The 41,747-nt window shown below is 38.0% G+C and carries 41 protein-coding genes and 1 pseudogene; 15 read left to right on the top strand and 27 right to left on the bottom strand.

The genetic code is table 11. From position 1 onward, the window contains the following. Positions 1-80: 80 nt before the first annotated feature. From murI to folB, 6 genes are all read right to left on the bottom strand, one after another. Positions 81-884, bottom strand: coding sequence for a glutamate racemase (gene murI, locus A1D26_RS02155; RefSeq protein WP_157402474.1), 804 nt, complete (start codon positions 882-884; stop codon positions 81-83). Positions 885-930: 46 nt separating this feature from the next. After that, positions 931-1,437, bottom strand: a complete 507-nt coding sequence (locus tag A1D26_RS02150; RefSeq protein ID WP_157402473.1) for a chorismate--pyruvate lyase family protein — start codon at positions 1,435-1,437, stop codon at positions 931-933. A gap of 5 nt (positions 1,438-1,442) precedes the next feature. Next, entirely contained in the window at positions 1,443-2,036 is a 594-nt protein-coding gene (locus A1D26_RS02145) for an SGNH/GDSL hydrolase family protein (protein WP_157402472.1), read from the bottom strand. Positions 2,037-2,351: 315 nt separating this feature from the next. Then, positions 2,352-3,068, bottom strand: coding sequence for a two-component system response regulator ArcA (gene arcA / locus A1D26_RS02135; RefSeq protein WP_157402471.1), 717 nt, complete (start codon positions 3,066-3,068; stop codon positions 2,352-2,354). A 177-nt stretch (positions 3,069-3,245) separates the two neighbouring features. Beyond that, the gene (cdd, locus tag A1D26_RS02130) at positions 3,246-4,139 is read right to left on the bottom strand and encodes a cytidine deaminase (RefSeq protein ID WP_157402470.1); all 894 of its coding nucleotides are present in this window, start codon (positions 4,137-4,139) and stop codon (positions 3,246-3,248) included. A 29-nt stretch (positions 4,140-4,168) separates the two neighbouring features. After that, positions 4,169-4,519: a dihydroneopterin aldolase gene (gene folB / locus A1D26_RS02125; RefSeq protein WP_157402469.1), complete on the bottom strand. Its 351-nt coding sequence runs from the start codon at positions 4,517-4,519 to the stop codon at positions 4,169-4,171. A gap of 77 nt (positions 4,520-4,596) precedes the next feature. Here folB and plsY point away from each other — a divergent pair, with 77 nt between their 5' ends. After that, positions 4,597-5,199 (top strand): glycerol-3-phosphate 1-O-acyltransferase PlsY, encoded by a 603-nt coding sequence (gene plsY, locus A1D26_RS02120; RefSeq protein ID WP_157402468.1) that lies wholly within the window; start codon positions 4,597-4,599, stop codon positions 5,197-5,199. Between the two features lie 97 nt (positions 5,200-5,296). Here the strand turns inward: plsY and rplI are convergent, their stop codons facing one another. The 4 genes from rplI to rpsF are packed head-to-tail and all read right to left on the bottom strand — an operon-like array spanning position 5,297 to position 6,693. After that, positions 5,297-5,746 carry a 50S ribosomal protein L9 gene (gene rplI, locus A1D26_RS02115; RefSeq protein WP_157395510.1) on the bottom strand — a complete coding sequence of 150 codons (450 nt, stop codon included), beginning with the start codon at positions 5,744-5,746 and terminating at the stop codon, positions 5,297-5,299. 18 nt (positions 5,747-5,764) lie between these two features. Then, the gene (gene rpsR, locus A1D26_RS02110; protein ID WP_005598105.1) at positions 5,765-5,992 is read right to left on the bottom strand and encodes a 30S ribosomal protein S18; all 228 of its coding nucleotides are present in this window, start codon (positions 5,990-5,992) and stop codon (positions 5,765-5,767) included. A gap of 10 nt (positions 5,993-6,002) precedes the next feature. Beyond that, positions 6,003-6,329, bottom strand: coding sequence for a primosomal replication protein N (priB, locus tag A1D26_RS02105; RefSeq protein ID WP_157402467.1), 327 nt, complete (start codon positions 6,327-6,329; stop codon positions 6,003-6,005). Further along, on the bottom strand, positions 6,316-6,693 hold the full coding sequence (rpsF, locus tag A1D26_RS02100) for a 30S ribosomal protein S6 (RefSeq protein WP_157402466.1): 378 nt from the start codon (positions 6,691-6,693) through the stop codon (positions 6,316-6,318). The genes priB and rpsF overlap by 14 nt, the downstream gene beginning before the upstream one ends. A 330-nt stretch (positions 6,694-7,023) precedes the next feature. Between rpsF and A1D26_RS02095 the strand changes: the two genes are divergently transcribed. From A1D26_RS02095 to gntR, 7 genes are all read left to right on the top strand, one after another. Continuing rightward, positions 7,024-8,424: a glucose/sorbosone family PQQ-dependent dehydrogenase gene (locus A1D26_RS02095; RefSeq protein WP_157402465.1), complete on the top strand. Its 1,401-nt coding sequence runs from the start codon at positions 7,024-7,026 to the stop codon at positions 8,422-8,424. Between the two features lie 118 nt (positions 8,425-8,542). Then, the gene (locus A1D26_RS02090; RefSeq protein ID WP_157402464.1) at positions 8,543-8,866 is read left to right on the top strand and encodes a zinc ribbon domain-containing protein YjdM; all 324 of its coding nucleotides are present in this window, start codon (positions 8,543-8,545) and stop codon (positions 8,864-8,866) included. Between the two features lie 296 nt (positions 8,867-9,162). Next, a complete protein-coding gene (putP, locus tag A1D26_RS02085) occupies positions 9,163-10,671 on the top strand; it encodes a sodium/proline symporter PutP (RefSeq protein ID WP_157402463.1) in 1,509 nt (502 codons plus the stop codon). 115 nt (positions 10,672-10,786) lie between these two features. Further along, positions 10,787-14,392 (top strand): bifunctional proline dehydrogenase/L-glutamate gamma-semialdehyde dehydrogenase PutA, encoded by a 3,606-nt coding sequence (putA, locus tag A1D26_RS02080; protein ID WP_157402462.1) that lies wholly within the window; start codon positions 10,787-10,789, stop codon positions 14,390-14,392. Positions 14,393-14,681: 289 nt separating this feature from the next. Continuing rightward, positions 14,682-15,659, top strand: coding sequence for a ribonucleotide-diphosphate reductase subunit beta (locus A1D26_RS02075; RefSeq protein WP_157402461.1), 978 nt, complete (start codon positions 14,682-14,684; stop codon positions 15,657-15,659). Continuing rightward, complete coding sequence (locus A1D26_RS02070; RefSeq protein WP_157402460.1) at positions 15,646-17,355, top strand: ribonucleoside-diphosphate reductase subunit alpha; 1,710 nt, start codon at positions 15,646-15,648, stop codon at positions 17,353-17,355. The genes A1D26_RS02075 and A1D26_RS02070 overlap by 14 nt, the downstream gene beginning before the upstream one ends. An 85-nt stretch (positions 17,356-17,440) precedes the next feature. Further along, a complete protein-coding gene (gene gntR / locus A1D26_RS02065) occupies positions 17,441-18,439 on the top strand; it encodes a gluconate operon transcriptional repressor GntR (protein ID WP_157402459.1) in 999 nt (332 codons plus the stop codon). Here the strand turns inward: gntR and A1D26_RS02060 are convergent. Beyond that, complete coding sequence (locus A1D26_RS02060; RefSeq protein ID WP_157402458.1) at positions 18,436-18,951, bottom strand: gluconokinase; 516 nt, start codon at positions 18,949-18,951, stop codon at positions 18,436-18,438. The two genes, gntR and A1D26_RS02060, sit on opposite strands and share 4 nt — an antisense overlap. 187 nt (positions 18,952-19,138) lie before the next feature. On the opposite strand from A1D26_RS02060, the gene A1D26_RS02055 reads away from it, so the two are divergent. Further along, on the top strand, positions 19,139-20,488 hold the full coding sequence (locus A1D26_RS02055; protein WP_157402457.1) for a GntP family permease: 1,350 nt from the start codon (positions 19,139-19,141) through the stop codon (positions 20,486-20,488). 67 nt (positions 20,489-20,555) lie between these two features. Here the strand turns inward: A1D26_RS02055 and cysE are convergent, their stop codons facing one another. The 6 genes from cysE to glnA all read right to left on the bottom strand — a co-directional run bounded on the left by cysE (position 20,556) and on the right by glnA (position 26,981). Next, positions 20,556-21,374: a serine O-acetyltransferase gene (gene cysE, locus A1D26_RS02050; RefSeq protein WP_157402456.1), complete on the bottom strand. Its 819-nt coding sequence runs from the start codon at positions 21,372-21,374 to the stop codon at positions 20,556-20,558. A 22-nt stretch (positions 21,375-21,396) separates the two neighbouring features. Further along, entirely contained in the window at positions 21,397-22,407 is a 1,011-nt protein-coding gene (gene gpsA, locus A1D26_RS02045) for an NAD(P)H-dependent glycerol-3-phosphate dehydrogenase (RefSeq protein WP_157402455.1), read from the bottom strand. 65 nt (positions 22,408-22,472) lie between these two features. Further along, positions 22,473-22,973: a protein-export chaperone SecB gene (gene secB / locus A1D26_RS02040; protein WP_157402454.1), complete on the bottom strand. Its 501-nt coding sequence runs from the start codon at positions 22,971-22,973 to the stop codon at positions 22,473-22,475. Between the two features lie 16 nt (positions 22,974-22,989). After that, positions 22,990-23,442, bottom strand: coding sequence for a rhodanese-like domain-containing protein (locus A1D26_RS02035; RefSeq protein WP_157402453.1), 453 nt, complete (start codon positions 23,440-23,442; stop codon positions 22,990-22,992). A gap of 124 nt (positions 23,443-23,566) precedes the next feature. Beyond that, the gene (tig, locus tag A1D26_RS02030; RefSeq protein WP_157402452.1) at positions 23,567-24,868 is read right to left on the bottom strand and encodes a trigger factor; all 1,302 of its coding nucleotides are present in this window, start codon (positions 24,866-24,868) and stop codon (positions 23,567-23,569) included. A gap of 685 nt (positions 24,869-25,553) precedes the next feature. Further along, positions 25,554-26,981 carry a type I glutamate--ammonia ligase gene (gene glnA, locus A1D26_RS02025; RefSeq protein ID WP_157402451.1) on the bottom strand — a complete coding sequence of 476 codons (1,428 nt, stop codon included), beginning with the start codon at positions 26,979-26,981 and terminating at the stop codon, positions 25,554-25,556. 346 nt (positions 26,982-27,327) lie between these two features. On the opposite strand from glnA, the gene A1D26_RS02020 reads away from it, so the two are divergent. Further along, on the top strand, positions 27,328-27,993 hold the full coding sequence (locus A1D26_RS02020; RefSeq protein ID WP_157402450.1) for an NAD(P)H-dependent oxidoreductase: 666 nt from the start codon (positions 27,328-27,330) through the stop codon (positions 27,991-27,993). A gap of 205 nt (positions 27,994-28,198) precedes the next feature. On the opposite strand, the gene serA is transcribed toward A1D26_RS02020, so the two are convergent. The 8 genes from serA to tsaA form a co-directional block, all read right to left on the bottom strand. Then, positions 28,199-29,431 (bottom strand): phosphoglycerate dehydrogenase, encoded by a 1,233-nt coding sequence (serA, locus tag A1D26_RS02015; protein WP_157402449.1) that lies wholly within the window; start codon positions 29,429-29,431, stop codon positions 28,199-28,201. Between the two features lie 50 nt (positions 29,432-29,481). Beyond that, positions 29,482-30,141 carry a ribose-5-phosphate isomerase RpiA gene (rpiA, locus tag A1D26_RS02010; RefSeq protein ID WP_157402448.1) on the bottom strand — a complete coding sequence of 220 codons (660 nt, stop codon included), beginning with the start codon at positions 30,139-30,141 and terminating at the stop codon, positions 29,482-29,484. Positions 30,142-30,260: 119 nt separating this feature from the next. After that, a complete protein-coding gene (gene glmM, locus A1D26_RS02005; RefSeq protein WP_157402447.1) occupies positions 30,261-31,595 on the bottom strand; it encodes a phosphoglucosamine mutase in 1,335 nt (444 codons plus the stop codon). Positions 31,596-31,696: 101 nt separating this feature from the next. Next, positions 31,697-33,223 (bottom strand): threonine ammonia-lyase, biosynthetic, encoded by a 1,527-nt coding sequence (gene ilvA, locus A1D26_RS02000; protein WP_157402446.1) that lies wholly within the window; start codon positions 33,221-33,223, stop codon positions 31,697-31,699. Between the two features lie 15 nt (positions 33,224-33,238). Continuing rightward, the gene (slyD, locus tag A1D26_RS01995) at positions 33,239-33,943 is read right to left on the bottom strand and encodes a peptidylprolyl isomerase (RefSeq protein WP_157402445.1); all 705 of its coding nucleotides are present in this window, start codon (positions 33,941-33,943) and stop codon (positions 33,239-33,241) included. Positions 33,944-34,064: 121 nt separating this feature from the next. Continuing rightward, on the bottom strand, positions 34,065-34,205 hold the full coding sequence (locus A1D26_RS09540) for a hypothetical protein (RefSeq protein ID WP_198303042.1): 141 nt from the start codon (positions 34,203-34,205) through the stop codon (positions 34,065-34,067). 2 nt (positions 34,206-34,207) lie between these two features. Next, entirely contained in the window at positions 34,208-34,927 is a 720-nt protein-coding gene (locus A1D26_RS01990) for an SIMPL domain-containing protein (protein WP_157402444.1), read from the bottom strand. A gap of 54 nt (positions 34,928-34,981) precedes the next feature. Next, complete coding sequence (tsaA, locus tag A1D26_RS01985) at positions 34,982-35,719, bottom strand: tRNA (N6-threonylcarbamoyladenosine(37)-N6)-methyltransferase TrmO (protein ID WP_157402443.1); 738 nt, start codon at positions 35,717-35,719, stop codon at positions 34,982-34,984. Between the two features lie 104 nt (positions 35,720-35,823). Between tsaA and A1D26_RS01980 the strand changes: the two genes are divergently transcribed. After that, positions 35,824-36,729 (top strand): 1,4-dihydroxy-2-naphthoate polyprenyltransferase, encoded by a 906-nt coding sequence (locus A1D26_RS01980; RefSeq protein WP_157402442.1) that lies wholly within the window; start codon positions 35,824-35,826, stop codon positions 36,727-36,729. A gap of 63 nt (positions 36,730-36,792) precedes the next feature. On the opposite strand, the gene mscL is transcribed toward A1D26_RS01980, so the two are convergent. Together mscL and hemG are read right to left on the bottom strand one after the other, a co-directional pair. After that, on the bottom strand, positions 36,793-37,191 hold the full coding sequence (gene mscL, locus A1D26_RS01975; protein ID WP_157402441.1) for a large-conductance mechanosensitive channel protein MscL: 399 nt from the start codon (positions 37,189-37,191) through the stop codon (positions 36,793-36,795). A gap of 80 nt (positions 37,192-37,271) precedes the next feature. Beyond that, positions 37,272-37,808: a menaquinone-dependent protoporphyrinogen IX dehydrogenase gene (gene hemG, locus A1D26_RS01970; RefSeq protein WP_157402440.1), complete on the bottom strand. Its 537-nt coding sequence runs from the start codon at positions 37,806-37,808 to the stop codon at positions 37,272-37,274. Positions 37,809-37,927: 119 nt separating this feature from the next. Between hemG and ubiE the strand changes: the two genes are divergently transcribed. The 4 genes and pseudogenes from ubiE to A1D26_RS09535 form a co-directional block, all read left to right on the top strand. After that, the gene (ubiE, locus tag A1D26_RS01965; RefSeq protein ID WP_157402439.1) at positions 37,928-38,719 is read left to right on the top strand and encodes a bifunctional demethylmenaquinone methyltransferase/2-methoxy-6-polyprenyl-1,4-benzoquinol methylase UbiE; all 792 of its coding nucleotides are present in this window, start codon (positions 37,928-37,930) and stop codon (positions 38,717-38,719) included. A 27-nt stretch (positions 38,720-38,746) separates the two neighbouring features. After that, on the top strand, positions 38,747-39,376 hold the full coding sequence (locus A1D26_RS01960; RefSeq protein WP_157402438.1) for a ubiquinone biosynthesis accessory factor UbiJ: 630 nt from the start codon (positions 38,747-38,749) through the stop codon (positions 39,374-39,376). Then, positions 39,376-41,016 carry a ubiquinone biosynthesis regulatory protein kinase UbiB gene (gene ubiB / locus A1D26_RS01955; RefSeq protein ID WP_157402437.1) on the top strand — a complete coding sequence of 547 codons (1,641 nt, stop codon included), beginning with the start codon at positions 39,376-39,378 and terminating at the stop codon, positions 41,014-41,016. The genes A1D26_RS01960 and ubiB overlap by 1 nt, the downstream gene beginning before the upstream one ends. A 428-nt stretch (positions 41,017-41,444) precedes the next feature. Beyond that, positions 41,445-41,747 (top strand): annotated as a pseudogene (locus A1D26_RS09535) (transferrin-binding protein-like solute binding protein); the annotation flags it as partial.

Genomic DNA, 41,747 nt, shown 5'->3' with positions numbered 1-41,747 from the left:
ATGGCAAAAAATCGGAAAAATCACCAATTGATGAAAAACAAAGCAAAATTAAGAAAAAACATTCAAATAGCGGTCAGATTTTATCTCCATTCTAAATCTAGCACTTTTAAAGTCTTAAATCCCCAATGTTGCATTACCTTCTCACGAACTTCCAAATTATCAATCTCCGCAGTACAAAAAGCTTGATTGATTTTTTCCATATCATTTTCTTGATATATTTTATTTTCCAATAATGTTATTACTCGTTTCGCAATCCCATTACCTGGATCAATAAAAAACTTCACGTTAGGTAACAGCTGCTGTAATTCTTGTTTCACTAATGGAAAATGGGTACACCCTAAAATAACGGTATCTAATGTAGGATGTTCCTGCCATTGAGCAATTACTTTTTGTAATCTTTGCATATCAACTTTGCCGGTTTGCTGTTTATACTCAACAATCTCTACTAGATCGGTTGTTCCTATTTTTTCAACGACACACTCGCTCGCATATTGAGTAATAAGATCATCAACATAAGTACGAGAAACCGTCCCTTTAGTTGCCAACAACCCAATTGTCTTAGTCTCGGAAATCATAGCAGCAGGTTTAATCGCTGGGACTGTCCCAACAATATGAAACGGGAATTCTTCTCTCAAGGCAGGTAGCACAACTGTGCTTGCGGTATTACAAGCGACCACAACCATATCAAGCGGGTAGATTTGTGTAATTTTTTGCACAATCAGCTTGGCTCGTTCAATGAGAGTTGGTTCTGATTTTTCTGAATAAGGGAAATAGGCGTTGTCAAAACAATAAAGATAGTGAGCATCAGGCAAACTTTGGCGAATAGCATCATAAATCGTTAATCCGCCCATTCCTGAGTCATATAAAAGAATTGTTGGTTTCATAAATTGGTAAAGCAAATAAATTTGCTCAATGCTACTCCTTTATATCTCAAGGTTCAAACGGAAATTGCGGTAAGAAAAGCTCATAAATTACCAAAGGGTAACCTTTTAAAGATAACAACGAACGTCTCGCATATAATTTAGTCTCGGCATCAAAAGACCATTCCAATGAAATTCGTTCGGGTTGCTGTGGAAATAGCCATAAACCAATAGGGCTTTCTCCCAATTCTAAAACGGGACTAGCGACCATTTCAATCGTCTGTTTCGGCAAAATTGTTTGAGCAAAAATCCAATCTTGCTTATCACCTTTTAATATCACTTCACGCAACCAAGCGGTATGATTTTCGTCATTTTTTGCAAATTGCGGTGAAGATCTCACCGCTTTCCAGCCTTGCTGAGTAATTTCAACATTTAGTTTACCACAAATGGATTGTAGCTTTTGGGTTAAAGAATCCGAATGTAGCAACCAATCAGCAACTTTCTTAGGTAAATTTTTCTCGCCTGTTTGCCAATTTCCATTTTCTAGCAACTTGCGATATAAAGAGAGCTTATCCATTCTTACTACAAATAACTTGTCAGAATTCGGCTTAGTACATCATACCCTTTCTGAGTAAAATGCAGACCATCGTGACACAATTCCAAATCCAATTTACCTTCCGAATTTTCAAAATACTGCCATGTTTTTACATAAATAACATCGCTTACACAATGATTCTCAAGATACTGATTCAACTCTAGAATTTGTGGATTATCAACTGTGGCAATATTATTGACTGGCGTAGCTTCTAATAAATAAAAGCGAGATGTAGGTGATATTTGGCGAAACACTGCAATCATCTCATTGAGCCAATCCAACACCTGTTTCGGTGAATAATCAGGTTCTTTAACAATATCATTCACACCAAGGAAGATAAAAACATCTTTACCCAGTGAATGAATATTCTTTGGTTTCACAATGACATCTAAATATTGGCGAGTACTAGTTCCAGACAACCCTAAATTTGCCACACTTTTACCAGCAAGGTTTGGTGTTCCATCTGGCATATCCCCCCACATATCAAATAAAGAATGTCCCACTAGGGAAATCTCTGCACACTTATCAAACTCTGTGTTTTTCGCTTGATAACGATTAAAAATATCTTGATCACTTAACATTTCATATCTCCTTTAAAGGTACATTTGATTTGGCTAATATAGCATATTTTGTCCCGTATCCCACCTACAAAGCAAATACAAAAAACATTTAAAAACAAACAATTAAAATCCTTAAAACTATTATTTAATCAATTCTGTCAATAATCCTTCTATCCTATTTATCGTTTTTTCTATATTTAATTCAGAATACTTTTCTGAGGTAAATAAATGTAGATCTATACTAGATTAGCAAATATGCCAGTCTAATATAGACCCATATTATTTGTAACCAGTTTTTCATGGCTCTTTTTTATGTTTTATAATTAAATCTTGAAACTATTCCAACTCACCACAGAAACGATAACCTTCACCATGGATAGTGACAATAATTTCTGGTGTATTAGGATGATCTTCAAAATGCTTACGAATACGGCGGATAGTAACATCAACCGTTCTATCGTGTGGTTTTAATTCACGTCCTGTCATTCGTTTCAGTAAATCATCACGAGTCTGAATTTTGCCAGGGTTTTCACAGAAATGAAGTAATGCTCTAAACTCACTACGAGGTAGTTTAATAATATCGCCTTCAGGGTTAATTAAACTACGACTATTTACATCAAGGACCCAGTTATTAAAACGATAACAATCAACCTGTTCAGTTTCTTTAACCGATTTTTCTTTTTCTGACATCGTGCGTTGTAATAAATTTCTTGCACGAATAGTTAATTCTCGAGGGTTAAATGGCTTTGTTATATAATCGTCAGCACCAATTTCTAGCCCAAGAATTTTATCCACTTCATTATCACGCCCAGTTAAAAACATTAAAGCGACATCAGTATTCTCGCGTAATTCTCGAGCCAACATTAAGCCATTTTTACCCGGCAAATTGATATCCATAATGACCAAATGAATAGGATTTTGTGCAAGTATTGAATGCATTTCCACCCCATTAGCAGCTTCAAAAACATCATAACCTTCCGCTTCAAACACATTCTTCAGGGTGTTTCGAGTTACAGCTTCATCTTCAACAATTAAAATTTGTGGGTTTTCCATTTTGTTACTCTTATTAAATCATTATGTTATGTATCGCAATGCATATAAATGTTGCAAACTTGTGCTATTTTACTTGGCATTGTTATAGTTAGAAAACATTTATTTTTACATTTAATTGGCTTTAATCAAATTTTAGCAAAAAAGTCTTAAAATGTTACTTATAAGATACTATTTCTGCTACAAGCTAATATATTCAACAGATATATCAAATAAATTTCTTGCTAAAGAAATTGTTATATTTCTATGGCTTAATATCGCTTGTTTTTCTGCCAAGACAATTCGAATAACAGGGACATCACTTAACCCTAACATTCGACGTTGATTTAAAGCACTCTGTAAGGGTAGGAAACTTGGGTTAAATGCTGCATTTTCAGCATACCGCCCGGTAATAACCTGCTCACCAACCTGTAATGCAACCCCACTTACCGCTTGACTATAGGGTGCATAAGCATTTTCAGCCGCACTAATTGCTGCTTGCATCAAGATATCATCATGCTTTCTAAAAGCGTGATTTTGTGTATCAAATAGAACTTTATCTATGTTTAAGTTTGTAGGTCCAAAAGCATCGGGTAAATAGCTATGTAGTAAATTATTTTGACTATGAGGTAAGTGAATATGTAGCGTAGATGCAGTATTCAGTTCGTTCATAAACTGACGACAATGCCCACAAGGCGTATAATTTACCACCATATCAGTCAATGCTGCTTCACCAGATAACCAAGCATGAGAAATTGCACTTTGTTCTGCGTGAACAGATTGAGCAATAGCATCACTTGCAAACTCATAGTTTGCTCCGAAATAGAATGTTCCTGATTTACCTATGGCTACTGCACCGACATAAAAATTAGAGACAGGCACAACAGCATAACAAGCAGCAACGGGTAAGCAATGTAAAGCGAGCTGTACTGGTGATAAGTCAAATTCTGAACAAAATTGCTCAACAGTTTCAGCAGATAGTTTTGCGTTATATTTTTGCAAAAAAAGTTGTTCAACCACCCGCTTGATTATATATTTATACTCAATATCAGAGCCTTGTTCTATTAGCTGTGTTAAACGTTGTTGTAAGCTCATTATTTTCTCCTTTTTAAATATTTAAAACCTTACTCCCGAGTAATAATTACCCCAACACTATTAGCCTGAGCAACCGCTTTCGGCTTGTGTAATTCAATTCTCAATTTTTTAATACCAAATTCATTTTGTAATAAATCAGCAACTTTATAGGCCACAGTCTCTACCAATTTAAAGGGAGTTTTCTCAACAAAATCAAGGATCTTTTCAGAAACATCTGCATAATTTAAGCAATGTTCTACATTATCTTCAGCAACAGCTTGGCTAAAATCCCACTCCATTTCAATATTAAAAATTAAGCGCTGTTTAATCGTATGTTCCCAATCATAAGCACCTATTGAAGCAAATACAGTTAATTCATTAATAAAAACTTTATCGGTCATCGGATCTTTCCTTATTTTTCTTTTTCAAACTTCAGCGTAGAATATCACATAATTTATCGAAGAAATAAGGGGAAAATATGAGCGTAATCGCTTATGGAGTCATTCTTGTAGCCTATTTATTTGGTTCTATTTCTAGTGCGATCCTTTTTTGTCGCCTTGCTGGATTACCTGACCCAAGAGAACACGGTTCACATAATCCTGGTGCAACAAATGTTTTACGCATAGGAGGGAAATTATCTGCAATTGGTGTGTTGCTATTTGATATTTTAAAAGGACTACTACCCGTTTCAGTTGGTTTTTATTTAGAGTTATCTCCGTCAGAAATAGGCTTTATTGCTCTTGCCGCTTGCTTAGGACATGTTTTCCCTATTTTCTTTGGCTTTCGTGGTGGTAAAGGTGTTGCAACCGCATTTGGCATACTTATCCCAATGGGCTATACAATTTCAGGATTCGCTCTAGGCAGTTGGTTAATAGTATTTTTAATTTCAGGCTATTCATCACTAAGTGCCGTTATAACAGCACTTACAGTCCCTTTGTGCGTATGGTGGTTTAGACCAGAATTTACATTTCCGGTTGCTTTAGTTTGCTGTTTGTTGGTTTATCGTCATCACGATAATATTCAACGCTTATGGCGTGGCCAAGAAGATAAAATCTGGAAGAAAAAGAAATCTAAAAATTAGTTCGTCAATGGCTAAGTGAACAACCATCTTCCCCATTATATAAAAAAATACCCAGCAGTTCGCTGGGTATTTTATCATTTCAATCGCTGAGCTGAGCTTATTCTGAAACTACGTTAATAGTTACAGTTGCATTTACTTCTGCGTGTAAGTGTAACTTCACTTCGTGTTCACCAGTAGTGCGTAACGCACCTTCTGGAAGACGAACTTCGCTTTTTGTTACTGCAACGCCTGCTGCTGTGATTGCATCAGCAATGTCACGAGCACCAACAGAACCGAATAAACGACCATCATCACCTGCTTTTGATGTGATAACGATAGCTGCTAAGTTAGCTAATGATGCCGCACGAGCTTGTGCTGCTGCTAATGCTTCAGCTGCTTTAGCTTCTAATTCTGCACGACGAGCTTCAAAATGAGCAATGTTTGCTGCTGTTGCCATCACTGCTTTACCTTGTGGGATTAAGTAGTTACGAGCAAAACCAGCTTTAACGGTAACTTGGTCACCAACAGTACCAAGTTGAGCAACTTTGTCTAATAAAATAACTTGCATTGTACTCTTCCTCTCTAATTACTGATGGTTGTCAGTGTATGGAAGTAACGCAAGGTAGCGTGCACGCTTGATTGCACGAGCTAATTGACGTTGATACTTCGCACGAGTACCTGTGATACGGCTTGGAACAATTTTGCCGCTTTCTGAAATGTAGTTCTTTAATGTAGCGATATCTTTGTAATCGATTTCAACAACATTTTCCGCTGTGAAACGGCAGAACTTACGACGACGGAAATAACGTGCCATTTGGCTTCTCCTAATCTATAAATTCAATTTGTTCGGTGTGTAATACTAATTGGTGTAAACCATTATAGTTTCTGTGAGTATGAAGAAAACCTTTTACTCTTACTTTAGCACCGACCATTATTTGTTGGGTTATTGTACTAAATTGATTGCCATTCAAAACCACTTCGATTCTGCACCACGCCTGGCGTTGTAAATTTACTTCTTGTTGTACTGAACGATGTTCTAACCAAAAGCGATAATTACTAATACCAATAGGGCTCTGGCTCTGTTTAACTGAACTAGCAACATTACCAGTTAAGATTAAACAGTTATCAATAGACGAACTACTCGTCTGCATCCTCTGCTTCAACTTCAGCTACAGCTTCAGGAGCTTTACGCTCATCTTTAGCTTTAACCATTGGAGATGCTTCAGTTACTGCTGCTTTAGTGTGAACGACTAAGTTACGAAGAACTGCATCGTTATAACGGAAGTTAGTTTCTAACTCATCGATTACGCTTTGTGGCGCTTCTACATTCATTAACACATAGTGTGCTTTATGAAGTTTGTTGATTGGGTAAGCTAATTGACGACGACCCCAATCTTCTAAACGGTGAACTTGACCGCCTGCTTCTGTTACAGAAGCGGTATAACGTTCAATCATACCAGGTACTTGTTCGCTTTGGTCCGGATGAACCATAAAAACGATTTCGTAGTGACGCATTGACTATCCTTACGGGTTTAACAGCCTTCAAGGTTGCCAGCCACCAGCTTTGAAGGCAAGGATTAAAAATTAAGCGTGGCTGAGTGTGCGAATTATACGCACAAAAAAGGATTTTGCAAGGCTGAGTTAGTATCAAGCACGAGTAACTGCATTACATTGCCCATTTTTTAATCTATATTGATATTGGATATGCATCACGATTAGAGCAGAAGATTCGCGAAGATGAATTCTTTTCCTAACTAAGTGATTCTCAACGCTTATTATTTTATTTCACTCTTCATACACTTCCGCTAGAATAGGCAAAATTATAAAAATTTATAGGTAAAGACTATGAAAAAAATTCTACTAACCGCACTTTTAGCGGCTGTCGCTGTCCCCGCTCATTCTGCTGTTGAAAATCCAAATGTCATTACTGAAGATACCGCCTTTAAATCTAGTGTATTGATTGATAATTTAAAGAGCCCTTGGGAAATGCTTTGGGGAGCTGATGGCAATATTTGGCTAACCGAGCGTCAAGGTAAGCAAATTTCTATTGTGAATCCAACATCCGGTGAATATAAAACACTTTATACCTTTGAGAACGCTTTTGCAGCTCCACCACATCAAGGCTTATTAGGAATGGCATTACACCCTAATTTTCTGAAAGGAAAGAACGAAGATTATGTTTATGCCTATTATACCTACACCAATGCAGAAAAAGGTGCTACATCAGAATTTGGTAAAATTGTTCGCTTAACTTATGATACACAAGCACAAAGTCTAAGTGATGAAACTATTATTTTAGACCATTTACCTGCGGGTGATGATCATAATGCAGGGCGTTTAGTTTTCGGTAAAGATGGCAAACTCTATCTCTCGTTAGGCGATAATGGTTATAACCAATATGCGAATAGTTGCAAAGAGATCCGCTCACAAGACATTCCTTCTGTGGAGCAGATCGTACAGGGGGATTTTGATGCTTATCGTGGCAAGATTTTGCGTATCAACACCGATGGCTCAATTCCTGAAGATAACCCTCGTATCAAGGAAATTAAAAGCCACATTTATGCCTATGGGTTTCGTAATCCACAAGGACTAGTTTTTGTTAATGATAAACTATTCAACGTTGATCAAGGCCCAGGAACAGATGATGAAGTCAATTTAGTTGAAGCGGGATCAAACTATGGTTGGCCTCATATTGTAGGTTATCAAGATAATCAAGCGTATCAATATATAAACTACTCTAAAGTAGAAAACTGTGAAAAAGTGCCTCAATATGATGGTGCCGTTGTGCCAAAAGACGTTCAAGTGGTTGCACAAAAAGAAACAGATGTGGAATTAAATCAGTTCAAAGCACCGCTTAAAACATTCTTTACTGTGCCAACTGATTATAATTTCAATGATGCTAAATGTAATGGCGAATATATCTGTTGGCCAACAGTGGCAACCACGAGTATTGCTTACTATCCAAAAGATGGCAAAATCAAGAGTTTCCAAAATGCTTTGCTTGTGACTGGCGTAAAAACAGGTACGCTTTATCGCCTGCCGTTAAATGCCGATGCTAAGCAGGTTCAGGGAGAAGTTATTACCCACTTCCGCACAAACAATCGTTACCGAATGGTACTAGTTAGCCCAGATACAAGTAAAATTTATATTGCTACGGACAGTGCGGGCTATATTATGGGAAAAGATAGCCAACCAACCAAAGAAATGGCAAATAAAGGAGCCATTTTAGTTTTTGAAGCAAAATAGCCTGTTTTCACATAAGTAAGCGGTAAGATTAGCAAAATCTTTTGCAAATCAAAATGCAGAAATTACCGCTTATTTCTTGTAAAATGACGTGTTTTTAAATTTAGTTTAAGGAAGAAAGATGGAATTTCCAATTTGCCCTGCTTGCAAGGGAGAAAATACTTATCACGACTCAATTCAATTCGTTTGTCCTGATTGTAGTAATGAATGGACAGGTGAAGAAGTTGAAAGTCACGATGAAGATCAATTGATCGTTAAAGACAGTAACGGAAACTTGCTCACTGATGGCGATGATGTGATTCTAATTAAAGATCTCAAATTAAAAGGCTCATCTGAAGTATTGAAAAAAGGCACAAAATATAAAGGTATCCGTCTTATTGCAGGCGATCATAATGTAGATTGTGGAAAGCTATTACTCAAGTCTGAGTTTTTGAAAAAGGCGTGATGTGAAATACTTGGTGTTAACTGAGGTTAATGTGATTAACCTTCACAATTTAGTATGTGCATGTAGGGGCAAATGATATTTGCCCCTACATTTTTCCAATAAAAAATAGTTAAAGAAAAATGTTAAGCAGTTCTCATAATTGTTAAAATGTTGTAATGATCTTCATTGTTTAAGCTATAATGCTCTGTCTCATCAGTGGATAAATTTTAGGCTTTTAATATATCATTTATACATCAGATAGATTTTCCTGTTATATTGAATATTTTGTATCTACTTATTATAGGAGAGTTGGGGCTATGTTTGGCTTTGATCCAACAACAACCACATTTCTAATTTATATTATCGGAATGATCTTAATTGGCTTTATTGCCTACCGTTTTACACATAATTTATCAGACTATATTCTTGGTGGTCGCCGTTTGGGGAGCTTTGTAACAGGTCTTTCAGCAGGGGCGTCTGATATGTCAGGTTGGTTGTTGATGGGGCTACCTGGGACAGTTTATGCTGCTGGTTTAGTTGAAGGTTGGATTGCAATTGGCTTAACTATCGGGGCTTATTTAAACTGGCTTTTTGTTGCAGGACGTTTGCGGGTTCATACAGAATATAACGCCAATGCATTGACGTTACCTGATTATTTCCACCATCGTTTTGGTGATAACACTAAAGTCCTAAAAATTGTTTCAGCCAGTATTATTCTTTTCTTCTTTGCCATTTATTGTGCCTCTGGCGTAGTGGCTGGGGCTCGTCTATTTGAAAACTTATTCGGTGTGCCTTATTCGACTGCATTATGGTATGGTGCATTAGCAACAATTATTTATACCTTTATTGGTGGTTTCCTGGCTGTAAGCTGGACAGATACTATCCAAGCGACGTTAATGCTATTTGCACTCTTTTTAACCCCTATTTTTGTGTTAATTCACCTAGGTGGTTTTGAGCAAACACATACTGTGATTATGCAAGCAGGGGAAGCTGTTAATAAAGATTTCACTGACTTATTTACGGGTACAACATTTATCGGACTATTGAGCTTATCCGCTTGGGGATTGGGCTATTTCGGGCAACCGCACATTTTGGCACGTTTTATGGCGGCAGATAGTGTGAGATCTATTCCTAATGCACGTCGTATTAGTATGATTTGGATGATTATTTGCTTATTTGGTGCAGTAGGGATTGGTTTCTTCGGGCAAGCTTATTTCTTTGCCAACCCCGAGCAAGCCACAGTGGTTAATCAGAACCACGAGCAAGTATTCATTGAACTCTCGAAATTATTATTTAACCCTTGGATTGCAGGGATTTTATTATCGGCAATTTTAGCGGCGGTAATGAGTACGTTAAGCTGTCAATTATTGATCTGCTCAAGTGCGATTACCGAAGATTTCTATAAAGGAATGTTACGCCCAAATGCAAGTCAAAAAGAGTTAGTTTGGCTTGGTCGTATTATGGTACTAGTGATTTCGGTATTAGCAATTTTACTGGCTCAAGATCCAAATAGTAAAGTATTAGGTTTAGTTTCTTATGCTTGGGCTGGATTTGGTTGTGCTTTTGGTCCCGTAGTGATTTTATCTCTATTCTGGAGAAGAATGAATGCTGCGGGCGCAATGGCTGGGATGCTAACAGGGGCATTAGTTGTCGTATTTTGGAATGATGTTGTGCCAAATAGCGGTATTTATGAAATGATACCTGGCTTTATTTTAGCAACTATTGCGATTGTGGTTGTATCACTCATTACCCCTGCACCTAAGGCGACAATCACTGACACCTTTGATAAGGCAGAAAAAGCCTATCATTCTGAAATGAGTAAATAAACGGACAAAGACGGTAGGATATATTCCTTCCGTCTTTTTTGTATTTTAAGTATAAAGCGGTCAGATTAAGCTATTTTTTTGCAAGCGTACTGACCTATTCTTCGAGGAGAAATATATGCCAACATCAACTTATCAACTATTGCCGCAAACAGGGATTCGCCCTGTTTTAAGCCAACATTATCGCATTGATGAACAAACATTAGTTCAGCAGTTGTTAGAGCAAGCTAGAACCGATGAATTTTCAGCGGAGATTAAATCTCTAACTAAAAAATTAGTGGAAAAGGTGCGTGTTTCTCGCAAAAAAGCCAGTGGCGTTGATGCGTTGATGCACGAGTTTTCACTTTCTAGCCAAGAAGGTGTAGCGTTAATGTGTTTGGCAGAAGCATTATTGCGTATTCCAGATACTGCCACAGCAGATAAACTCATTCGCGATAAAATTTCAAAAGGTGATTGGCGTTCACATACGGGAAATAGCCCATCTTTATTTGTTAATGCAGCCGCTTGGGGATTAGTGATTACTGGAAAACTAGTTTCTACCCATAGTGAAAGCAGTTTATCCTCTGCACTTTCTCGCTTAATTGCAAAAGGGGGAGAACCTGTTATCCGTAAAGGGGTCGATGTGGCAATGCGTTTGCTCGGTAAGCAGTTTGTGACTGGTGAAACCATTCAACAAGCAATTCAAAATGGTGAAAAACGCTTTGCGATGGGCTATCGTTATAGCTACGATATGTTAGGTGAGGCTGCATTTACTGAAGAAGATGCTAAACGTTACTATGCGGATTATGTTGCTTCTATTCACGCTGTTGGTGCAGTTTCTCGTGGTTTAGGAGTATATAAATCGTCTGGCGTATCAGTTAAATTATCCGCTATTCACCCACGTTATAGTTTGGCACAGCACCAACGAGTAATTGATGAGCTTTACCCACGCTTAAAAGAGCTTTATTTACTGGCAAAACAATATGATATTGGTTTAAACATTGATGCAGAAGAAGCAGATCGTTTAGAACTTTCACTAGATTTAATGGATCGTTTATTAACCGATCCTGATTTAGCTGGTTTTAATGGTATTGGTTTTGTGGTGCAAGCCTATCAAAAACGCTGTCCACATGTGATTGATTATTTAATTGAAAAAGCACGTGAGAATAATCGTCAGTTGATGATCCGTCTAGTAAAAGGGGCATATTGGGATACGGAAGTAAAACGTGCTCAAACGGACTGTGCTGAAGGCTATCCTGTATTCTCGCGTAAAGTCCATACCGATTTAAACTATATCGTTTGTGCAAAAAGATTATTAGCCGCACAAGATGTAATTTATCCGCAATTTGCTACCCACAATGCACAAACACTTTCCACGATTTATCATTTAGCTAAAGGGAAACGTTTTGAGTTCCAATGCTTACACGGAATGGGCGAAACCCTTTACGACCAAGTGGTTGGCGAAAATAATTTAAATGTACAATGTCGTATTTATGCCCCTGTTGGTTCTTATCAAACATTATTGGCTTATTTGGTTCGTCGTCTTTTAGAAAATGGGGCGAATAGCTCATTTGTAAATCAAATTGTAGATGAAAATTTAAGTATTGATGATTTAGCGAAAGATCCCGTTGAGAAAGCTGCAGTAACAGAAGGAACAATGCATCCGAAAATTCCTTTACCTGTGAATCTCTTTGCTGATCAACGTCAAAATTCAAAAGGCTATGATTTAACTGACGCTATTCATTTACAGCAATTACAAGAAAAACTAAATGAACTGGCAACCCAAGAATATCACGCCGCACCACAAATTGCAGATGGTAAATCTGAAAAAGAAGAAAGCCGTCCTGTGTACAACCCTGCTAATGTTTCTGAATTAGTGGGTGAAGTGGTTGATGCCACAGCAGGAGATGTGGCGAAAGCCTTTGAGTTTGCAACTGAATTTAAGTCAGAATGGCAAAATACATCACCAGTTTTGCGTGCTGAAGCCTTGGAGAAAATGGCGGATTTAATGGAAGCGAATATGCCGCAGCTCTTTGATTTGGCGGTGCGTGAAGCGGGTAAAACCTTAAATAATGCGATAGCCGAAGTAAGAGAAGCGGTCGATTTCTGCCGTTATTATGCAAAAGAAGTGCGTGCTAACCCAGAAGGCTATCGTTCTCCAAGAGGTATTGTAGTTGCAATTAGCCCTTGGAACTTCCCTCTCGCCATTTTCGTTGGGGAAGTCTCTTCTGCCTTAGTCGCTGGTAATGTTGTGTTGGCAAAACCTGCGGAACAAACATCACTAATGGCGCATTATGCGGTGAATTTATTCTATCAAGCAGGTATTCCAAAACAGGCATTACAATGCTTACCAGGAAGTGGGAAAGTAGTGGGTTCAGCGTTAGTATCCGATTCTCGTGTTGATGGCGTTATTTTCACAGGTTCAACAGAAACTGCGAAGAATATCAATGCGAATTTGCAAAAATCAGAGAAAATCTTACCGCTTATTGCTGAAACTGGCGGGCAAAATGCGATGATTGTTGATAGCTCAGCATTAGGCGAACAAGTCGTGGCTGATGTACTGAATTCTGCCTTTGATTCGGCAGGACAACGTTGTTCTGCTCTACGTGTACTTTATTTGCAACGTGATGTCGCTGACCATATTTTAACGATGTTGAAAGGGGCGATGGCGGAATTGAAAGTAGGCAGACCACAACAGCTCAATACCGATGTAGGCCCTGTGATTGATAAAATTGCTCAACAACGTTTGTTAGATCATATTGAGAATATCAAAAAGGTGGCAAGTGCCTATTATCAAGTAGCGATTGAGCCTGAAATTGAACAAAATGGCATTTTTGTTCCGCCTACGTTATTAGAAATCGATCATATCAGCCAACTTAAACACGAAGTTTTTGGGCCTGTGCTACACGTTATTCGTTTTGATGCGGATAAATTACCGCAGGTAATGGCAGACATCAATTCAACAGGTTTTGGCTTAACTAGTGGCTTACATAGCCGCATTGATGAAACGGTCGATCTCTGGATTGATACGATCCACGCAGGTAATTTATACGTCAATCGTAACACAGTTGGTGCTGTGGTAGGTGTACAACCATTTGGTGGAATGGGGTTATCTGGAACAGGCCCGAAAGCTGGTGGTCCATTATATTTACAACGTCTAGTCAATCGCTCTGAATGGAAATTAGCTGGTTTAGAAGGTGGAAATACTGTTGATACAACATCACTTGTAACGGGGATCAATAATGTGCTATCTGGCACAGAACGCCAAAATGCACTTGATTTAGTCCAAAGCCTTAGCCGTCAATCTCCTCTTGGTAAGATCTTCAAAATGCAAGGTATTACAGGGGAAAATAACTTTATGCAATTTGAATCTCGTCCTGTGGTTGCAATCGGTAACGGCTCACTTTATCAGCAAATTCAAGCACTCATCGCGATTGTAGTATGTGGAAGTAAAGCTGTGGTTACTCGCAATAGTGAGCTTGCCAAACAATCTACTCAATTTGCTAGCAATGTGATCGTTGTTGATGATTTGAATAGCCTTGCAAATCTCAGCACATTGATTGTGTTAGATCCACTTTCAGTGGAAGAAAAATCACATTATGCAACACGTTCAGGGGCCATTTTAACCTATGTGGAAAATCTCGATTTGGCTTTATCGCTGTTCCCATTGGTTCACGAAAAAGCTGTCAGTATTAACACCGCAGCTGCGGGTGGAAATGCGAGCTTAATGAGCGAGATGGATTAAAATAAAGTCACCTAAATGCTAAATTTCAAGCGGTCGGAATATCTCTACTTTTTGCAAAATGAGTAGAAAATTCGGCCGCTTGTTATCACTATATGTTGTGCTGCATGAAAAATAACACACAATATATTGTTATAAAATCCTCTTTTTATTTACAAAAGAATTTTCCTTTAAAAATCAAATACTCACTACGAGCTGATTGGGTTGTTGATTTGTCAAGACCTTGTTTTAATAAAAAATATCACTAGAATACGCCGATATTTTACATCTCAGATAGAAGGTCTAATTCACCATGTCTCGCAATATTTTTGAAAAACGTTTGCAAATTAAACCTTACGAATATCCTGAACTACTCGAATTTAAAGATGCTATCCGCCACTCTTATTGGTTGCATACAGAGTTTAATTTTACAGGCGATATTCAAGATTATCGTACCAACATTAATGATCACGAACGTCACGTTCTGACTCGTACAATGCTCGCAATTTCTCAAGTTGAAGTGAGTGTAAAACGTTTCTGGGGTGATTTATATCGTTATTTTCCAAAACCTGAAATTGATGATGTAGGTGGAACTTTCGCTGAAAGTGAAGTTCGCCATAAAGATGCGTATTCATTTTTGCTTGAAAAATTAGGCTTAAATGAGATGTTCACACAGATCACCGATATTGAACCTTTAATGGCGCGTATTCGTTATATGGAAGATTTTATGCGTGATAAAGACGATGGTCAGGATCGTTTTGTGTTATCACTCGTATTATTCTCACTGTTTGTTGAGCATATTTCGTTATTTGGGCAATTCCTTGTGATGATGTCGTTCAATAAACATCGTAATTTATTTAAAGGGATTTCAAATGCCGTTGAAGCAACGTCAAAAGAAGAAGAAATTCACGGGCGTTTTGGCATCGCACTTTATGAAATTTTGCGTGATGAGCATTCTGACCTTTTCACTCCTGAATTTTATGAAGAACTAAAAATCCTTGCTGCTCAGGCATTAGAAGCAGAGCGTGGCATTTTAGATTGGATCTTCGAAGAAGGTGATTTAAGCTTTATTAGCCGCAAAACTGTCGAGAATTATATTATGCACCGTTATAATAATTCTTTGATCGCATTAGGCTTAGAACCGCCACACGACATTGATCCTGAAATGTTGAAAGAAACAGAGTGGTTTGATATTGAGATCCTTTCGACTAAAGAAACTGATTTCTTTAACAAACGTAGTACCGATTACAGTAAAAAAATGAAGCAGATTACCGCCGATGACTTATTCTAACGCTTACTATCAGCCGAAGTTATTTGAGCTCGGCTACACAGACGAAAACCGTCCCGATTTCCACTGGTTAAATGATGATAGCCGCTTATTTTTACAACGTGGCTACCTGTTAGAAGGCACAACTGCCTTAGAACGTATCCGCTTTATTGCCGAACACGCCGAACGCAAATTAGGCATTGAAGGCTATGCGGATAAATTCTATCACTATATGGCTCGTGGATATTTTTCTCTCTCCTCGCCAATTTGGTCTAACTTTGGTTTAGATCGTGGTTTACCTATTTCTTGTTTTGGTAGCTATATTGGCGACTCCATTCACGAAATTATGGTAACGACCGCAGAAGTCGGAATGATGAGCAAAATTGGTGGTGGAACCTCTGCCTATTTTGGCGATATTCGTCCTCGTGGTAGTGCCATTAAAAATAATGGTAAGTCAGACGGTTCTTTTAACTTTAGTAAGTTGTTTGATACAGTCATTGATGTTATTTCTCAAGGTACATCTCGCAAAGGTCAATTCGCTGGTTATATTGATATTGAACACGGCGATATTGATGAGTGGCTAGATATTCACACTGAAGGTAATCCAATTCAGTTAATGTACTATGGGGTTTGTGTTGGACACGACTGGCTTGAGTCAATGAAAGCAGGTGATCCATACAAGCGCCAACTTTGGGCAAAACTTTTGCAGCGTAAAACAGAAACGGGTATTCCATATTTATTCTTTAAAGATAATGCCAATGCTGGTCGCCCAGATGTGTACAAAGATAAAAATATGACGGTTCATGCATCAAATCTTTGTACCGAAATTATGTTGCCTTCTAGTGATGATGAGAGCTTTGTTTGTTGCTTATCATCAATGAATTTACTCTATTTTGATGAGTGGAAAGATACTGATGCACCAGAAGTACTCACCTATTTCTTAGATGTAGTAATGTCTGAATTTATTGAGAAAAGTGCAGAAATGCCATTTTTAGATCGTGCAAATCGTTTTGCTCGCAGACATCGTGCGTTAGGTTTAGGTGTATTAGGTTGGCATAGCTATTTACAGGCAAATAATATTGCTTTTGATAGCTTTGAAGCGATGCAGAAGAATAATATTATTTTTAAAACGCTCCAAGAAAAAACTTTGCAAGCGTCAAAAGAACTTGCGCAACGTTTTGGAGAGCCAGAGTTATTGAAAGGTTATGGTCGCCGCAATACCACGTTATTGAGTATTGCCCCAACCAAATCAAGTAGTTTTATTTTAGGTAGCGTATCACCTTCCGTTGAGCCATTTAAGTCAAACTACTATGTGAAAGATTTGGCGAAAATTAAAACCGTTTATAAGAATCCATTCTTAGAAAAACTATTACAAGAGAAAGGTATTGATACTCAAGAGATTTGGGACAGTATTTTACTCAATGATGGCTCTGTGCAACACCTTTCACAATTATCGGATCAAGAGAAAGAAGTCTTTAAAACCTTCTCTGAAATCAGTCAATTAAGTGTGATTCAACAAGCCGCACAGCGTCAAAAATATATCGATCAAGGGCAAAGTATCAACATTATGGTTCACCCAGCAACTCCAGCTCGTGATCTGAACCAGTTATACTTAACTGCAGAAGAACTTGGTTTAAAATCAATTTACTACCAATATTCAATGAGTGCCGCCCAAGTATTCAACCGCAACTTACTCAGTTGCAGCAGCTGTGAAGGCTAAATAAACGCTACAAGCGGTGAGATTTCTGTAAAATTTTGCAAGGATCTGACCGCTTTTGATTTTCTAGTTATTCTAATCCGAACCAATGACCAAACATAAACGCCCTACCTTGCAAGACATTGCGACACATCTTGGAATTACCAAAATGACGGTCAGTCGCTATTTGCGTAATCCAAATTCAGTAGCTATTGCAACTCAAGAGCGGATCGCTCAAGCAATAGAGCAGTTTGGTTATATTCCTAATCGTGCTCCAGATATTTTATCCAATGCTAAAAGTCGTGCAATTGGTGTTTTAGTACCATCTTTAACGAATCAAGTTTTTGCCGATGTGATTAAAGGGATTGAGCTGATTACTGATCAAGCTGGTTATCAAACCATGTTGGCTCACTATGGATATAGTGTTGAAAAAGAAGAAAAGAGAATTGAATCACTACTTTCTTACAATGTTGATGGCATTATCCTATCTGAGAATCATCATTCCGAACGTACACGAAAGATGCTAGAAATCGCCCACATTCCTGTTGTTGAGATTATGGATAGCAGCGAAGTCGGAATACAACAAGCAGTGGGTTTTGATAATATTTCTGCAGCTCAAGCTATGGTGGAAACAATGATCCAACGTGGGCATAAAAATATTATTTATTTTTCTGCTCGAATGGATAAACGCACCCAGTTAAAAATGCAAGGCTATGAATTAGCAATGAAAAAATATGGATTGATGCCCCATAGTTTGAAAACGGAACAACCGTCTTCATTTAGCTTAGGTTCCAGCCAATTACGACAAGCTTTAAAGCAGTTCCCAGATTTAGATGGAATTTTCTGCACCAATGATGACCTAGCAATTGGAGCATTATTTGAATGTCAACGTTTAGGAATCCAAATTCCAACACAAATAGCTATCGCAGGTTTTCACGGACACGATGTTGGGCAATCACTCACTCCACAACTCGCTACGGTGATCACTCCTCGCCTAGAAATTGGCAAAGTTGCCGCTCAAGAATTGTTAGATCGAATTAATGGGCTACCACAACAAAAAAGCATTATCAATCTAGGTTATCAAATTCATCTTGGTGAAAGTATCTAAATTAAAGGCTTAATTGCCTCCATACACTGTTCAACCACTTGCTCGAAATCGCCTTGAATATCAATAAAAATCACGTCAGGTTCTAATGATAAATCAGGTGTTTCTAATGTATCAAACTGACTCTTTAGCATATCCACTTTCATATAATGCCCCTTGCGTTTTTGCATTCGTGCCAAAACTGTTTCAAATGAACCTTGTAAAAATAAGAATGTGATGTTTTCATTTCCTTGGCGAATTAAATCTCGATACTGCTTTTTTAAAGCAGAGCAGATAATAATCCCTTTCTCACTCTTTTGTTCTAGACTGAATGCCGCATCATTGATTCGAGTCAGCCAAGGTTTTCGATCTTCATCATTAAGCGGGTTTCCACTTCCCATTTTGATGATATTCTCTCTTGGATGTAAATCATCGCCGTCAATCAGTTTTAGACCTAAGCGATTAGCAACTACTGTTCCAACAGATGTCTTTCCTGTACTAGATACTCCCATCAAAATAAATGCTTTTCCTGACATATACCACCCCAAATGTTACCGATAACCTATTTATATAAATAACATAGCATTTTAAATACAAAATTTATCCATGTTTTTTTAGAAAATTTGAACTATTTCACAAAATTAAAATAAATGGCAATACACTATTTACATCTATAGTGAATGAAATTATGTTACCGATAACAAAAACATATCGGAGGATATTATGCTTATTTTTACAATGATAGCAGCCATTCTTTTACTGCTTGTACTCATTATGAAATTTAAAGTGCACGCTTTCGTTGCTTTAATTATCGTCAGTTTATTAACCGCTCTTGCTACAGGCATTCCAGTAGATAAGATTTTACCTACTTTATTAAGTGGCTTTGGTAGTACATTAGCGTCAGTTGCTCTATTAGTGGGGCTCGGTGCAATGATTGGTCTCTTACTTGAAATTACTGGGGGAGCAAAAGTTTTAGCCGATACGCTCATCAATAAATTTGGTAAAGAGAAAGCGCCTTTCGCATTAGGGGTAGCATCACTCTTATTCGGATTCCCAATTTTCTTTGATGCGGGTTTAGTCGTAATGTTGCCAATTATTTTCAGCGTAGCTAAGCAATTTGGTGGTTCAGTACTACGTTATGCTTTCCCATCTGCTGGTGCTTTTGCCGTAATGCACGCATTCTTACCGCCACACCCAGGTCCTGTTGCATCAGGTGATTTATTAGGTGTGAATATGGGATTATTAGTTATTGTTGGTTTAGTCTGTGCAATTCCAACTTGGTACATTGGTACTTATCTATTCAGTATGTTTATTAGTAAACGTATTCATGTTGATTTACCTAAAGCATTTTTAAATACAAATGCTATCAATGAAACATCTGTACAAAACCCACCAAGTTTTAAACGTGTTTTAATTGTATTATTACTCCCTATTTTCTTGATCCTATTTGATACAGGGCTAAATACATTAAGTGTTGCCAAAGTTATTAATGGTTCTGAGCTTTGGGTTCAAAGTTTACGCTTAATCGGTAAAACACCTATTGCATTGCTCATTACATTATTGGTTGCAATTGCACTCCTTAGAGATAATCGTAGTTACGATCAAATCGAAAAAATCTGTAATAATGCTTTAGGTCCTATTTGTTCAATTGTACTGGTAACTGGTGCTGGCGGTATGTTTGGCGGTGTATTAAGAGCGAGTGGAATTGGCGATGTTTTATCAAATATGATGTCAGATACAGGAATGCCTATTATTGTTGCAGCTTTCTTAATTGCGACCACACTTCGTGTTGCACAAGGTTCTGCAACCGTAGCATTAACCACTACGGCAGCACTTATTGCTCCAACCGTTGCCAATACCACCGATTTAAGCCAATTCGATCTCTGTTTTATTGTGATTTCCATTGCATCAGGAGCAACAGTACTTTCACACGTAAATGACTCTGGTTTCTGGTTGATGAGCCGTTTTTTAGAAATGGATGAGAAAACAACTCTAAAAACTTGGACTGCACTTGAGACTTCTATTGGATTAGTCGGCTTTATTATCGCTTTAATTGGTAGTGCTATTTTATAGAGAGAATAGACAAGCGGTACGTTACGCAATTCATTTTGCTAATCTTACCGCTTATCTCTTATTAGAACTAAATCCCTTCACCATCAAGCAAATTATCGCTATTTTCAAAATATTGGTTCATTTCAAAAGCAGGTTTCTGAGTTTGGGATTGACCGATAATTCGAGCAGGCACGCCGGCTGCAGTTGCGTATTCGGGAATAGCATTGAGTACTACTGAATTTGCCCCAATTTTTGAATAACGTCCGATCTCAATATTTCCGAGAATTTTAGCTCCTGAACCAATCATTACGCCTTCACGAATTTTAGGGTGACGATCACCGTGTTCTTTGCCTGTTCCCCCAAGAGTAACACCTTGTAAAATCGAGACATCATTTTCAATTACCGATGTTTCACCCACAACAATACCTGTTGCGTGATCTAACATAATTCCACAACCAATTTTTGCCGCAGGGTGAATATCCACATCAAAAGCAACAGAAATTTCATTTTGTAAATAAATCGCTAGGGCTTGTCTACCTTGATTCCATAAATAATGGGTTACACGATAGCTTTGTAAGGCATGATAGCCTTTGAGATAAAGCAATGGGGTACTCCATTTATCGACAGCAGGATCTCGTGTGCGAACAGCTTCAATATCACAAGCCGCACTGGCAATAATTTGTGGGTTTGCGTGATAGGCTTCTTCAATAATCTCTTTTAGAGCAATTGCTGGCATAATTGCATTTGCAAGTTTATTCGCCAAAATGTAGCTTAGTGCATCGCCTAGATTATGATGTTTTAAAATCGTGGCGTGGAAAAAGCTTGCAAGCATTGGCTCACTATTAACTAGCTCTTGAGCTTCTTCACGAATACTCTGCCAAATTTGCTGTGGATTGATTTCTGCCATATTTCCCCCTTTAATTATTTGATTACTCGCCTTTACGTTCTCGACCTAATAAGGCTTTTACAACATCATCAGCTTGTTTACCGCAGAATAACATTTGATAAATCTGTTCGACAATTGGCATTTCTATGCCCTGTTGTTGAGCAAGTAAGTAGGCTTCTTTTGTATTATAAAAACCTTCAACTACTTGACCGATTTCTGCCATTGCTTGTTCGGCACTTTTACCTTGACCAAGCATTAGCCCAAAACGGCGGTTGCGTGATTGATTGTCAGTACAGGTTAAAACCAGATCGCCTAATCCTGCCATTCCCATAAAGGTAGTTGGATTTGCACCCAGCGATTCCCCTAAACGACCTATTTCAGCTAAACCACGAGTGATCAAGGCGGTGCGAGCATTTGCCCCAAAGCCCATTCCATCAGAAATACCTGCCCCAATCGCAATAACATTTTTAATTGCACCGCCTAGTTGAACACCAATCATATCGTTATTGAGATAAACCCGAAAGGCTTTTGCACAGTGAATACGCTGTTGCATTTGATCGGCAAAAATAGGGTTATCTGATGCTAGAGAAATCGCTGTTGGTAAACCTTGTGCTAACTCTTTCGCAAAAGTTGGGCCTGATAACACTGCAAGCGGGTAGTTTTTCCCTAAAATTTGCCAAACAACCTCTTGCAATAATCGCCCAGTATCTCGCTCTAACCCTTTTGTCGCCCAGATAATACGATGCACAGGCGTGAGTAAGGGTTTTATTTGTTGCAAGACTTCTGTAAAAACGTGGCTAGGTACAACAATCAGTAGGTCTTTGGCTTTTTCCAATGCTTTTGATAGATCGCTTTCGATTTCTAAAGCATCCGGAAATACGATATCAGGTAAAAATTCATGATTTTGGCGAGTTTCTGCCATGACTGACATTTTTTGTGGGTTATGTCCCCATAAATAAGTTTTATGTCCGTTACGCGATAAGGCAATTGCCAAAGCAGTGCCGTAAGAACCAGCACCAAGTACAGTAACAGGAGCCGTATAGATAGTGTCCATTGCTATTAAAACTCATCTAAAAAAATAGGTATGCTTAGCATACCCATTTTTAATTCAACAATAAATTAGTTTAATGCTGGTTTTTCTTCAGTTTGTTCTTCTGCCTGCTGACGCTCTAAATAATCAACAAAGAGTGCATCGAAGTTTACTGGTGAAAGGTTTAATGCAGGGAATGTGCCACGGTTTACAAGGCTTGAAATCAATTCACGAGCGTAAGGGTATAATACCTCAGGGCATTTTGATGCTAAGCAATGAGCCAATTGAATGCCTTCTAAGCCTTTAATGGTGAATACACCTGCTTGTTTAACTTCACAGATAAATGCAACATCGTTACTATCTTCTAAGGTAGTTTGTACGTTGATATGTAATACCACCTCATAAGTATCTTCACCAACTTGTAATGTTTCAGTATCTAATTCAAAAGCTAATTGTGGTTTCCACTCTTGATGGAAGATAGTTGGTAAGTTTGGCGCTTCAAATGAAACATCTTTGATATAAATACGTTGGATCTGCATTTCAAACGCAGCTTGTTCTTCTTGTGTTTCTACTTTGTTTTCTTCAGACATAATGAATCCTTAATAATTATTTATGTTTTTTGACTAAAGGAAGATTTGCTGCTCGCCACCCTGCAATGCCTTCTTTTAAAACATAAACTTTATTAAAGCCTTGTTTTGCAAGTGTATTTGCTAAACCTTGAGCAGATAAACCATTATTATCTACCACAATAATTGATTTTTCTTTATGTTTATCAATTGATTGTGTTTTGTTACCTTTAATTTCACTTGGAATTAAATGTAAGCTATCAATAATGTGTCCTGCTCGGAATTCATCATCAGAGCGAACGTCTAAAACCACAGCATCTTCATTATTGATTAGTTGGGTCGCTTGAGCATTATCAACCACTTTGATTTTGCTTGTCGCCCCTTTATAAAAATTGATGAGTACTGCAACAAATAACGCAACCCATGCAACTACCATAAGGGTATGGTTTGCTGCGAACTGTTGAATTTGTTGAGCTAAAGTAAGTTGGTCCATAATTTTTCTCTAGATCATTAGTTGGTATAAAGCGGTCACTTCCGTAAAAAAATTTGCAAAATTTCTGCTGAAAATGACCGCTTGTTTGGATAGCTTTGCTTAACAGCAAAGCTGATAAGAGAAATTATGCCGCTTGTTGAGAAGCCATAATCTCATCGAAAGAGAACGCTTTTTCAGTTACTTTCGCTTTTGCTAATACCGCATCAACCGCTTGTTCTTCTAATACTACGTTACGAATATTGTCAGTTAATTGACGGTTTTTCGCATAGTATTCAACAACTTCCGCTGGTTGTTCGTAAGCTGATGCTAATTCTGCGATAGTTGCTTTCACACGTTCCTCATCAACTTTTAACTCGTTTGATGTGATAACAGCTGAAAGTAATAAACCTACTTGGACACGACGTTTTGCATCACCTTCAAATAATTCTGCTGGTAATTGAGCTGCCATTTCTGGTTTACCGCCAAAACGTTGAACTGCTTGCTGACGTAATACTTCAACTTCTTCTGCAACTGCTGATGCAGGTACTTCAATATCGTTTTGTGCTAATAAACCATTGATTACTTGGTTTTTAATGCGTGAAGTAACAGCATTTTTTAACTCACGTTGCATATTTTTCTTAATTTCTGCACGAAGTTCTTCTACTGATTTACCTGCACCGAATTTTTTCACAAATTCTTCTGTTAATTCAGGTAATACAATGTTTTCTACTTTTTTCAAGGTGATAGCGAATTTCGCTGCTTTACCTTTTAAGTTTTCTGCGTGATATTCTGCTGGGAATGTTACATCAATATCAAATTGCTCACCTGCTTTATGGCCTACAATACCGTCTTCAAAACCAGGGATCATACGACCTTGACCCATAAATAATACGAAGTCAGATGCTTTACCACCTTCAAACTCTTCACCATCAATAGATCCTACGAAGTCGATAGTTACACGATCATCTGCTTTTGCAGCATCTGATGTTTCAGACCAAGTTGCTTGTTGTTTGCGTAATACATCAACCATTTTATCTAGATCTGCATCGCTGATTTCAACAACTGGTTTTTCAACTTCAATGTTTTCTAAGCCTTTTAATTCCACTTCAGGGAATACTTCAAAAGTCGCCACAAAAGAGAAATCTTTACCTGCTTCATAGTTATTTGGTGTAAATGTTGGACGACCTGCTAGGTTGATTTTTTCATTGATTACAACATCAAAGAATGCACGTTGCATTTCTTCTGATAACGCATCTTGACGAGCCGCTAAACCATAGCGTTGCTCAATAATAGAATGTGGTACTTTACCTTTACGGAAACCATCAACGCGTGCATTTTTTGCATAGCCTTTTAATTGTTCACGGTAAGCTGCTTCTACTTTATCTGCAGCGACAGTAACAGTTGCACGGCGTTCTAAGCCTTGAGTTGTTTCAATTGAGAATGACATTTTAACCTCAGTAATTTAAAAATAGTCGGTATATAAAATACAGATAGAAAAATAGGTTATAATTCTACCGCCCTATTGAATAAATGTCGAGAAATAACGCTTTTTAGTTGATTATTTCGAGGACAACAGCGTATATTGCCCATTTTTCAAACCTATACACCAAGCAATAGTCCACCTCTAAATTCATCAGGTGAGCCCTCTACCCTCGAATACATTTATTTAGATATATCTACATCGTCGTTCAGAAGGAGGATATCTTCGTCACTACTCCTACTAAAAATCACCAAACATTTTGATTCCCATCTAGTTGTTTTCATGTGAAACCACAGTAGGAACCACAATAAATACGATGTCTAAAAATGGCACTTTTGGTTACATACTCGACGGCCAGATAAATTCTCATTTCACAGCCTACGCTGTTGGATATAAATCACTATGAGATCATAATTTGAAGAAAGATACGATCCTACAATCTCTATTATTACATAAATACCAAATTCCTGACCTAAGAATTTAGTACCCATGATAATATTATGAGCCGATTTAATATAATCTATTAAATAATTACAATGAATTAAGAAAAAATCGTAAGGCTAGGTTTATAAAAATTTTTAAATAAAAAGAGTTGCTAACAACATAACAGAAATATTATTAGCAACCTCTTTTCCCATTAGGCTGATTTAACCTATGCGTAATACATCTCAAATTCCACTGGGTGTGGAGTCATATTTAAACGTTCCACTTCTTTACGTTTCATTTCAATGTATGTTTCGATGAAGTCTTTAGTAAATACGCCACCTTGAATTAAGAATTCATGATCTTGTGCAAGATTGCTTAATGCTTCTTCTAATGAGCTTGATACTGCAGGAATACCTTTCAACTCTTCTGGCGGTAAGTCATATAGGTTTTTATCCATTGCATCGCCTGGATGAATTTTATTGATAACACCATCTAAACCAGCCATCAATAATGCTGCAAATGCTAAGTATGGGTTAGCAAGTGGGTCTGGGAAACGAGCTTCAACACGCGTTGCTTTCGGGCTAGTTACCGCAGGAATACGGATAGATGCAGAACGGTTACTTGCTGAGTAAGCGAGTAATACAGGTGCTTCAAAGCCAGGTACTAAACGTTTATAAGAGTTTGTACTTGGGTTTGTGAATGCGTTTAAGGCTTTAGCGTGTTTGATAATACCGCCGATATAGTAAAGGGCAGTTTCAGATAATCCAGCATATTTATCACCCATAAAGACGTTTTTACCATCTTTGCTTAATGACATATTGCAGTGCATTCCTGAGCCGTTATCGCCAGTGATTGGTTTTGGCATAAAGCAAGCTGTCTTACCGTGTTCTACGGCAACATTTTGTACTACATATTTGTAGATTTGGGTTTCATCAGCTTTTAAGGTTAAGCTGTTAAAACGGGTAGCAATTTCATTTTGACCTGCGGTTGCAACTTCGTGATGATGAGCTTCAATTACTAAGCCTAATTCTTCCATAATTAAACACATTTCAGAACGAATGTCGTGTGCGGTATCATTTGGAGCAATGGCACAGTATCCACCTTTCTTCAATGGACGATAAGCATTATTTCCACCTTCGTAACGTTTATTTGTGTTCCAAGCAGCTTCAATATCATCGACTTCATAAGAGTTGCCATTCATACCTACGCCAAATCGAACATCGTCAAATAAGAAAAATTCTGGCTCAGGACCAAATAACACACTGTCAGCAATGCCTGTTGATTTTAGGTAGTTTTCGGCACGAGTTGCGATAGAACGTGGATCACGATCGTAGCTTTGCATTGTATTTGGGTCGTAGATACTACAGCGGATGGTTAAGGTAGGGATTTGAGCGAAGGGGTCAATAACAGCGGTTTCAGGAATTGGCATTAACAGCATATCGGCTTTGTTGATTGTTCGCCAGCCTTCAACAGATGAGCCATCAAACATTTTTCCTTCTTCAAATAAATCTTCTAAATCATCTGCAACTAAGGAAACAGGCAGGGAAACACCGTGCTCTTTACCCTTAATATCGGTAAATTTGAGCAGTACGAACTTAATATCGTTATCACGAATTAGCTTAGCTACATTCGCAATTGCGGTTGAATTAGACATATAGCAATCCTCTTAATAAAGTCAAAATCTATTGCTTTAAAAGCAACGCTATAAAATAGCATACAAAAAGGAAACATCAATAGGCAACAGCAGTAAAACAGCGTAAAAATTCTTATAGAATGAAGCAGTGTCTAAATAATAAATAAAAAAATTAAAGGACGATCTAATGTTGATTATCATCTCATTTCTCGTTTTTTTGTAAAAAATAGTAGCAATCTTACCGCTTATTCCAAATGCTAAAATGCTACTCATATTTAGCCAAATGAAATTATAATTTAAACCTTTCTCTCATAGCTATTACGCTATAAAATACCCTTAATTTTTTTATTTATAAAAGGAACAAGCAATGGCACATATTACCCCACAACAAGTATTAGATGGTTTTCATTATCGTGCATCTACACGCAGTTACGATCCTACTCGCAAAATTAGCCCTGAAGATTTTAACTATATTTTAGAACTTGGACGACTATCTCCAAGTTCTGTTGGTTCAGAGCCTTGGCAATTCTTAGTGATCCAAAACCAAGAACTTCGCCAAAAACTTAAACCAGTTAGCTGGGGAATGGCAACACAAATTGATGATGCAAGCCACGTTATTGCAATTCTAGCGAAAAAGAACGCCCGCTATGATTCAGCTTTTCTCAAAGATTCAATGATTAGACGTGGTTTAGTCAATGAAGAGCAACAAGCCTTTGCTTTAGAAAAATACCGTAAGTTCCAAACAGAAGATACACATATTGCACAAAGCGAACAATCTCTCTTTGATTGGGCAAGTAAGCAAACCTATATCGCCCTAGCTAATATGCTAACAGGTGCCGCATTAGTTGGTATTGATAGTTGCCCAATCGAAGGATTTGATTATGTAGCTGTAAACAAAATTTTGGCGGAAACGGGAGCTTTTGATCCAAATGAATGGGGTGTTTCGGTAATGGCAACTTTCGGTTACCGAGCAAAAGAAATCAAACCAAAAGCTCGCAAAACACTTGAAGAGATTGTTACTTGGATTGAGTAACGGATTTGATTATTTAAGGATAATTTGTCTTAGCAATTATATCCTTAAATTTTTCAAGGGTACCAGTTGATTATTCAATCAGTATTAGCTTACCACTGATTCTCCATATTTTACTCTTTTCCATACTCTATTCTTGCAATAGTTTAAGTAATAAAAACCTCTCGAAGAATTTACTCCGAGAGGTTTAATATTTTTACCTTTCTATCTAATAAAGCACTCGAGCCTTGATTGTTCCATCAATTTGTTTAAGTAGGCGTAATGCTTCATCCGTATTTTCAGATTCCACATCAATAACGACATAGCCGATAGTTGGATCGGTTTGTAAATATTGAGCTGCAATGTTTACATTTGCATCAACAAACACTTGGTTGATTTTATTTAAAATTCCTGGTTTGTTCGTATGGATGTGCAGTAAACGTTTTGCACCTTTATGTTCTGGTAACGACACTTCAGGGAAATTTACCGCAGAGAGTGTTGAGCCATTATCGGAATATTTGATGAATTTATGTGCAACTTCAGAGCCAATGTTGGCTTGAGCTTCAGACGTTGATCCACCAATGTGTGGAGTTAAGATCACATTATCAAACTGACATAATGGTGATTCAAACGGATCGTTAATTGATGCAGGCTCTTCTGGGAATACGTCTAATGCGGCACCACGCAAATGCCCTGATGCTAATACTTCAACTAATGCGTCAATATCAACAACCGTTCCGCGAGCAGCGTTAATTACCACAGCATCTTTTTTCACTTTGCTTAAATTGGTTGCATTTAATAAATTCTTGGTCGATGCATTTTCTGGAACGTGTAATGAAATTGCATCACTCATCGCAAGTAACTCATCTAGACTGGCGACTTGTTGTGCATTACCTAACGGTAATTTATTTTCAATATCGTAGAAATAAACACGCATACCAACCGCTTCCGCTAAAACACTTAACTGCGAGCCGATATGGCCGTAGCCAATAATCCCAAGATTTTTACCACGCACTTCATTTGAGCCTGTTGCGGATTTATTCCATAAACCACGATGAACTTCCGCATTTGCTTTTGCGATTTGACGCATCAAGACAATAATTTCGCCTAATACCAACTCAGCAACAGAACGAGTATTTGAGAATGGGGCATTGAAAACAGGAATACCACGACGTTTTGCCGCATCTAAGTTCACTTGGTTTGTACCGATACAGAAACAACCGATAGCAATCAATTTAGGGGCTTGAGCAAGAACTTCTTCCGTTAAGAATGTACGAGAACGAATACCGATAAAATGAGCGTCTTTGATAGCATTAATTAAATCTTCGCCATCTAGTGCTTTTTTATGGTAGTCAATATTGGTATAACCAGCCGCTTTTAAGGCATCTAAGGCATTTTCGTGTACGCCTTCTAACAATACAAATTTGATTTTGCTTTTATCAAGAGAAACTTTAGTGGTCATAATAGCTCCGAGTGTGTGTTTGCAAATTTTATGGTGAATCTTACCGCTTATTATTCAAGGATTTTTGCCCCATCTGGTGTTCCAACAATGGTGATATTCGCATAGCGTTGTGCAAAAATACCATTGGTTACAACCCCTGCAATGTTATTGATGGTATGTTCCATCTTAAGTGGCTCAAGAATTTTAAAGTTATACACATCTAAAATAACATTACCATTATCCGTAACAACATTTTCACGATATTCAGGTGTGCCGCCCAATGCTACTAATTGACGAGCAACATAAGAACGAGCCATTGGAATGACTTCAACAGGTAAAGCGAATGTAGAGCCTAACACATCTACTTGTTTACTGGAATCCACGATGCAGATGAATTTCTTTGCTAATGAACTCACAATTTTTTCACGTGTGAGTGCTGCACCACCACCTTTGATCATATAGCCTTGTGGCGTAATTTCATCAGCTCCATCAATATAAACATCAAGACTAGAAACTTCATTCGCATTAAAAACTTCAATCCCTTGTTTACGCAATAATTCTTCTGAATTTTTCGATGCGGCAACCGCACCTTTAATTTCATCACGCATTTCGCCAAGTGCTTCAATAAAGCAATTTACCGTAGAGCCACTGCCCACGCCAACAATAGTATCGGGTTTTACATACTGCAGAGCAGCACGCGCTGCAATTTTTTTCATTTCTAGCTGATCCATCCTTCCTCCAAAGGCAAACGATTGCGTCTTTATTTCTAAAAACGCGATATTAAACGATCTGAATAAAGATTCAAGCGGTCAGTTATTTACAATATTTTGCAACTAACTGACCGCTTGTTTTAATTACGTTTTACCGCTTCGACAATTTCTTCTGCGCAACGTTGTGCAAGTTCACCATCTTCACATTCGACCATTACTCGAATAAGTGGCTCTGTGCCTGATTTACGCAGTAAAATACGCCCTTTTCCTGCTAAGCGTTGTTCCACATCCGCTGCAACGGCTTTGACTTCCGCACTTTCAAGTGGGTTTGCACCACCTGCAAAACCAACATTCAGTAGCACTTGTGGGAACAGTGGCACCGACTTAGCTAATTCATTTAAACTTAATTTGTGGCTTGCCATTGCACCTAAAACTTCAAGAGAGGCAATAATGCCATCGCCCGTTGAGTTTTTATCAAGCACAATAATATGCCCTGAATTTTCACCGCCAAGTTTCCAACCTTTTTCTTTCAGTTGTTCTAGCACATAGCGGTCACCGACATTGGCACGCACAAAAGGAATAGCAAGTTGTTTGAGTGCAATTTCAAGGCTCATATTACTCATTAGCGTACCAACAACGCCACCTTGTAATTTACCTGCACGCAGTGCTTCACGAGCAATAATAAAGAGAATTTGGTCGCCATCAACTTTATTTCCTAAGTGATCCACCATAATTAAACGGTCGCCATCGCCGTCATAAGCTAAACCAACATCAGCTCCAACTTCTACCACAACTTTTTGTAAGGCTTTAATATCTGTTGCACCACATTTTTCATTGATATTTAAGCCGTCTGGGTGAGTGCCGATCTCAATTACTTCCGCGCCTAGCTCACGCATTACGTTGGGAGCAATGTGATAAGTCGCTCCATTCGCACAATCCACGACAATTTTATATCCTTCAAGGCTTAAATGAGCGGGGAAAGTGCTTTTACAAAATTCAATATAACGCCCTGCTGCATCAGTGATACGACTTGCACGTCCAAGCTCTGCAGATTCTACACAATCCATTGGCTGATCAAGCATTGCTTCAATAGCTTCTTCTACTTCATCAGGTAGTTTTTCGCCACTTGCCGAGAAAAATTTAATCCCATTGTCATCATAAGGGTTATGGGATGCTGAAATTACAATCCCAGCTTCCGCTCGGAATGTACGGGTTAAATAGGCAATCGCAGGAGTTGGCATTGGGCCTGTGAATGCAGCTGATAAACCAGCGGCTGCGAGTCCTGCTTCAAGAGCAGATTCCAACATGTAGCCTGAAATGCGAGTATCTTTACCTATCAATACCTTTTTTGAGCCTTGTGTTGCTAGGATTTTACCTGCTGCCCAACCTAATTTTAAGGCAAACTCTGGGGTGATAGGGAAAGTTCCCACTTTGCCACGCACACCATCCGTGCCGAAATATTTACGTTCTGCCATAGAAGTATTCTCTTAATCTTTTTAATTATTGTTCGATCATAAGCGGTCAGATTACCGCTAAAATTTGCAAAAATTAGCCAAAACCCACCGCTTGTTTTCGTTTATTTTAAAAAATATTGATATGCTGGGCTATTGCTTACATTTTGGTAGCGATAACCAAGTTTCTCTAAATCTTGTTGGAATTGAAGATGCTGAGTTTCTGTCAGCACAAAAGCTGCCAAAATATCGCCATAGTCCGCACCATGAGCACGATAATGGAAGAGAGAAATATCCCAGTTCATCAATTTTTGTAAGAATTTCAACAATGCACCTTTTTGCTCTGGAAATTCAAAGCTATATAACTGTTCTTGCTCGATAGATGCTGGTCGCCCACCCACCATATAACGAATATGGGTTTTGGCAATATCATCTTCGGATAAATCGGTTACATCATAGTGATTTTGCTGTAACTCTTTGATAATATCGAGTTTTTCGCTATTTCCTGAAATTCTAACCCCAACAAATATACGGGCTTTATGATCATCTGTGTGACGATAACTAAACTCTGTAACAGCGCGATTACCCAAAATTTCACAGAATTTTAAGAAACTCCCTTTTTGTTCAGGAATCGTGACCGCTAATAAGGCTTCGTGTTTTTCACCAATTTCACAACGCTCAGAAACATAACGCAAGGTATGGAAATTCAAATTTGCTCCCGACAAGATACAAGCCACATTTTTGCTTTGTAGTTCGTGTTGTGAGAGATACTTCTTCAATCCAGCTAGTGATAATGCCCCTGAAGGCTCTGCCACTGCTCGCACATTTTCAAAAATATCTTTTAAGGCAGCACAGATTTCGTCATTATCGACTAATACGACATCATCAATATATTGTTGGCATAAACGGAACGTTTCATCTCCAATACGTTTAACTGCAACGCCATCGGCAAATAGTCCAACACGTTCTAAGTCAATTGGCTCACCAGCTTGTAAGGCGTGGAATAGGCAAGCCGAATCTTTAGACTCAACGCCGATGACTTTGATGCTTGGCATAAGCTGTTTGATCAGGACCGCTACACCAGCAGCTAGGCCACCACCACCGACAGGTACAAAAATATACTCAAGTTCGCTTTGCTGTTGAAGTAACTCCATACCGATAGCCCCTTGCCCAGCAATCACTAACGGGTGATCGAAAGGGTGTACAAAGGTCATATTCAGTTCTTGAGCTAATTCAATTGCTTTGGCTTTGGCTTCATCAAAATTTGCACCGTAGAGTAACACTTCTCCGCCAAAGCCACGCACAGCATCAACTTTGATTGCAGGGGTATTTTGTGGCATTACAATTAATGCTCGCAAGCCTAAATGTTTGGCAGAAAGTGCGACACCCTGTGCGTGATTGCCCGCAGATGCAGCAATTACACCAGCCGCTTTTTGAACAGAGGAAAGGCTGGAAATCATCGCATAAGCCCCACGCAATTTAAAACTATGCACAGGCTGACGATCTTCACGTTTGATATAGATAGTATTGCCCAAGCGTTCCGACAGTTTTTCCATTTTCTGTAATGGTGTCACTTGAGCAAGATCATAAATTTTAGAGCTTAAAATGGTACGGAGATAATCCATACCACTTTTTAAGGATATTTCACTCATTGGCTAAAAACCAAATTAGTGTTTATGGCAATGTTCGCCTGTACTGTGGTGATGGTGATGATCTTCATCACAACATTTGCCGTCGTGGTGATGATGGTGATGCTCATCACAGCAGCCTTCGTGAGCTTCTTCAACGTGGTGATGGTGTCCGCCACAACCACAACCGTGAGATTCTTCAGCTTGGTGATTATGATTTCCGCAACAACCGCAACCATGGCCTTCTTCATCACTATCGTGACCACCACAGCAACCGCCTCCTGAATGGATATGACCATGTGCGATTTCTTCTAAAGTCGCTTCACGAGTGGCGACAACTTCAACGCTGAATAATAATTCTTGACCTGCAAGCATATGGTTACCATCAACCACAACTTCATCGCCTTCAATGGCGGTAATTACAACGGGTAATGGACCCACATCGGTATCAGCAATAAAACGCATACCAACTTCAAGCTCATCAACACCCATAAAGACATCTTTCGGTACACGTTGCACCATATTTTCATTGTATTCGCCATAACCTTCTTCTGGTTTTACGCGCACTTCAAATACATCGCCAACAACTTTACCTTCTAACGCATTTTCTAAGCCAATAACTAAATTATTATGACCGTGTAAATATTCAAGTGGCTGCTCAACAGGTGCTTCATCCACTAATACACCATCTTGAGTGCGAACTTGATAAGCGATACTTGGTACAACATTTTTTGCGATTTTCATAGGAATTCCTTAGTTTTAAATAAAATTTGAAAAACGGTATCCATTGTAGGCTTGTTATAGGGGATTTGCAAATTTTCTACACTAAGAAACCGCTTGTATGCTTGAATTATGTAACTGGTTGTCAATCAATAATATCTGGGGTTACTGCATCTACCACATCAACAGCAGTGCCCACAACGGTACTTACTGCAGAAGTGACTAAACAGCCACTGAGTAATGTCGTGAGTGAGATAAAACCGATTAACTTAATCCATTTTTTCATTATTATTCCTTATCAAAAATAACAGTACCTGTTGCGGTAGCTGATATCGTTTCTTTACCTGCCTCTAGTGGCAGACCTTCGTATGCTTTATCCATTGACGCAGCAAAAGCTGATTTTGCTCGAAATAAACTCGGTGCAGATTCGCCATTTGGCGTATTTAATTGTACATTACTCAGCGTATAACTCTTCGCATTAATGCCTTTTTGAATGACTTCGGCTTTATGTTGAAATTGCTTAATGATCTCCAAGGTCATCTCATCTTCTAACATTGCCATTGTTTCAGGCGATACACTAAAGTCGATATAACTAATCGCAATCTTCTCGCCTAAATTATCTAGCACCTTCGCCATTGCTTCAAAATCTTTACTTTTTAATGTGATTCGTCCTTCTGTCACCCAGCCATTTACCCTGTTCTTGTTATCGTAATTGGGTGAATTGCTCACGCCATCAGCAGAAATCTCAATAGCAGGATAGGCTTTGGCAGCTTCAAGAAATTTATTTAATTCCACAGAAACTTCTTTTTTTAATTCTGTTAAATTTTTACCTGATTTATGACTATAAAGCCCAACTTGCATTAAATCTTTCTCGACTGTGCGATTGACTTGTGTTGAGAAAACAAAAGATTGTGTTTTGCTGGTTTTTGAAGTATCCGCCAATGCAGGAGCAGACATTGCTGCAACCACAAGCGATAAGATCGCAAAGATTTTTTGTAACTTTTTCATAGCGAGTTCCTTAAAAATAAAAACGTCTGTTAGAAAAGAAAGTGTTATATTAGTTCAATCTTGTACATCAACTACAATGGCTTTATTCGGGTTTTGTTCATCAATTCGCCATAAAATATTGTGCTGAGCCAAACACATCCCATAAGTACGTGGGCTAATTTTACCCTGTTGATAAGCAGGACGGGGATCTTGAGCAATCACATCAGCAATGAATTGTTCGGGAAATTGAATACCAAATTTTGCAAATTTCACGCTTGATCTTACCGCTTGTTGAGCTTTGGAGCTAAACTCCACTATCAATGTGGCTTGTGGTTTTTGTTGAGCAAAGCCAGAACGAGCCTCAGGTTCACTATCGGCGTAAGCAATGTAAGGCTTAATATCAAAAATAGGTGTTCCATCGACTAAATCGACACTCCCTAAAATTAAATTCACTTCGCCTTGAGTAATCTCAACATCTTTTAATTCAACTTTGGATAAACCGAGTGGGTTAGGGCGATGGGTTGCTCGGCTAGCAAACACACCAACACGTTCATTACCTCCTAAACGAGGTGGGCGAACAGTGGCGTGCCAATGGCGTTCAGGAATTTGATGAAAATGAAAAATCAGCCATAAATGGCTAAACTCTGTTAGCCCTCTTACCGCATCAGGTTGGTTATAAGGCGGTAATAAGCGTAGAATCCCTTTTCCTTCTCGTACTAAATTAGGTTGGCGTGGTACAGCAAATTTTTCACCATAAGGGCTTTGGATAATGCCAATCGGCGAAAGTGTCAAATTAAGGTTAGAATTTTGCATAAAATTGATCTTTTTCTGTTAAAAATCAAAAACCTGATGGCTATTTTGTAATAATATGCCACACTTTGAAAGGAAAATCTCGGAACAGTTTGATTAGTATTGATATGAATAAACACTCAACTTTTGCTATCTGGTTTAGTACTGCCAGACCCAAAACCTTACCTTTAGCACTAGCGTCTATTGTAGTTGGTTCAGCCTTGGCTCACTGGGCAGGAGCATTTAATGGGGTTACCACCTTTCTTGCTCTCTTAACCACCGTATTACTGCAAATTTTATCTAACTTTGCCAATGATTATGGCGATCATTTAAAAGGCTCTGATACAGCAGAACGAATCGGGCCACTACGTGCGATTCAACAAGGCGCAATTTCAGGCGAACAGCTGAAGAAATCGTTATATGTGGTGGGAAGTTTAGCCTTTTTATCAGGCGTAACATTAATTGGTTATTCGTATCAAACGTGGCAAGATTTATTAGTTTTCATTGGCTTAGGCGTGGTTGCGATTATTGCGGCAATTACTTATACCGTTGGTAAAAAACCTTATGGCTACTTAGGCTTAGGCGATATCTCGGTACTCATATTTTTTGGTTTCTTGGCAGTTATTGGCACATTTTATTTACAAGCTCACAGTTTACCAACCATTATTCTACTACCTGCCTTTGGCTGTGGATTATTAGCGGTTACAGTATTAAATATCAATAACTTACGAGATATTAACCAAGATAAAGCTGCAGGCAAAAATACCCTCATTGTGCGTATTGGTAGCCAAAACGGACGCATTTATCATCTTGCATTATTAGCACTAGCGGTGCTTTCCTATCTCTTTTTTGCAATATCTGCTTTTGCCCATTGGTATAATTTCTTATTTTTACTTACCCTACCTTTATTGACTAAACACGCTCTATTTGTTTATCGCCATAAAGACCCTATTGAACTGCGACCTTTACTTGGACAAATGGCAGGACTAGCGTTGCTAACCAATTTATTATTTAGTTTAGGAATTGTGCTTTAATCTAAAACAAAAGGCTTAATTTACTTTCATAAATTAAGCCCATTGATTCACTCAGAAATCAGATTATTTTTTCAATAAATCACGAATTTCAGTTAATAATTTTTCTTCTGCTGTTGGCTCTGGGGCTTTTTCAGGCTCTGGTGCTGGGGCTTTCTTCAGATTATTGATCACTTTAACCATTGCAAATACGGCCATAGCAATGATTACGAAATCAAATACGTTTTGAATAAAAGCACCATATTTTAATGTAACAGCTTCTGCACCATTTTGTGCTTCTTTTAATACAACCGCTAAGTCTTTGAAATCTACACCACCAACGAGTAAACCGATAGGTGGCATTACAATATCACTTACAAAAGATGAAACGATTTTACCAAACGCACCACCGATGATTACACCGACAGCTAGATCAACAACATTACCTTTTACCGCAAATTCACGGAATTCTTTTAAAATACTCATTTTAGTTCCTCAAATAAAAAATCAACGCTATAAAAAGCGACCGCTGATTATAAACGAAGTGATAAAAACACCCAATAATTTTAACTTAATTTACGAATTTGTTGTGAAAAAGTGATAACTTTATGCCAATCCGTATATTCATATTCTCTACTCGTATCCGTTTCTCCACCTGTAATTTTCATAATAAAACGGATCATCACTCGATCAAACCAACGATAGCGGGGATAAAATAACGCTCCAGCCATTACTTCAACTAAATCAGGTTGCCATTTAATACGAGCAAGTAATTTTCGAGTATAAACATTTGTTTCAGGACTGTTTTTGTCCGCTTTGCGAGCGGTAAGATTAACACTAAAAAATGCAGATTTTTTCTGATTTAATAATGCGTAATGTTGATTGATAAATTGAGTAAGTAGCGGATCAAAATGCCCATATCGGATAGATGCACCAACTACAATAGTCCCAAATTGCTGTAAATAATCTGCACTGATATTTGGATTTTCTCGCAAGGATAATATGCAAACATCAGTTTGCTCTTGTTGAAGTTCACTCGCTATTTTCTCAGCAATTTTCTGTGTCTGACCATCGCGAGTTAAATAAAGAATTAAGGTTTTCATATTTATTATCGTGATATTGAAAGAATTGTGGCTATCTTAACAGATTTTGCAAAATTTTAAGGAAATCAGACCGCTTTTTTGTTATGGTATGCCCAATTTTTTGAGTGAGATTTCCGACAATGAACGAAATACAGCAAGCACAAAACCCAATTCTCCCAGAACAATCCGAAAAAGAAACCACCCACTTCGGTTTTAAGACTGTTGCCAAAGAAGAAAAGCAACAATTAGTCGCCAATGTTTTCCACAGCGTAGCTGGAAAATATGACTTAATGAATGATCTGCTCTCGTTTGGTATTCATCGAGTTTGGAAACGCTTTACAATTGATTGTAGTGGCGTACGAAAAGGACATAAAGTCTTAGATTTAGCAGGTGGCACAGGAGATTTCACTGCAAAATTCTCTCGTATTGTCGGGGAAACAGGCGAAGTTGTATTAGCCGATATTAACAGTTCAATGCTAGAAGTCGGAAGGGAAAAACTGCGTAATTTAGGTGTGGTTGGCAATGTAAATTATGTACAAGCGAATGCTGAAGCTCTTCCTTTTGCGGATAATACCTTTGATTGTATTGTCATCAGTTTTGGCTTACGCAATGTTACAGACAAAGATAAAGCACTACGTTCAATGTTTCGAGTTTTAAAACCAGGTGGACGTTTATTAGTGCTTGAATTTTCTAAACCTGTTATCGACCCAATCAGTCAAGTATATAATTTCTACTCATTTAATATTTTACCTAAAGTGGGTGAAGTCGTGGTTAATGATGGCGAAAGCTACCGTTATTTAGCTGAATCAATTCGTATGCACCCGAAACAAGATGAGTTAAAAGCAATGATGGAAAATGCAGGCTTTGAAAGCGTAAATTATTACAATTTGAGTGCAGGAATTGTCGCATTACATCGTGGGTATAAGTTTTAATGTTGTTCAATCTTAAGGCTAAATAAAATGCAAAACTCTCCGATTTTTCAACATCTTATGCTTTCCCAATTTGCAATGGGGGCTACTGAAACCGCATTTAACGGAATCATTACCCGATCACCTCATACCTTGCCTATTTTACGCAAACTTGTCGGTAAAATTCTAAAAATCACATTAAATCAACCTGAAATAAGCTGTTTTATTCTATTTAGTGAAAATCGAACAGATTGGCTTCAACAGTATGAAGGCGATATTGATTGTAGTATTGAACTTGCTCCAAGTGCGTTGCTGAAATTAGCGGATAAAAGTAAATTAACTGAGTTAATCAATGATAAAAGCCTGATACTAAATGGTGATATTCAAGTTTTGCAACAATTTACCGAACTACTTGATCAATTAGAAAAAGATCCTGCTGAGTTGTTATCTCCATTGCTTGGAGATGTGGCAGCACAGGTTTCAACTAATTTAATCAAAGGTTTATTTAATAAAGTCAATCAACAAGTTAAAAGCAATAGCGAACAGTTAGTGGATAACTTAATGAATGAGCGCCCTGTATTAGTACATCGTCTGGAAGCAGTAAATTTCTACGATGAAGTCTCTGCATTAGCTCAACAAGCGGATAGATTAGAACAAAAATTTGCAACACGTGGACTCTAATGAATATCAAAAACCTTCGCCGTCTTTATCACATTATTCATACTTTTTTACGCTACGGCGTTGATGAAGTTATTCCAAATATTCGTCTTACTCGTTCATTACATTTAGGGCGTAAATCGCTTTTTTGGGTAAAAAACCAGTATCCAGATAAACCGTTTGGTGTGAGGCTCCGTTTAGCACTGCAAGAGCTTGGTCCTGTGTGGATCAAGCTTGGGCAAATGCTTTCAACTCGCCGAGATCTATTTGATCCAGAGCTTGCAGACCAATTGGCTTTATTACAAGATTCTGTTGAACCTTTTGATGGGAAACTTGCTCGCCAGCTTATAGAGCAAGCATTAGGTGGTAAATTAGAAACGTGGTTTGATGACTTTGATGAAACGGCTTTAGCATCAGCTTCTATTGCTCAGGTGCATACGGCGAAATTTAATCAAAACCAACCGCTCGCAAGCAAAGAAGTGGTGCTGAAAGTTATTCGACCTGATATCCATCAGGTCATTTTTGATGACTTAGCATTAATGTATCGTTTAGCAAGTTGGATTCCAAAACTTTCCAACGATGGCAAGCGTTTAAGAGCTGTCGAAGTGGTTAGAGAATATGAAAAAACCTTATTAGATGAGCTAGATTTACGCAAAGAAATGGCGAATGCGGTGCGTTTACGCAATAATTTTGCAAACAGCGAAATGCTATATGTACCTGAAATGTATCAAGATTTTTGCCATAAAAATGTGATCGTGATGGAGCGAATTTATGGCATACCTGTCGCAAACATTGATGAGCTAAAAGCGAATGGTACAGATATGAAACTACTTGCCGAGCGTGGTGTTCAAGTTTTCTTTACGCAAGTATTTCGAGATAGTTTTTTCCACGCAGATATGCACCCTGGAAATATTTTTGTAAATCCTAATCACCCAGAAAATCCACAATATATAGGTATAGATTGTGGTATTGTCGGTACACTCAACCAAAATGATAAACGTTATTTAGCGGAGAGCTTTGTCGCATTTTTTAATCGAGATTATCGCCGAGTCGCATTAATGCACGTTGAATCAGGCTGGACGCCTGCCGATACCGATATTGATGCTTTTGAGCAAGCATTCCGAGAAGTTTGTGAGCCTATTTTTGCAAAACCACTTTCTGAAATTTCATTCGGACACGTTTTGCTGAATCTTTTTAATGTCGCTCGTGAATTTAATATGGAAGTACAACCACAATTAGTATTACTACAAAAAACCTTACTCTACATTGAAGGATTAGGCAGACAAGTTTACCCACAACTCGATCTGTGGCAAACCGCAAAACCATTTTTGCAGGATTGGTTAAATGAACAAGTAGGGGTAAAAGCGATGTTCCGTCAGGTTCAACAACGTTTACCACAGTTTAGAGAACATTTTGCGGAATTTCCTGAAACCGTTTTTCAAGCACTGCAACAACAAAAGCAGATCAATCTACGTTTAAGTGAAATAAACCAAAGTTTACAGAACCAGAAGAATAATTCAGGCTTAATACGAAGCTTATTACTGGCTTTAATCATCTCAGGTACGTTCTGGCAATTTGAACAAATACCGTTATGGTTAAGCTCGTCATTATTATTGGTCAGCATTGGCTTAGTTATGGTGGATTTATTATTCCGTTCAAAATAAAGATATACAGCCGGAAGAATGGCACCAAAGAATAGAAAATAATGCTAGTAAGATTTTTATTATGTTATTAGCAACTATTTTTATTGAAAATACTGTATAAACAATATGTTATGCTTTCTGACACAGCCACCAAGAGTGCTATAATCCATAGCCAGACAACTTCAAAGTAAAACATCTATATCTCTTCAATACTTTTAACTTAGATAAATAACTTCTAAGTAGTAACCTTTTTCTCAAAAAAACGGAAAATACTCATTCTACAACCTATATATAGATATGAATTTCCATTGAATCATAAATTGACAGAAAATGCCCCTTTTTTGAATAATAATTGATAATCATTGCCATTTGTATTGATTGTTTTGTAATATAGCTGATACAATTACCGACATTATTTAATTTTATTTATAAACCTATTCGGAGAAACCATGAAAAAACTACATTTTAGCGTTATCGCCACAGCTTGTGCTCTAGCCATTTCTGCCTGTTCATCAGATGGAAAAGGTTCTTCACCTAATGTGTTCCCACAGTCTAATAATCCGTTAAACGCCTCAACTGCCGACAAAAAAGCTGAGGAAGCTAAAAAACTAGAAGAAGCTAAAAAACTTGAAGAAGCTAAAAAACTTGAAGAAGCTAAAAAACTGGAAGAAGCTAAAAAACTGGAAGAAGCTAAAAAACTGGAAGAAGCTAAAAAACTGGAAGAAGCTAAAAAACTGGAAGAAGCTAAAAAA

The organism is Ursidibacter maritimus, assembly GCF_009761395.1.
In the GTDB taxonomy this organism is placed as follows: domain Bacteria; phylum Pseudomonadota; class Gammaproteobacteria; order Enterobacterales; family Pasteurellaceae; genus Ursidibacter; species Ursidibacter maritimus.
This window is presented reverse-complemented; position numbering and strand designations above follow the sequence as displayed.

Bases quoted from the DNA above. Each gene is read 5' to 3' on its own strand.
- murI (WP_157402474.1), bottom strand. From the start codon at position 884: ATGAAACCAACAATTCTTTTATATGACTCAGGAATGGGCGGATTAACG.
- A1D26_RS02150 (WP_157402473.1), bottom strand. From the start codon at position 1,437: ATGGATAAGCTCTCTTTATATCGCAAGTTGCTAGAAAATGGAAATTGG.
- A1D26_RS02145 (WP_157402472.1), bottom strand. From the start codon at position 2,036: ATGTTAAGTGATCAAGATATTTTTAATCGTTATCAAGCGAAAAACACA.
- arcA (WP_157402471.1), bottom strand. From the start codon at position 3,068: ATGGAAAACCCACAAATTTTAATTGTTGAAGATGAAGCTGTAACTCGA.
- cdd (WP_157402470.1), bottom strand. From the start codon at position 4,139: ATGAGCTTACAACAACGTTTAACACAGCTAATAGAACAAGGCTCTGAT.
- folB (WP_157402469.1), bottom strand. From the start codon at position 4,519: ATGACCGATAAAGTTTTTATTAATGAATTAACTGTATTTGCTTCAATA.
- plsY (WP_157402468.1), top strand. From the start codon at position 4,597: ATGAGCGTAATCGCTTATGGAGTCATTCTTGTAGCCTATTTATTTGGT.
- rplI (WP_157395510.1), bottom strand. From the start codon at position 5,746: ATGCAAGTTATTTTATTAGACAAAGTTGCTCAACTTGGTACTGTTGGT.
- rpsR (WP_005598105.1), bottom strand. From the start codon at position 5,992: ATGGCACGTTATTTCCGTCGTCGTAAGTTCTGCCGTTTCACAGCGGAA.
- priB (WP_157402467.1), bottom strand. From the start codon at position 6,329: ATGCAGACGAGTAGTTCGTCTATTGATAACTGTTTAATCTTAACTGGT.
- rpsF (WP_157402466.1), bottom strand. From the start codon at position 6,693: ATGCGTCACTACGAAATCGTTTTTATGGTTCATCCGGACCAAAGCGAA.
- A1D26_RS02095 (WP_157402465.1), top strand. From the start codon at position 7,024: ATGAAAAAAATTCTACTAACCGCACTTTTAGCGGCTGTCGCTGTCCCC.
- A1D26_RS02090 (WP_157402464.1), top strand. From the start codon at position 8,543: ATGGAATTTCCAATTTGCCCTGCTTGCAAGGGAGAAAATACTTATCAC.
- putP (WP_157402463.1), top strand. From the start codon at position 9,163: ATGTTTGGCTTTGATCCAACAACAACCACATTTCTAATTTATATTATC.
- putA (WP_157402462.1), top strand. From the start codon at position 10,787: ATGCCAACATCAACTTATCAACTATTGCCGCAAACAGGGATTCGCCCT.
- A1D26_RS02075 (WP_157402461.1), top strand. From the start codon at position 14,682: ATGTCTCGCAATATTTTTGAAAAACGTTTGCAAATTAAACCTTACGAA.
- A1D26_RS02070 (WP_157402460.1), top strand. From the start codon at position 15,646: ATGACTTATTCTAACGCTTACTATCAGCCGAAGTTATTTGAGCTCGGC.
- gntR (WP_157402459.1), top strand. From the start codon at position 17,441: ATGACCAAACATAAACGCCCTACCTTGCAAGACATTGCGACACATCTT.
- A1D26_RS02060 (WP_157402458.1), bottom strand. From the start codon at position 18,951: ATGTCAGGAAAAGCATTTATTTTGATGGGAGTATCTAGTACAGGAAAG.
- A1D26_RS02055 (WP_157402457.1), top strand. From the start codon at position 19,139: ATGCTTATTTTTACAATGATAGCAGCCATTCTTTTACTGCTTGTACTC.
- cysE (WP_157402456.1), bottom strand. From the start codon at position 21,374: ATGGCAGAAATCAATCCACAGCAAATTTGGCAGAGTATTCGTGAAGAA.
- gpsA (WP_157402455.1), bottom strand. From the start codon at position 22,407: ATGGACACTATCTATACGGCTCCTGTTACTGTACTTGGTGCTGGTTCT.
- secB (WP_157402454.1), bottom strand. From the start codon at position 22,973: ATGTCTGAAGAAAACAAAGTAGAAACACAAGAAGAACAAGCTGCGTTT.
- A1D26_RS02035 (WP_157402453.1), bottom strand. From the start codon at position 23,442: ATGGACCAACTTACTTTAGCTCAACAAATTCAACAGTTCGCAGCAAAC.
- tig (WP_157402452.1), bottom strand. From the start codon at position 24,868: ATGTCATTCTCAATTGAAACAACTCAAGGCTTAGAACGCCGTGCAACT.
- glnA (WP_157402451.1), bottom strand. From the start codon at position 26,981: ATGTCTAATTCAACCGCAATTGCGAATGTAGCTAAGCTAATTCGTGAT.
- A1D26_RS02020 (WP_157402450.1), top strand. From the start codon at position 27,328: ATGGCACATATTACCCCACAACAAGTATTAGATGGTTTTCATTATCGT.
- serA (WP_157402449.1), bottom strand. From the start codon at position 29,431: ATGACCACTAAAGTTTCTCTTGATAAAAGCAAAATCAAATTTGTATTG.
- rpiA (WP_157402448.1), bottom strand. From the start codon at position 30,141: ATGGATCAGCTAGAAATGAAAAAAATTGCAGCGCGTGCTGCTCTGCAG.
- glmM (WP_157402447.1), bottom strand. From the start codon at position 31,595: ATGGCAGAACGTAAATATTTCGGCACGGATGGTGTGCGTGGCAAAGTG.
- ilvA (WP_157402446.1), bottom strand. From the start codon at position 33,223: ATGAGTGAAATATCCTTAAAAAGTGGTATGGATTATCTCCGTACCATT.
- slyD (WP_157402445.1), bottom strand. From the start codon at position 33,943: ATGAAAATCGCAAAAAATGTTGTACCAAGTATCGCTTATCAAGTTCGC.
- A1D26_RS09540 (WP_198303042.1), bottom strand. From the start codon at position 34,205: ATGAAAAAATGGATTAAGTTAATCGGTTTTATCTCACTCACGACATTA.
- A1D26_RS01990 (WP_157402444.1), bottom strand. From the start codon at position 34,927: ATGAAAAAGTTACAAAAAATCTTTGCGATCTTATCGCTTGTGGTTGCA.
- tsaA (WP_157402443.1), bottom strand. From the start codon at position 35,719: ATGCAAAATTCTAACCTTAATTTGACACTTTCGCCGATTGGCATTATC.
- A1D26_RS01980 (WP_157402442.1), top strand. From the start codon at position 35,824: ATGAATAAACACTCAACTTTTGCTATCTGGTTTAGTACTGCCAGACCC.
- mscL (WP_157402441.1), bottom strand. From the start codon at position 37,191: ATGAGTATTTTAAAAGAATTCCGTGAATTTGCGGTAAAAGGTAATGTT.
- hemG (WP_157402440.1), bottom strand. From the start codon at position 37,808: ATGAAAACCTTAATTCTTTATTTAACTCGCGATGGTCAGACACAGAAA.
- ubiE (WP_157402439.1), top strand. From the start codon at position 37,928: ATGAACGAAATACAGCAAGCACAAAACCCAATTCTCCCAGAACAATCC.
- A1D26_RS01960 (WP_157402438.1), top strand. From the start codon at position 38,747: ATGCAAAACTCTCCGATTTTTCAACATCTTATGCTTTCCCAATTTGCA.
- ubiB (WP_157402437.1), top strand. From the start codon at position 39,376: ATGAATATCAAAAACCTTCGCCGTCTTTATCACATTATTCATACTTTT.